At 40.4% G+C, this 57,671-nt stretch carries 50 protein-coding genes and 1 riboswitch (2 of these 51 running past the window's edge); of the genes, 25 read left to right on the top strand and 25 right to left on the bottom strand.

Features of this window, described 5'->3' with window-relative positions:
- Positions 1–521, top strand: the final stretch of a protein-coding gene (locus tag G4Y78_RS09900; protein ID WP_163832865.1) for a hypothetical protein. 697 nt of this gene lie to the left of the window's left edge; the window shows 521 of its 1,218 coding nt (coding positions 698–1,218); the start codon falls outside the window, past its left edge; the stop codon is at positions 519–521.
- A gap of 220 nt (positions 522–741) precedes the next feature.
- On the opposite strand, the gene G4Y78_RS09895 is transcribed toward G4Y78_RS09900, so the two are convergent.
- The 3 genes from G4Y78_RS09895 to G4Y78_RS09885 form a co-directional block, all read right to left on the bottom strand.
- Entirely contained in the window at positions 742–1,527 is a 786-nt protein-coding gene (locus G4Y78_RS09895) for a substrate-binding periplasmic protein (RefSeq protein WP_163832864.1), read from the bottom strand.
- Positions 1,528–1,689: 162 nt separating this feature from the next.
- Positions 1,690–2,466: a substrate-binding periplasmic protein gene (locus tag G4Y78_RS09890; protein ID WP_163832863.1), complete on the bottom strand. Its 777-nt coding sequence runs from the start codon at positions 2,464–2,466 to the stop codon at positions 1,690–1,692.
- Positions 2,467–2,511: 45 nt separating this feature from the next.
- On the bottom strand, positions 2,512–6,747 hold the full coding sequence (locus G4Y78_RS09885; RefSeq protein WP_163832862.1) for a chitobiase/beta-hexosaminidase C-terminal domain-containing protein: 4,236 nt from the start codon (positions 6,745–6,747) through the stop codon (positions 2,512–2,514).
- A gap of 187 nt (positions 6,748–6,934) precedes the next feature.
- Here G4Y78_RS09885 and G4Y78_RS09880 point away from each other — a divergent pair, with 187 nt between their 5' ends.
- A complete protein-coding gene (locus G4Y78_RS09880; RefSeq protein ID WP_163832861.1) occupies positions 6,935–7,942 on the top strand; it encodes a DUF2235 domain-containing protein in 1,008 nt (335 codons plus the stop codon).
- 62 nt (positions 7,943–8,004) lie between these two features.
- Here G4Y78_RS09880 and G4Y78_RS09875 read toward each other — a convergent pair whose 3' ends face one another.
- Positions 8,005–9,846, bottom strand: a complete 1,842-nt coding sequence (locus G4Y78_RS09875) for a M4 family metallopeptidase (RefSeq protein WP_163832860.1) — start codon at positions 9,844–9,846, stop codon at positions 8,005–8,007.
- A gap of 547 nt (positions 9,847–10,393) precedes the next feature.
- Positions 10,394–11,176: a substrate-binding periplasmic protein gene (locus G4Y78_RS09870; RefSeq protein WP_222937676.1), complete on the bottom strand. Its 783-nt coding sequence runs from the start codon at positions 11,174–11,176 to the stop codon at positions 10,394–10,396.
- Positions 11,177–11,462: 286 nt separating this feature from the next.
- On the opposite strand from G4Y78_RS09870, the gene G4Y78_RS09865 reads away from it, so the two are divergent.
- The gene (locus G4Y78_RS09865) at positions 11,463–12,353 is read left to right on the top strand and encodes an ABC transporter substrate-binding protein (RefSeq protein ID WP_163832858.1); all 891 of its coding nucleotides are present in this window, start codon (positions 11,463–11,465) and stop codon (positions 12,351–12,353) included.
- Here G4Y78_RS09865 and thiH read toward each other — a convergent pair.
- The 4 genes from thiH to thiC are packed head-to-tail and all read right to left on the bottom strand — an operon-like array spanning position 12,350 to position 16,376.
- Complete coding sequence (thiH, locus tag G4Y78_RS09860) at positions 12,350–13,465, bottom strand: 2-iminoacetate synthase ThiH (RefSeq protein WP_163832857.1); 1,116 nt, start codon at positions 13,463–13,465, stop codon at positions 12,350–12,352. The two genes, G4Y78_RS09865 and thiH, sit on opposite strands and share 4 nt — an antisense overlap.
- Positions 13,462–14,232, bottom strand: coding sequence for a thiazole synthase (locus G4Y78_RS09855; RefSeq protein ID WP_163832856.1), 771 nt, complete (start codon positions 14,230–14,232; stop codon positions 13,462–13,464). Before G4Y78_RS09855 ends, thiH begins: the two co-directional genes overlap by 4 nt.
- Before the next feature lie 3 nt (positions 14,233–14,235).
- The gene (gene thiS / locus G4Y78_RS09850; RefSeq protein ID WP_222937675.1) at positions 14,236–14,442 is read right to left on the bottom strand and encodes a sulfur carrier protein ThiS; all 207 of its coding nucleotides are present in this window, start codon (positions 14,440–14,442) and stop codon (positions 14,236–14,238) included.
- Positions 14,443–14,444: 2 nt separating this feature from the next.
- A complete protein-coding gene (gene thiC, locus G4Y78_RS09845) occupies positions 14,445–16,376 on the bottom strand; it encodes a phosphomethylpyrimidine synthase ThiC (RefSeq protein WP_163832855.1) in 1,932 nt (643 codons plus the stop codon).
- A gap of 135 nt (positions 16,377–16,511) precedes the next feature.
- Positions 16,512–16,634: riboswitch (TPP riboswitch) on the bottom strand.
- Positions 16,635–16,688: 54 nt separating this feature from the next.
- Between thiC and G4Y78_RS09840 the strand changes: the two genes are divergently transcribed.
- Both G4Y78_RS09840 and G4Y78_RS09835 read left to right on the top strand, forming a co-directional pair.
- On the top strand, positions 16,689–16,943 hold the full coding sequence (locus G4Y78_RS09840) for a hypothetical protein (protein ID WP_163832854.1): 255 nt from the start codon (positions 16,689–16,691) through the stop codon (positions 16,941–16,943).
- An 89-nt stretch (positions 16,944–17,032) separates the two neighbouring features.
- On the top strand, positions 17,033–17,806 hold the full coding sequence (locus G4Y78_RS09835; protein WP_163832853.1) for a substrate-binding periplasmic protein: 774 nt from the start codon (positions 17,033–17,035) through the stop codon (positions 17,804–17,806).
- 240 nt (positions 17,807–18,046) lie between these two features.
- Here the strand turns inward: G4Y78_RS09835 and G4Y78_RS09830 are convergent, their stop codons facing one another.
- From G4Y78_RS09830 to G4Y78_RS09820, 3 genes are read right to left on the bottom strand one after another with little or no spacing between them, the layout of a single operon-like run.
- Entirely contained in the window at positions 18,047–20,149 is a 2,103-nt protein-coding gene (locus G4Y78_RS09830) for a GldG family protein (protein WP_163832852.1), read from the bottom strand.
- Between the two features lie 11 nt (positions 20,150–20,160).
- Positions 20,161–20,892, bottom strand: coding sequence for an ABC transporter permease subunit (locus G4Y78_RS09825; protein ID WP_163832851.1), 732 nt, complete (start codon positions 20,890–20,892; stop codon positions 20,161–20,163).
- Positions 20,892–21,833, bottom strand: a complete 942-nt coding sequence (locus G4Y78_RS09820; RefSeq protein ID WP_163832850.1) for an ABC transporter ATP-binding protein — start codon at positions 21,831–21,833, stop codon at positions 20,892–20,894. Before G4Y78_RS09820 ends, G4Y78_RS09825 begins: the two co-directional genes overlap by 1 nt.
- A gap of 315 nt (positions 21,834–22,148) precedes the next feature.
- Here G4Y78_RS09820 and G4Y78_RS09815 point away from each other — a divergent pair, with 315 nt between their 5' ends.
- The gene (locus tag G4Y78_RS09815) at positions 22,149–22,643 is read left to right on the top strand and encodes a CBS domain-containing protein (protein ID WP_163832849.1); all 495 of its coding nucleotides are present in this window, start codon (positions 22,149–22,151) and stop codon (positions 22,641–22,643) included.
- Here G4Y78_RS09815 and G4Y78_RS09810 read toward each other — a convergent pair.
- Positions 22,640–23,623 carry a pentapeptide repeat-containing protein gene (locus G4Y78_RS09810; RefSeq protein WP_163832848.1) on the bottom strand — a complete coding sequence of 328 codons (984 nt, stop codon included), beginning with the start codon at positions 23,621–23,623 and terminating at the stop codon, positions 22,640–22,642. The genes G4Y78_RS09815 and G4Y78_RS09810 overlap by 4 nt on opposite strands.
- Positions 23,624–23,882: 259 nt before the next feature.
- On the opposite strand from G4Y78_RS09810, the gene G4Y78_RS09805 reads away from it, so the two are divergent.
- From G4Y78_RS09805 to G4Y78_RS09795, 3 genes are all read left to right on the top strand, one after another.
- Positions 23,883–24,377, top strand: coding sequence for an aminoacyl-tRNA deacylase (locus G4Y78_RS09805; RefSeq protein WP_163832847.1), 495 nt, complete (start codon positions 23,883–23,885; stop codon positions 24,375–24,377).
- Between the two features lie 24 nt (positions 24,378–24,401).
- Entirely contained in the window at positions 24,402–25,046 is a 645-nt protein-coding gene (locus G4Y78_RS09800; RefSeq protein ID WP_163832846.1) for a class II aldolase/adducin family protein, read from the top strand.
- A gap of 82 nt (positions 25,047–25,128) precedes the next feature.
- Complete coding sequence (locus G4Y78_RS09795) at positions 25,129–26,673, top strand: hypothetical protein (protein WP_163832845.1); 1,545 nt, start codon at positions 25,129–25,131, stop codon at positions 26,671–26,673.
- A 49-nt stretch (positions 26,674–26,722) separates the two neighbouring features.
- Here G4Y78_RS09795 and G4Y78_RS09790 read toward each other — a convergent pair whose 3' ends face one another.
- Positions 26,723–27,328, bottom strand: coding sequence for a hypothetical protein (locus tag G4Y78_RS09790; protein WP_163832844.1), 606 nt, complete (start codon positions 27,326–27,328; stop codon positions 26,723–26,725).
- Between the two features lie 483 nt (positions 27,329–27,811).
- Here G4Y78_RS09790 and G4Y78_RS09785 point away from each other — a divergent pair, with 483 nt between their 5' ends.
- Genes G4Y78_RS09785 through G4Y78_RS09775 form a run of 3 tightly spaced genes read left to right on the top strand, consistent with a single transcriptional unit; the run spans position 27,812 to position 33,458 of the window.
- Entirely contained in the window at positions 27,812–28,918 is a 1,107-nt protein-coding gene (locus G4Y78_RS09785) for an efflux RND transporter periplasmic adaptor subunit (RefSeq protein ID WP_163832843.1), read from the top strand.
- Between the two features lie 8 nt (positions 28,919–28,926).
- Positions 28,927–32,055 (top strand): efflux RND transporter permease subunit, encoded by a 3,129-nt coding sequence (locus G4Y78_RS09780; RefSeq protein WP_163832842.1) that lies wholly within the window; start codon positions 28,927–28,929, stop codon positions 32,053–32,055.
- A gap of 59 nt (positions 32,056–32,114) precedes the next feature.
- Entirely contained in the window at positions 32,115–33,458 is a 1,344-nt protein-coding gene (locus tag G4Y78_RS09775; protein ID WP_163832841.1) for a phosphatase PAP2/dual specificity phosphatase family protein, read from the top strand.
- A gap of 101 nt (positions 33,459–33,559) precedes the next feature.
- Here the strand turns inward: G4Y78_RS09775 and G4Y78_RS09770 are convergent, their stop codons facing one another.
- A complete protein-coding gene (locus G4Y78_RS09770) occupies positions 33,560–34,915 on the bottom strand; it encodes a Na+/H+ antiporter NhaC family protein (protein WP_163832840.1) in 1,356 nt (451 codons plus the stop codon).
- A 919-nt stretch (positions 34,916–35,834) separates the two neighbouring features.
- Here G4Y78_RS09770 and G4Y78_RS09765 point away from each other — a divergent pair.
- From G4Y78_RS09765 to G4Y78_RS09735, 7 genes are all read left to right on the top strand, one after another.
- Complete coding sequence (locus tag G4Y78_RS09765; RefSeq protein WP_163832839.1) at positions 35,835–36,569, top strand: ATP-dependent zinc protease family protein; 735 nt, start codon at positions 35,835–35,837, stop codon at positions 36,567–36,569.
- Positions 36,569–38,095: an inactive transglutaminase family protein gene (locus G4Y78_RS09760; RefSeq protein ID WP_163832838.1), complete on the top strand. Its 1,527-nt coding sequence runs from the start codon at positions 36,569–36,571 to the stop codon at positions 38,093–38,095. Before G4Y78_RS09765 ends, G4Y78_RS09760 begins: the two co-directional genes overlap by 1 nt.
- Before the next feature lie 5 nt (positions 38,096–38,100).
- On the top strand, positions 38,101–39,048 hold the full coding sequence (locus G4Y78_RS09755; RefSeq protein ID WP_163832837.1) for an alpha-L-glutamate ligase-like protein: 948 nt from the start codon (positions 38,101–38,103) through the stop codon (positions 39,046–39,048).
- 24 nt (positions 39,049–39,072) lie between these two features.
- Entirely contained in the window at positions 39,073–40,305 is a 1,233-nt protein-coding gene (locus G4Y78_RS09750; protein ID WP_163832836.1) for a hypothetical protein, read from the top strand.
- Positions 40,306–40,419: 114 nt separating this feature from the next.
- Positions 40,420–41,082 carry a DUF2959 family protein gene (locus G4Y78_RS09745; protein WP_163832835.1) on the top strand — a complete coding sequence of 221 codons (663 nt, stop codon included), beginning with the start codon at positions 40,420–40,422 and terminating at the stop codon, positions 41,080–41,082.
- A 50-nt stretch (positions 41,083–41,132) separates the two neighbouring features.
- Entirely contained in the window at positions 41,133–41,621 is a 489-nt protein-coding gene (locus G4Y78_RS09740; protein WP_163832834.1) for an LEA type 2 family protein, read from the top strand.
- 494 nt (positions 41,622–42,115) lie between these two features.
- A complete protein-coding gene (locus tag G4Y78_RS09735; protein ID WP_163832833.1) occupies positions 42,116–43,996 on the top strand; it encodes a hypothetical protein in 1,881 nt (626 codons plus the stop codon).
- A gap of 46 nt (positions 43,997–44,042) precedes the next feature.
- Here G4Y78_RS09735 and G4Y78_RS09730 read toward each other — a convergent pair whose 3' ends face one another.
- Complete coding sequence (locus G4Y78_RS09730) at positions 44,043–44,660, bottom strand: SanA/YdcF family protein (protein ID WP_163832832.1); 618 nt, start codon at positions 44,658–44,660, stop codon at positions 44,043–44,045.
- Positions 44,661–44,780: 120 nt separating this feature from the next.
- Here G4Y78_RS09730 and trmJ point away from each other — a divergent pair, with 120 nt between their 5' ends.
- The 3 genes from trmJ (at position 44,781) to G4Y78_RS09715 (ending at position 46,973) form a co-directional block, all read left to right on the top strand.
- Positions 44,781–45,518, top strand: a complete 738-nt coding sequence (gene trmJ / locus G4Y78_RS09725) for a tRNA (cytosine(32)/uridine(32)-2'-O)-methyltransferase TrmJ (protein ID WP_163832831.1) — start codon at positions 44,781–44,783, stop codon at positions 45,516–45,518.
- A gap of 54 nt (positions 45,519–45,572) precedes the next feature.
- Complete coding sequence (locus G4Y78_RS09720; RefSeq protein WP_163832830.1) at positions 45,573–46,376, top strand: alpha/beta fold hydrolase; 804 nt, start codon at positions 45,573–45,575, stop codon at positions 46,374–46,376.
- 156 nt (positions 46,377–46,532) lie between these two features.
- The gene (locus G4Y78_RS09715; protein WP_163832829.1) at positions 46,533–46,973 is read left to right on the top strand and encodes a DUF2489 domain-containing protein; all 441 of its coding nucleotides are present in this window, start codon (positions 46,533–46,535) and stop codon (positions 46,971–46,973) included.
- A 79-nt stretch (positions 46,974–47,052) separates the two neighbouring features.
- Here G4Y78_RS09715 and G4Y78_RS09710 read toward each other — a convergent pair whose 3' ends face one another.
- The 4 genes from G4Y78_RS09710 to G4Y78_RS09695 form a co-directional block, all read right to left on the bottom strand.
- Entirely contained in the window at positions 47,053–47,802 is a 750-nt protein-coding gene (locus G4Y78_RS09710; protein ID WP_163832828.1) for a DUF3379 family protein, read from the bottom strand.
- On the bottom strand, positions 47,799–48,320 hold the full coding sequence (locus G4Y78_RS09705) for a sigma-70 family RNA polymerase sigma factor (protein WP_268935068.1): 522 nt from the start codon (positions 48,318–48,320) through the stop codon (positions 47,799–47,801). Before G4Y78_RS09705 ends, G4Y78_RS09710 begins: the two co-directional genes overlap by 4 nt.
- A gap of 74 nt (positions 48,321–48,394) precedes the next feature.
- Positions 48,395–48,853: an outer membrane lipoprotein gene (locus tag G4Y78_RS09700; RefSeq protein ID WP_163832826.1), complete on the bottom strand. Its 459-nt coding sequence runs from the start codon at positions 48,851–48,853 to the stop codon at positions 48,395–48,397.
- A 326-nt stretch (positions 48,854–49,179) separates the two neighbouring features.
- Complete coding sequence (locus G4Y78_RS09695; protein ID WP_163832825.1) at positions 49,180–49,641, bottom strand: hypothetical protein; 462 nt, start codon at positions 49,639–49,641, stop codon at positions 49,180–49,182.
- Positions 49,642–49,931: 290 nt separating this feature from the next.
- Here G4Y78_RS09695 and G4Y78_RS09690 point away from each other — a divergent pair, with 290 nt between their 5' ends.
- On the top strand, positions 49,932–50,237 hold the full coding sequence (locus tag G4Y78_RS09690; protein WP_163832824.1) for a hypothetical protein: 306 nt from the start codon (positions 49,932–49,934) through the stop codon (positions 50,235–50,237).
- Between the two features lie 124 nt (positions 50,238–50,361).
- Here the strand turns inward: G4Y78_RS09690 and G4Y78_RS09685 are convergent, their stop codons facing one another.
- A complete protein-coding gene (locus tag G4Y78_RS09685) occupies positions 50,362–51,522 on the bottom strand; it encodes a 1-acyl-sn-glycerol-3-phosphate acyltransferase (RefSeq protein WP_163832823.1) in 1,161 nt (386 codons plus the stop codon).
- Positions 51,523–51,778: 256 nt separating this feature from the next.
- On the opposite strand from G4Y78_RS09685, the gene G4Y78_RS09680 reads away from it, so the two are divergent.
- The gene (locus G4Y78_RS09680) at positions 51,779–52,327 is read left to right on the top strand and encodes a tetratricopeptide repeat protein (RefSeq protein WP_163832822.1); all 549 of its coding nucleotides are present in this window, start codon (positions 51,779–51,781) and stop codon (positions 52,325–52,327) included.
- 37 nt (positions 52,328–52,364) lie between these two features.
- Here G4Y78_RS09680 and dinG read toward each other — a convergent pair whose 3' ends face one another.
- The 3 genes from dinG to G4Y78_RS09665 all read right to left on the bottom strand — a co-directional run bounded on the left by dinG (position 52,365) and on the right by G4Y78_RS09665 (position 56,063).
- Positions 52,365–54,563: an ATP-dependent DNA helicase DinG gene (dinG, locus tag G4Y78_RS09675; protein WP_230425723.1), complete on the bottom strand. Its 2,199-nt coding sequence runs from the start codon at positions 54,561–54,563 to the stop codon at positions 52,365–52,367.
- Between the two features lie 79 nt (positions 54,564–54,642).
- On the bottom strand, positions 54,643–55,302 hold the full coding sequence (locus G4Y78_RS09670; protein ID WP_163832821.1) for a DUF4360 domain-containing protein: 660 nt from the start codon (positions 55,300–55,302) through the stop codon (positions 54,643–54,645).
- A gap of 77 nt (positions 55,303–55,379) precedes the next feature.
- Positions 55,380–56,063, bottom strand: coding sequence for a DUF4360 domain-containing protein (locus G4Y78_RS09665; RefSeq protein WP_163832820.1), 684 nt, complete (start codon positions 56,061–56,063; stop codon positions 55,380–55,382).
- Between the two features lie 489 nt (positions 56,064–56,552).
- Between G4Y78_RS09665 and G4Y78_RS09660 the strand changes: the two genes are divergently transcribed.
- The gene (locus tag G4Y78_RS09660; protein WP_163832819.1) at positions 56,553–57,056 is read left to right on the top strand and encodes a YchJ family protein; all 504 of its coding nucleotides are present in this window, start codon (positions 56,553–56,555) and stop codon (positions 57,054–57,056) included.
- A 14-nt stretch (positions 57,057–57,070) separates the two neighbouring features.
- Here G4Y78_RS09660 and G4Y78_RS09655 read toward each other — a convergent pair whose 3' ends face one another.
- Positions 57,071–57,671 carry the 3' portion of a glyceraldehyde 3-phosphate dehydrogenase NAD-binding domain-containing protein gene (locus tag G4Y78_RS09655; protein ID WP_163832818.1) on the bottom strand. Its footprint extends 413 nt past the window's final position, so only the last 601 of its 1,014 coding nucleotides appear in the window; its start codon lies off the right edge, out of view; its stop codon occupies positions 57,071–57,073.

Here is a 57,671-nt window from a genome sequence, read left to right as displayed (position 1 = left end):
ACAGTGAGTTAATAGACTGGAAGGCTAACTCAGATTTTATACCAAATCCGATTATGATAGCTGTAGCTACTGGCGTATTCGTCTCTATATCAGACTTAGCTCTGAAAATAAATACAATGCTTACCGGTGTTGAAAGCAGTGTTCGTGCAACTGCAACTTTAGATACTGATAAGAAAGTCACAGTTAAGTTCTTTTATAAAAAACCTTCTGATGTGCTTGAATCGGCTAGATTAGCTACAGATATTAATAGCGAAAAACTTGATAGTGTTCTATTAAGCGTTTTAAGCGACTCATTGGCGGGGTTAAATTCAGGCTTTGAAATTCTGAGTGCTAAGGTTAGTGATGCCAACCACTTATATAGCATAAAGCATGCAGAGTCACTATTCTTTTGGAGTCAGGGAGGAGCTCATATCTTTAGAAAAAATCCAAAATTGTGTGAAGATGACTCATTAGTGAATTTGGTCTATACTGTGAAAGGCCGTGATTATATTACCCAAGAGTGTAACTTTGGCCCTCAGTAAGCTTTAAACCAAGGAATCTCTGAGGTTTTAATTTCGAGTTTAATTATACTCAATTAAGCAGAGATTCCACTTTTACCATTTGTAAGTCATTCCACACACATCTAACAGGTAACACGTAACTATTAAAGCAGCATCCGGAAGACTCAATGCATATGTGCCAACCTAAAAAGACACTAATAGATGTCTTTTTTAATTAGAGTTAAGTAGCTTATATTGGAATTTATTCCATAAGAAATAACTGTTTATAATCTTCGGTTTCTATAAATTTCTTCAATGACTGGTTAATTAGTTCAACATCCTTTATTGGCACTGTTTTCATACTAAACATATAGTGTACAGGTGTTTTTTCTACTATATAAGGGTGGATTTCTACCTGCTCTACTAAACCCTTTTTTCTTACTTCAGATAGCATAAATAGCTTATCACTCAGCAAAGCATCTATTCTGTTTAAAAGTAACATAGCATACCGGTCAGAGTAGTCAGCAACATTAGTAACCTGAGCTTTAAACTGGTCATTCTTAATTAGTTCATGAAACTCTTTACCTTGCCAAGTACCAATCAGAGTACCCAGCCTCATATTTAACCCAATAACATCAGCCAATGATTTTAATGGCCATTTTTTAGCTTCACCTTTTCTTATTATCAAGCGTCGCTCTTCATATCGGTAAAAATTTGAAAATAAGGCAAACTGTTCTCTTTCTACTGTTTTTGAAGCAAATCCAGTCATATCTAATTTGCCATCTTTTATCAGCGCAATTATTCTTGCCCATGGCATATGTACAAATTCAACTTTGCAATTTGCTAACTTAAAGACTGATTGAGTCAACTTATAATCTAAGCCAGTCACTTCTCCTGTATCATTTTTATACATATAAGGAGAAAAAGAAGCATATCCCATTCGATATAAACTCTTCTCACATTGCCCAAAGGCAGTACTAGTAACAAGTGTTGACATTATTAATATCTGTAAATAAGGAATAATTTTAATACTAAAATTATTTAACAATGACTATCAATCCTTTTTAGCACTAAATAATGACTAATAACCTACCATACAAATCACGAAATTCACCCGTTACTTTTTATAAAACTTATTTCTTATTATTTTTAAGATGATTATCCATATGATTAAAATAAAATATCAGCATTGATATATGATCAAAATGGATTACTCAATCCCATATTTAGAAAATATGGCTTGCACCTCCCCATTTTCTTTCATCTTTTTTAAGATTTGGTCATACTGGCTGATTATTCTTTTCACATTAGGGTAATCAGATGTTTTAACAAAAGTATTATAATAAGGTTTATCCTTAACCGATTTAGGTAAGTAGCTTATTTCATCTCGATAATTACCAACTTTTGCTTCATATAAAGTAACCATTGTAGGTAGTGGTACAACATCAATTCTGCCCAATAATAGTTTTTTCATATGTAAATCATTAATAGGTACTTTATCAACATAAAAAATCCCTGACTCAGCAGCTTGTAGAAACTCTGGTGTATAAGAAAAACCTTCAGTCATACCAACCTTTAGCCCTTTTAAATCCTCAAAAGTATTATATTTAATCTTCCCTTTATTTTTTCGTAAAATAAAAAAATGATATTGTGTTGTAATATGCGACTCACTAGGGTAGATTAAATATTTAGTACGCCATTTTTTATATGAATAAGTAAACACCATATCCAAAGTATTACTGGTTTTCCAGAGCTGCTCCAACCTTGAAGATGAACTAATAATTGCCACTTTATAGTCAACTTTTAATTGATTAAAAATAGCATCGATAATATCTACATCAATACCTTCTGGATGACCATTTTTATTTATATAACGAATAGGTTTCTCGGGAATGCCCCCAATGATTAATTCCCTTGCTATCAGCTGGAAACTCACTGTAATTAGAAGAGTCATGGCAATAAAATAACGTCCTAGTATAAATAGCAAAACTCTTTCCTTTTAAACATATCCGGCCTCATTATATACCCTCATTTAAGGTAACAAATCAACCACAAAATTATCAAACCGACTACCATTACTACCCCAACTATAAGGTGCAATAGTGCCATGACTTAAGCTATGATCCACCACATTAAATATAGTTTCACCATCAACCACTACTTGCAAAGTATTACCATTAGCAACAATTTTTAGTTGATAGCTTTTTCCCTGTTGGTAAGCAATATGATCTTCTGCCAGCAAAGTATAACTGTCGCCTACCCGCTTAACCAAACGTCGGTACTGTCGTTGTTTATCCCATGAAAATCGATAGTAATGTTGATGATCTTGATAGCGAAATGCCACTCCTACCGCATCATCGTCATCACTGCGAATCAAGCAGTTAAATTGATAGTTTTGCCATTGTAAACCAGGTTGATAGACTAAATAACTGCCTTTCTTGGTAATATCTGTCGCGTCTGTAGGCAATGCAAATACATTTGAATTTTCAACCAACATTCCCCCTGAAATATACCAGTGTGCCGGTGCGGAAATATTACCATCAGTCACCACCTGCCAAAATGCCTCATTCCATTGAGCAAAAGATTCATCCATTACCTGTTTAGGTAACTGACTATTAACAACTGTACCATAGAATATTTGTTGGGTATTTAAGTTATTATTTGTTATCTTATTCACAATTTTAACTGGTGTAGCTTTTGCAACCGCAGCCACTTGATAGCTAGTTACTGCAGTTGTGGTGGTAGTTAACTGACCAGGCCCAATTAATTGCCAATTATATTGAGTGGTTGGTGCCGGTTCATTATCAACCGTCACGGCTAAATTCACCTGACTATTTTCATTAATGACCGCTGGTAGTCCTTGTTCTGCTATTACTTGTGGTGGTTTGATACCAGCACTTAAATCTGTTACCAATAACTCACTGAATTCACTACCAATGTTAGCCCAACTATATAACGCAATAGTACCTTGTAAGTAACTATTATCTGTCACATCAAAAATAAGCTGATTATTAATAAACACTGACAATTGATTACCTTTTGCCATTATTTTCAGTGAATATACAGCCCAAGACTGATAACCTACATTATCTTCAGCCAGCACAATAAAATCATTGCCTACTCGTTTCACCAGTTGCCGACGATTACCTGAACTATTCCAACCAAAGCGGTAGTAATGCCGATTATCAACTACACGAAACATCATACCTATCTGATCATCATCAATTGATCTCAACTTCATCTCTATTTGGTAATCACTCCACTCATTCCCAGGTAAATACTGAATATAGGTACCTAATTTAGCAGGATCAGCTACTTCAAACGGCATTGAATAGACATTACTGAACTGCACCAATTTATTTTGTTGAATTTCCCATTGTGAAGGTGCTTGAATAGTGCCTTCAGTGACTATTTCCCAGTTGGCAAAATCAAAGGAAGTAAATGATTCATCTAATAAAGCAGCTGGTATTTCCTGACTCTCAGTATCTGTCACAGTTATAATCACTTGTTGGCTAACATAATGAATACCATCAGAAACAGTTACTTGTAACGTATGTTGTTCGGTATTACTCACATCATTGGGTGTATATATAGTTTGCAACCCACTAATGTTAGACAACTGACCACCACCCGTTATTATTTGCCACTCAACGATAAGGGATTCAATGGGGGTATCGGGATCAAATATTTCAACAGCCAATTGAGTTTGTTGCTGATCATTAATTTGATTCGCACTGACTTGTAACTGATTAATAATGGGTGATTGAGGCTGCCCTTCCAGCCCATTCACTTGTAAATTATCAAAAATACTGCCTTCATTACCCCAACTATAAAGCGATAATGTACCTTGCAAAAGTGGGTTGTTATTATCAGCGACTGCAAATATCGGTTGTTGATCAACCAAAACCGTTAATTGATTTCCATCTGCCTGAACAGTTAAATGGTAGCTTTGTCCTGTGATATAAGGTACTTGATCTTCAGCTAACACAGTAAAGCTACCATTATAATATTTAACCAGGCGGCGATACCCCCGAGACTGATCCCAGGAAAATCGATAATAATTTCCTGCACTATCATGACGAAACATAATGCCAACAGCATCATCATCCAGTGATTGAATATCCACATCAATAACAACATTTTGCCAGCCAGTACCTAGCAGATATTGCAAATAAGTACCTAACTTATTAGGAAATGAACCATCATCATTAGGTTGCGACCAGATATTACTCAACTGTTTTAGCTGCCCTTGTTCAATCAACCAGTTACTGGGAGCCTGCTCGCTACCCTGGTCAACAATTTGCCAGTCGGTTAAATTGGAATTAGCAAAATTATTAAAATAAAGCGGTGGTGGTGCATTAGCATCAGTTACAATAATTTCAACTAATTGACTTACGGTGTTGATACCATCAAATATTTCAAGACGTAACTGATGTTGCTCAGTCACTGTTACATCATTCGGCGTATATTGAATTTGAGTAGTAGATATTGGCGTAATTTGGCCATTACCCAACACTTGTTGCCATTGATAACTCAACGGTTGCGGTCCATCACTGTCTGTAGCCAATACTGTTATTATCGTATTTTGCTCATCACTAATGGGGTCAGCACTAATAGTCACCTGATTAATAATCGGAGCTTGGTTGGTTTCCCCAGATGGAGGATTAGCCCCCCCACCTCCATAAATAACGGTGGTGACACGACTGTTACGTACCCCAGGTGCGACAGTCATCGCTTTAATTGTCATGGCTTGTGCAACAGAAAAAGGCCCCGTATAAATGTTGGACTGTATCGTAGGCTCTACCCCATTTGTTGTATAATAAATAACACCCTGCTGCTGTCGCGTTGACATGGTAACGGTAATAGGGCTTGAATAATCACCACTATCTGGTGCTATCGTAGGTTTAAGCGCTCTAGGGCCAAGCTGTGGATGCTCCCACCCTATCGGCTTGTATAACCATACATCGCCCACTACAGATCCTTGTAAGCCCATAAAAACATCCAACTGAGCAATATATTTCCATTTTCCTAAAATACCTACGCCAGGACCTAAAGTTGGCCCAGCAGTTTGTGAAGCGGGTAATTTAACTATGTACCAACCATCAGAAGAAGCTGTCGTCGGTGGCAACAAGGCCCATACGTCAGAATAACCTTCCCATAATAAATACTGATGACGATTGGAATCATAATCCATACCATAGTCAGGATTTACTGAAAACTGTCCGCTTAAATCGGTAAAATTAACAGGTTGGTTACGGTTATCATTGCCTGCCTTAGCTATGTCCCAAAAAGTAAAAGTACTTACACCTGAGCGAATATAAATATTTAATATCGGATCATATAAACCTGCTCCTTGCCCACCGATACCACTCCAATAAATACCCATTAATGCCCACTGATCCAAACTGGGATTATTGACATCATTAATTGTATATTTATAAAGGTAAGAAGCTGTACCACCACCAGGACGAGCTGTTATATAAACTACATCCTTACCATTTTCTTGGGTATAGGCTGAAGTTGAATTGACAAAACTAAAAGGTAAAGGCGGGTTTCCTGGAATATTTTGATAAATATCTCTGTTTTGCCACATTTGCCCCCCTATTACAGAAGGGAAAGATTGTTCTCTTTGCACGTGGGAACCTGTGGTACCTCCTACTTTATCACCATCGGCCTTATTGGGATCAAATAAATAAGGGCCAGTGCGAATTGCACTGAATGGGCTTATTTGCCTTAAATAAGCATCACCATTATTAAAAGCAGCACCACCAAAGGTAATAAAACGATCGATGATAGGTAAAAATAGCTGATTATCATAGGTATGAGCCGAAATAGGGGCAGCATCTACCCCATCAATAGCGATCCAGTTGCCCAAGCTATCCTGCGTAATTTCACTGGGCAATGAAGCACGCTCCCATTGCCGGGTTGTCCCTCGCCAACGATATACATCATTACCACCATAATTAGCATGGCCACCCCCATAAATAATTAAATCACCTCGATTACTATCCCAAGCAAAAGAGCTCCAGGCACCTATGATACTTCTTGGTGTTGGATTAGATACGCCATAGAGTGGCCGAAGTTCTGCAGGCGTCCAAACATCACTAAACTGATTTAGATTGACTTTAACCCAACTGCCTTCTTGTAACGGCTCGATAATGGCCAATAAGCTTGTTAAATCCGGTGCTGCTACGACTTTCAATTGAGCGCTAGCCAATAATAGACTAGCAATCAACAACCATTTTTTAGTGTAGTTATAAAGTAACATAATAGAGTTTTATTATTAATTAGAATTAGTAAGTGATTTTTATTGTCCATAAAACAGCAAATAAACTGTCATATAAAGTTAGCAGAAATATCTTGCTTCTGTTGCAATTCCATAGCATTACCTCCTTGATAAAATGCTATTTGCACAGGTACTCTAGAGAAACACGAAAAAAGTCAAAGGATGACCTATGAGCAAAAACATTGTGCTTTGTTTTGATGGTACCTGGAATCGACCTGATGATCCAGATGAAGAGTCAAGCCAGGAGACGAATGTACGACTCTTTTACGAACTGTTGGTTAATCAACCATCTTCAACAAGCCAACAAATAGCCTTTTACGATGAAGGGGTTGGCTGTCACTGGTACGATCGTATTCGTGGGGGTATTTCAGGGTTTGGGTTAACTAAAAACATTCTTGAAGGTTATTATCATCTATGTAGCAATTATCAACCTGAAGATAAAGTAGCACTTATCGGTTTTAGTCGCGGTGCTTTTACTGCCAGATCATTAGCAGGATTAATTTACAGTTGTGGTTTAATTCCTAGACAACAATTATCTGAAAATACCATCGAAGAGTCCTGGGAAGTCTATAAACAAGCCACTAAACCAGAGCGTCAAGTGTATAAAGCAAAGCATCATCAGTGCCCTGTTGAAATGATCGGGGTATGGGATACCGTCGGTTCACTTGGTATTCCCATTGGTTTGTTGAAAAAAATTTCAGATAAATTGGTACAATTTCACGACACTCGACTAAACCGGGAAGTCAAGGCAGCTTATCATGCCCTTGCTATAGATGAGCAACGTTCGACTTTTGATCCCACACTTTGGGATGATACTCAACCTTACCCAAACCAAACGGTCGAGCAAGTCTGGTTTGCTGGTGTGCATGCTGATGTTGGTGGTGGTTATCAAAATAAGCATCATTCAAATATCAGCCTGGCCTGGATGATAAATAAAGCAAAATGTCATCATTTACAGTTTAAAGAGCCACATTTGCCTTTAGCTTATGATGTTAGCCAGCCGCATCATGAATCTTATCATCTTCTCTTTGGCAGGAAAAAGCGCCGTGTTGCTAGTACGACAGATAGAGTACACCTAACTGTGCAGGAAAAGCTGAATACCAGAGCAGAATATACCCCATTAGCATTAGTTGATCGGAAACCTGGGGGACTAACCCCTTACCATATGGTGGAATAACAAAAAGGCATCTGAATTCATTTCATTCAGATGCCTAGTGGGTAGGTGTGATATTTTATTGGTTATTTATAAGTTGCTTTTAAAGTAACTCCTTTATAGCTAGAGTAACCTCTTATCATAATATGATATTTACCTGATGCTGGCATACTAAAGTTACAAACCTCATCATTACCCCACTGATATGGACGACAGTCATAGTTGGTTCTGGTTGGTTTGCCATTGCGTAGCACATACATGTCAGCATCACCGGAACCACCTGACATTTGAACTTTCAAGGATGATTGACCTGATGGTACATTGATAAAGAAGAATTTCTCACTGCCATAATTTCCTGCCAATCCTGTTACAGGCACACCGTTCTTTAACTCGCCGTCAGTTGGATCTGGACCTGGGTCATCATCACAAGCATTGACACCCACTGTTTTAAATGCAGCAACTACATCTTTTTCACTATACCCCAAGTCTTTACTGGCTTTCTTAACCCCACAACCACCTTCATCAAAGGTTGAGTTTTTAGTCCAGTAGGTTTGGTTAGCTAATACAAATGCACGGAAAGCTTTTTCTGTATTCCAACCATCTTTGTTAGAAAGAATATAGAATGCACGGTTAAATACACCGGAACTATAATGTACATTTAGTCCATCATAATAATCATCAGCATGACCTATAGAACGACCATCTTTCGTTGGGTCTTCAAAATATCTTAACGCTTTACCAACAGCACCTTTAAAAATACTACCTCCAACTAGCCAGTCGTTGCGCATGCCTGCTGGCCGGTCTTTATTCATATAATACTCTGAAGCTTCACCAGCAATATCAGAGAAAGCTTCATTCATACCACCTGACTGGTTACGATAAGCCAACCCAGAATTTTGTTCCGTAAAACCATGACTGACTTCATGCGCAACCACGTCTAAGCTAACCAAAGGATAAAAACGGCTGGCACCATCACCAAAAGTCATTTGGCTACCGTCCCAAAAAGCATTTTCATAATTATTACTATAATGCACCCGTAGTTTTAATTTAAATGTTAGGGGGGCTGAGTTAAACCAGTCTTTGAACATATCAAATACGACATTACCAAAGTAATGCGCATCATTTAACGGAGAATAAGCCCCATTGATTTCTTTATGGGTATTTTCATAACAACTAAATTTGTGAATGCTACCACCAGATGTAGAATGATTAAGATCAATAGTGGCTACATTAGGGCTATCCATACTACAGTCGTTACCATTGACAGTGACATCTAACTTGCCATAATCCCTACCATAGTAGTATTTTCCTGTTTTTTCATTACCACCAGGACCAGTGCCAACTTTATCATGCGCTAAGCCATCCCACTGGTCAATAACACTACCGTCAGCTGCATCCATTATCACAAAAGGCCGACTAATTTTATCCCCCTCTACCACGAAGGATATTTCATAAATAAGCCGGGCCGTACCCGCTTCATCTTGCATAACATAAAGTTTGGCTTGCTCATCACGGGTAACCTGACTGTCGTTAACATTCAGTGTAACCTTCGCATTAAATATCGCTTCATTCTCATCAAAAGCTGCAATGGCTGAAGGCACATCATTAGTGACATTATCCAGTAATGTTCCACTAATATTGCTATATACCCCCATTACAGAACGGTCAGCTGCTATTACAACATTCCACACTGGAATATTTTGATAGTATTGTTGAAACCTTTGCTTGATTTTCCCATTCGGTAAAACAATTGTTTTTACCGGTTCAAAATGGTAGTCAGTGTCCATTGCCAACATGGCATTAATATTATTACCGCTGTCTAAAAATGCACTTACTCCATCAATTTCTACCCGGTCAGCAGCATAAGAAGAAATAGAGAGTAAGCTAGATACTGCCACTGCAAGCGGCTTAAGATGGTATTTTTTCATTGTCTATCCCTGTTTAGATACTATGATTCCATTTCCCAAACCAGCAGAATACTGAGGGAGTTCTTAAGGCGGCCTCAAAATCGTCAATAATTTAAAGATGTACAAGACCGACTCGCAATGCAAAAAAAAATAAGTACAAACCGAACCAAAGTACAAAAAATACGCCGTATTAACGACAAAGCAAAGCAGTTAGGCTTTGCGTTATGCTGAATTCTTCATACTTTAGTATAATACTGAATAATCAGGCTGAAAATGTTCTTACGATACTAGTAAACAGAAATATAAATACCAAGAAAACAACAAATGAATTATAAAAAAATAAAAAAGCAATAATAACTTAGCACAGTCTTAACCAATTGCATTATTTTGAGGCACTATACCAGTTAAAATCTTTAGCTGTAAGGGTACAATTAATAGTTATAAAAGCGAATAATGGCAAGTATCCATTCTTCTTTTTTCTCAACCCAATCGTAAACACTGCAGCTATTTTGGTAACAAATACTTAACACGTTGTTCTTTAAGTCAATTTAAAGGTCTATAAGGGATATTACTCAACAACTAAATAAGAGCTAATAATTTTTTTATAAATCCCTTCATTTTTAATTTTTTCAAGGCTTCGCCTGAACTGATTAACTGTTTCATCGTCAGTGTCTTTATTGAATGCCATATAATACCCTTCCATAGATAAATCTGCTAAATGGTATACCTTTTTTATGGTATATTTTGGTACCAACTTTCTTTTTTTAACTAAATAATAAGCTGCTAACTCGTTCATTGGCCATAAATCAATTCGACCTCTGAGGAGTTTTGTTAAGTTTTGAGCATGATCAAAGGTTGTAAAAATTTCCTTCCCTTTGACAAACCCTCTATCAACTAAAAACTGCTCTCTTACATCATTTACTACTGTACCCAAAGTATATTGTTTGACATCCTCTAGAGAGTTTAAAGAAATATCATTTCTATTATGCAGCGAGAATATATAAAACTTAGCAGGTGCAATTACCCCTACCCACTTAAATAATTTCTTACGCTTAGCATTTCTACCAATTGAAAAAATTAATGTATTTTTTTCCTTAAGTGCCTTTTGATAAGTTCTTAGCCAAGGGTATAGCCTTATCGGCAAATGCGTTAACTTTAAATCATTCAAGACAGCTCTCACAACCTCAGTACTTATCCCTTCTACTTGACCATCGACAGAAATGCTGTAAGGAGGAAAGTATTCAGTAACAATTTGAATATGCTCACTAGCAATACAAAGTGATGAAATGATAAAAAAACAACTAGCGACTATAAATAGCTTAATCTGTTTCAAAGATAAATACTTCATCATCTAAAGTTAGCACGCAAAAACTGTTCCAAAAATTAACTCTCTTCCAGGAGTTTGCAATAATAACTTTTGAGTTAATTCATAATGGCTATAACTCACTATAGATGAGGAATAGGCTTGAATAGCAACACATTATCAAAGCTCCTCTTACAGAAAAAACACTTATCTATACTTAACTATACATCGTAAAGGCAAATGGTATACCCAGATGATAGCTAAGTTGACAACTTTAACTCTGCTTCTTTTTTGCTTATCATGCGTTGCAGCTAACAAACGAGTTAATATTTTGATGGTTTTGTGGCGCGGTGATACACCTGCTGAAATTGGCTTCAAGCAACAGTTAACCAGCTATGGTTATGACACTTGGTATACTGTTTTTGATGCAAAGCAAAACAGAGAAAATTTAGTGTGGTTTATTCAGTCTGAAATCAACCCCAACCTTAAACTCTACGACTATATCTATACTTTTGGCACCACTGTTTCTGTACTAGTAAAGCAAAAACAAATAACGAATATACCTCAATTATTTATGGTTGTTTCTGATCCAGTTAAAGCTGGATTAGTTGAATCGTTAACTCAACCTGTTGGCGGAAATATTATTGGAACTACCAGTACTATCTCTTTATATAAGCAACTTTATAATGCAAAAAAACTACTTGATTTCACCAAAATTGGGTTTTTATTTAACCCAAGAGAGTTAAACTCTAAGCATATAGCAGATAAACTATTTAATTTACAAGCAGAATTAGGGTTTGAAGTAAAGCGTTTTAGGATTAAGCCAGACAAAAAGGCCACTATTGAGGACTTTAATGTCATCATGGAAAAAATTGCTAAAGCAGATATTGGCACTGTTTATTTATCCAGCGACAGCTTTTTACTATCAAAGCGAAAGTTATTAACCAAAGCTCTCCTCAACCATAAACTTAAATCTATTGCCTCTGAAGAAGCATTTGTATCAGATGGTGCATTACTAGGCACTGTTGCTAGTTATGAGAAACTTGGTCAAAGAGTTGCTGACGTTATCCACAAACATAAACAAGGAGACAAAATTGCTAATATGCAAGTAATAACACCTCAATATGTTAAATTTATTATTAATGCAAACACTCTCAGGCAACTAAATATCAAAACCAACCTTAACAAGCTCGAAAATGTAGTTTTCATTGGTGGCTCAAATTAACAGTTTAAACTTCTATCCCAATCCTTCCACACCACTTCAAAACCCTTTTGTTTAATAATTGCTGCCATTACTGCTGGGCTTCTTTCGTCAGATATTTCAAACTGTTCCAATGCCTGTTTGCTATCTTCCGCATAGCCTCCTGGCTGGGTGCTGGAGCCTGCACTTAAACTGGTGATACCTAATGGCAATATATTATTGCGAAAATAGGCTGATTCTCGGGTTGAAAGTGATAATTCTACATCTGGATTAAATAGCCGATAAGCACAAATTAATTGTACCAACTGTCGGTCTGTCATGATTGAGGTCGGTTGAAATTCTCCTGCACAAGGACGCAACCTTGGAAAGGAAATAGAATATTTGGTTTTCCAATAAGTACGTTGTAAATAATCCAAATGAACGGCTACATGATAACAGTCCGTACGCCAGTCATCTAAACCAATCAGTGCACCAAGACCTATTTTATGAACACCTGCTGCACCTAATCGATCAGTCGTTTCAATCCGGTAACGAAAATCCTGCTTTTTCCCTTTTAAATGGTGCTGGGCATAAGTAATAGGATTATAGGTTTCTTGATAGACTAAAACGGCATCCACCCCCAAATTAATTAACTCTTCATATTCATGTTGATCCAATGGCTGCACTTCCATCGAAATATGGGAAAATGCTTGTTTTAACTGTGGTAGCACTTTGCGAAAATATGCCATTCCCACTCGATGTTCCGATTCACCCGTTACAATCAAAACATGGTCAAACCCCATTTTTTTAATGGCAATAATCTCAGCCTCTAATTGCTCCTTATTCAATGTGGTACGGCGGATTTTGTTATGGATAGAAAAACCACAATAGCTGCATATATTGGAACACAAGTTTGATAAATACAGTGGAATATACATCTGCATTGTATTACCAAATCGCTGCCGGGTAAGCTGAATACTCCGTTGGGCCATTTGTTCCAAATAGGGTTCAGCCGCGGGTGAAATTAACGCTTGAAAATCATCAAGCGCTAATCGCTGGCGGGACAATGCCCGCTCAACATCTGCCGTGGTTTTACTGACAATGGCGATTCGGCTTTCATCCCAGTTAATCGTTTGCAGCTGGTCGTAAAAACTCATACCGCCTCTTCTAAAAATGCAGTTAATGGGCTGGAAGCAATGGCGTGTTGCTGTGGTGTAGCGAGTCCAGTTTCAAATGCCATCCGCCCTGCTTCTACTGCTAAAGCAAAAGCACGACTCATGGCGACAGGATCAACAGCAACGGCCATTGCCGTATTAACCAACACGGCATCCGCTCCCATTTCCATGGCAGCAGCTGCATGACTAGGTGCACCTAAACCCGCATCAACAATTACTGGCACAGTGGACTGCTCAATTATTATTTCCAAAAATTCCTGGGTTTTTAGTCCTTTATTAGAACCAATGGGTGAACCTAATGGCATCACTGCAGCCGTACCCACCTCTTCCAGTCGTTTACATAACACAGGGTCTGCATGAATATAAGGCAGAACAACAAATCTTTCTTTCACAAGTATTTCCGCTGCTGTTAACGTTTCAATTGGATCCGGTAATAAATAACGTGGGTCAGGGTGAATTTCCAATTTCACCCAATTAGTTTCCAGCGCCTCTCGTGCTAATTTCGCAGCAAATACCGCTTCTTTCGCCGTACGAGCACCCGATGTATTCGGCAGTAAATTCATCCCATTGGCAATTAATGGCTGCAAAATATTATCATCTTGGTTGTCTAAATCTACTCGTTTTAAAGCCATGGTCACTAATTCAGAACCTGAAGCCTGCAACGCAGCCACCATGGTGGATTTATCATTAAATTTTCCCGTCCCGGTAAATAACCGGGATTTAAATACTTTATCTGCGATTGTTAACATGGTTTATCCACCCGCAATGGCTTTAAATAACACCACCTGATCATTTGCCTGAAGGAAATATTGCGGCCATTGGCTACGGCAAATAATGTGGTTATTAATTGCTACAGCCACACCTTTCGCCGGTTGATTAAGCCGTATTAGTAATTCTACAACCGTACAAGGAGCCTCCACTTGATGAAGCTGATCATTAACGGTAATACTCAATCCCATGATCAATCATTCCCAACAGGTAGCTGATATATTTCTGCGCCACTGGCTTTAAATTCAGCCGACTTCTGTCGCATACCTAACTCTGCATCCAGCTCAATTTCTTCATCAAGTAATTGGATTTTTATACCTTTGCGCTCTTGCTCTGCTGCATAATCACGCACATCTTGGGATATTTTCATTGAACAGAATTTCGGACCACACATGGAACAAAAGTGCGCCACTTTACCCGATTCCTGTGGCAAAGTTTCATCATGAAATGCACGAGCGGTATCAGGATCCAACGCTAAATTAAATTGATCTTCCCAGCGAAATTCAAAGCGAGCTTTAGACATCGCATTATCGCGAATTTGTGCACCTGGATGACCTTTGGCTAAATCTGCTGCATGCGCTGCAATTTTATAAGTCACCATTCCCGTTTTAACATCTTCTTTGTTGGGCAGCCCTAAATGTTCTTTTGGGGTGACATAACACAGCATGGCACAACCATACCAGCCAATTAACGCTGCTCCTATGCCCGACGTAATATGATCATAGCCAGGCGCAATATCCGTTACTAATGGCCCTAATGTATAAAAAGGGGCTTCATGACAATGCTCCAATTGTAGGTCCATATTTTCTTTAACCATGTGCATAGGAATATGCCCAGGACCTTCAATAATGACTTGCACATCATGCTGCCAGGCAATTTTGGTGAGCTCGCCTAACGTTTTTAATTCCGCAAATTGTGCTTCGTCATTAGCATCTGCCACCGAACCTGGACGTAACCCGTCGCCTAATGACAGGGATACATCATAAGCTTTACAAATTTCACAAATTTCTTCGAAATGAGTGTAGGCAAAGTTTTCTTGATGGTGTGACAAACACCATTTGGCCATAATCGAACCACCTCGAGATACAATACCTGTTACCCGTTTGGCTGTCATTGGCACATAACGCAATAATACCCCAGCGTGAATGGTGAAATAATCCACTCCTTGTTCGGCCTGCTCAATTAAGGTATCGCGAAAAACTTCCCAACTCAGTTCTTCAGCTATACCTTTGACTTTTTCTAAAGCCTGATAAATAGGCACAGTACCAATAGGTACTGGAGAATTACGTAAAATCCATTCCCGTGTTTCATGAATATTGCGACCAGTAGATAAATCCATTACCGTATCGGCTCCCCAACGGGTAGCCCAAACCAGTTTTTCTACTTCTTCTTCAATGGATGAAGTCACAGCAGAATTGCCAATATTAGCGTTAACTTTCACCAGAAAATTGCGACCAATAATCATTGGCTCTGCTTCCGGATGATTAATATTGGCAGGAATAATTGCCCGTCCTTCAGCGACTTCTTTACGGACAAACTCCGGCGTAATGTTGTCTGGTAGGTTTGCTCCAAAGTGTTGACCAAGGTGCTGTTGCTTCAACAGATCACTACGCACCCGCTCACGTCCCATATTTTCCCGAATGGCAATATATTCCATCTCAGGGGTAACCATTCCCCGGCGAGCATAGTGCATCTGCGTTACATTAGCACCTAGCTTAGCCCGCAATGGCTTGGGTAAATGCTCAAAGCGCAAATGATCCAAACCATCATCCGCTAAACGTTGTTGCGCATAACGAGAAGTCACACTATCCAACTCATCGGTATCATTGCGTGCAGCTATCCAGTTTTTCCGTAACGCTGGCAACCCCTTATGTACATCTATTGTCACTGCGGGGTCTGTATAAGGACCAGAGGTGTCGTATACAGGTACTGGTTCATTTGGCTCATATTTAGGGTGGGTCTTAGAGCCTCCCACTAATGTATCAGCCAAATGAATTTGCCGCATTGCCACCTGAATATCACCACGGCTACCAGTGATGTAGATTTTTTCTGAATTGGGGAACGGCTGACTACTCAGGTTTTCAATAAAATCCTGAGCTTTTTGTTGATTTTCTCTTCTAGACATAAGCACTCACACCCAACTTGCCAATTAGTGGTCCAATAACGTTTGTGATTGCTTGTCGTGAGTAAACCGATGGAGAGTAACAAATAGACTAACTCGAATGCACCACTAAACACAGAAAATTTTGTAGTACGACACGTCAAGGTTACTCTTGCTTCCCTTCGCTGGTACTAACCAGATCAGGTTCCACGGATCCCGCAACTGCAGTCTCAGCCAACAAGATGAAATCACTCACCCCTGCTGGCACTCCGACAAGATGGCCCAAGTATAGGTAATTTGTTGGTCAATGTTCAAGAGTGAATAAAATTTAAGCCTATGCGCCATGCCCATCTTAGCTATGCTATTAATTACAGCCAAAGCGAATGGGGTAATGCCTGTAGTATGTTTATTCGCGTAACAATCAGAAATAAAGTGTATGAAATTCATGAAGGTGCATTTGCCTCTGATCCTGAGCTTACCCCTAAAATGTTTTTCAACCAGGAACAAATTCGAGACTTTTATAAAAGCTGTTTAGACGCTAACAGCCTCATCGAAACCCAATATGGAAAAGCTGATTTTAAAGTGTACTAGGTTGGACCGAAGAAGCAGTGTGTTATTCCAACAAACTACAAACCAGAAATTTCACCCTGAAGACCCTGTGGAACTATAATACTACACTAATGCAAAATATTGTTTTCTGTTTAGTTGCTATTTTATTAACACTACCAAAGTCATTAGGAGATGAAAAAAGCCAAACCACCTCTTCCAATAAACTCATCAGGTTATCATCAGGTGAGTGGCCTCCATATGTATCAAATGAAATTGAAGGTGAAGGTGTTTTTACAAAAATTACAGTTAAATCATTTAATCTGATGGGATATACTGTGATAATAAAATACTATCCTTGGAAACGGAGTTATTTTTTAGCCGCAAGTGGTAAACTTGATGGCTCACTGGCTTGGGCACCAACGCCAGATAGGACCAAGGATTTTTTCTTTAGCGACCCAGTAAGCTTTTCTACCAAGGTATTCTTTCACCTTAATTCATTCAGATTTAACTGGAATAAACTACAAGACATCAAAAACTTACGTACTATTGCCACAAAGCAATATACTTATGGCGAAGAATTTGATCAAGCTGCAAAACTAAACAAAATTAATATTATCTACTCTAATAGTGATGAGCAAAAGCTAAACATGTTACTAGCCGGTAGAGCAGACTTAGTTCCTTTAGAGAAACTGGTAGGATTATACTTACTAAAATATAAAATAGGTGAGCCCAGAGCTTCCAGAGTTATTTTTCACGAAAAACCTTTACAAAACACCCCTATCTGTGTAGTGATTTCCAAAAAAATTGATCCAAATAGAGCAAAAACTTTACTCAATGATTTTAATGCAGGGTTAGCTAAACTAAGAGAAAGCGGTGAATATGATATAATAATGAAAGAGCTATAATAAAATTTGTTAATGGCTCAACTAAAACCTGAAACTAACTTCAACCTGACCTTACAAATATTTAACAAACTCTAATATTCAAACTTTAAGCATCCATTATATCCAAATCTCAACATAACTTAATAAATGACAAACCGTTTTTACCACAAATAACTCTCTGCATTATAGATAATGAATGGTTCCTGAGATTATAAAAAAGCCCGACAATGCCGGGCTTTTTTATAACTTTAAACCTTTTAATCAAGCCGTAACGTACTGTCGTTTATTTGCAGCAAGCCGGGAAATGATGAGTAATACAGTCAAGAGTAAAGGTAATAAGAAAATATTTAATATTTTAATATTCTCCCCTAATGCTTCTATATCTTGCCCTAGTTTATGTTGAACATCGCGTAATTCTTTACGAATAGCCAACTTATCCTTCTGGAACTGTTCAATTTCCTGTTGCTGTTCTTGGCTTAAAGATAATTGATCTTCTCCTTGTTTTTGTTGCTGCAGCTCTGCTAATTTTGACTCCGTTTCGTTGAGCCGTTGTAGTAGTTCCTGCTCTTTTACCCGGAACTTGTCTTCAGCTTCTTTTTCAATTTCATCCACTACACTGAAAGGACGTGAAAATTGGCCACGGCTACGAATACTGATTAAGTCAGCATTACCCACCATATTGTCAACTGCATTGACAAAAAATGCTCCGTTATTGGCAAAAGGTTGCGCAATTCGTTGTCCAAAAAATGTCCTCACACTCACCCATAACATGTCTGCAAGCATATCAGTGTCTGCTACTACGACAACATTAATGTCCTGTTTTGATTCAGTAATAGGTTCAAGCAATGGTTTTTTTGGTTCTTCTTCAAGCCCTTCTTTTGCTGCTTCTACGTTAACTGTATTCTCTTCGCTCTCATCGTCAACAGCTGCCGTACTTTCTGGTTCATCTGTTGCTGGACCCACTTGTTCAGAACCTACTGGCGGTGGTGTTTGCTCAACTAAACCTTCTTCACCTGTTATTTCCTCTTCATTGCTGTCAGTTGCTGCTTCATTTTCCTTATCCATTGCAGTCCCTGGTGCAACCTTTTCTTCCTCAGACTTTTTCTCAGGACGACCATCTGGAAAAGCAGTTTTAACTGGCCCTTGAATACGAGCAGCCAGGGTATAGCGTTCACCTGTCGGCTTAAAATTATCGTAAAGCTTTTTAGGATCTGTAGTCATCGCAAATTTACTGGCATCCATTAACATGGCTTCAGTGCTTGATTGAATAAGAGGCACAAAACTCGTTGAGGATCCTTCCACCGCTTTTATTGTACCAGCTGTAGCCATATTAATTTGCTCTAATTCAGCCATAACCACTTCTTCTGAATTAAATGCGGGCTGTTTCAAGCCTAAAATACCTAAATGACGAACAGGACGTTTACCTGCACCCTGGCTAATGGACAAAGCAAAACCACTATCAGCAACTACTTTTTTAGAGTCCATTTTAACGCCCCAGGCTGAAAATAATTTTTCCAGGTTAGAGCTTTTTGGCCCCATCGCCATCATCATACCACCACCTGTATCCTGACCAGCTAATGGGTCAACAAATATTAAAGTATTGCCTCCACGCAATACATATTGGTCAATGGCAAATTGCATGTCATCACTTAAGCTTTTAGGATGAATAATAACAAGCAAATCAAAATCATCACTGATTTCAACTGTATCATCTTCTAGTCGCTCAACCTCAAACAATTGATCAAGCTGACTCACCGCCATCCAAGGATCCGTAGGTTGTCGAGTGGCCATATTGTAGCCACCGTCAACTTGCAAACCAGCAACTAAGGCTACTTTTGGCTTTTTAGTTTGACTAGCTGCAAAAATGATTTTACTAATGTCATATTCTAAAAAGTTTTCTCTATCTGGCTGAAAAAAGTCAATGGTTTGTTCACCATTTGATTTACCTTTAGCCACCAAACCAAAATAGAGTTCAGTTCCCCCCAAATTGACAGGTACTGCTTGCAGCCCAGCTCCAGATGCTTTGTCCTCTTCTTCTGAAAAAGGTTCTGGGTCAACCACTTCTAGTGTGAGCTTACCATTGGCTAACTCTGCATATTCTTCCAATAATTCATGTACTCGTTTGGCATAAGTTCGCCAAAAAGGTAAATCCTCACTGGCCTTATTGGTAAAATAAAACGTAAGTGTAACTGGCTCTTGCAAATTAGCCAGCATATTACGGGTTCCATCAGACAAGGTATATAAATTATCTTCGGTTAAATCCACCCGTAAACTTTTAAATAGATTGTTCAACAGCATTACACTGATTAATACAACAGCAGCCAACCCAATGAGGCCAGCACCAGAGAATAATCGCTTAGTCATTTGCCACCTCTTTAGTTAGCTTTCTTCATATCAATTACAACTGCTGTTGCCATTAACCAAGCAGCAATCATAATAAAAAAGAACATCAGATCACGGATATCTAATACTCCTTTTTTAATTGAGTTAAAATGGGTTAGAAAGCTAAATGAAGCTATAGTATCCACGATGGTTTGAGGTAGTTTATGGGCAAAATCCAGCACCATCGGTGAGCCTGCTACAACAAATAAAAAACACACCACTACGGTTAAAATAAAGGCAATAACCTGATTATTGGTGACTGCCGACATACAAGACCCAATAGCTAAAAAAGAACCGGCCATTAACCAACTCCCCAAATAACTACCAACAATAATGCCATTATCAGGATCGCCTAAATAATTAACCGTTATCCAAACAGGGAAAGTGAGTAATAATGCAATACCAGTAAACATCCAGGCAGCCAAGAACTTACCAATGACAGCATCACGCAAATTAATAGGCAACGTGAGTAATAGCTCTAACGTACCTGATTTGCGCTCTTCGGCCCATAGCCGCATAGCGATGGCAGGAATTAAAAATAAATACAACCACGGATGAAAATCAAAAAAAGGCAACAAGTCAGCCTGACGACGCTCAAAAAAATTGCCCAAATAAAAGGTAAAAACACTGGTTAACATTAAAAAGATGACAATAAATACATAAGCCAGTGGTGTCGCAAAGTAACTACTAAGTTCACGTCTTAAAATAATATTAATTTTACCCATCAGGCAACCTCCTCTGCCTGTTTATTGGCTGTCACATTTCTAAATACATCATCTAAACGGCCACGCTCAACAAACAGCTGCTCCACCACCCAGCCTTTTTCTTTAATAAGGTTATTAACCGCAGGGAAAACATCTTCTCCGGATTTAGGAATCAAGGTATAGCAACGATCACTGTCAGAACTTATTTCTACATCTTCGACCAGAGATAACTGCTTTAATGTATTCAAAACATCTTCACCCTGCTGTAATTGTAAAGTCACTGCATGATGATAACGAGAACGAGCTTCTAACTCTGCAGGTTTTTCATCAGCAACCAATTGTCCCTGAGCAATAATAATAGCGCGGTTGCAAACTGCACTGACTTCTTCAAGAATATGGGTAGAAATAATAACAATTTTATCTTTGGATAAATTCTTAATCAGATTGCGTACCTGGTGCTTTTGGTTAGGGTCCAGCCCATCTGTCGGCTCATCCAGAATCAATACCTTGGGATCATGTAAAATGGCTTGAGCAATACCTACCCGACGCTTGAAGCCTTTTGATAACTCCTCTATACGTCGATTAACTACTGATTTTAAAGCCAGTTGATCTACGACAGATTGTACACGCGCAGCTTTTACACCACCTTTATACCCCCTAATCTCTGCAATAAAATTTAAATATTGCAGTGGAGTCATGTCCGCATATGCAGGTGCACCTTCGGGTAAATAGCCAATCAACTCTTTGGCTTTTAAAGGCTCTTTTACAACATCATGCCCACAAACCGATACACTTCCAGCAGAAGGCGTTAAAAAACCACATATCATTTTCATGGTGGTGGATTTACCCGCACCATTAGGGCCAAGAAAGCCAAGCACTTCACCGGCGGCCACATTGAACGAGATACCATCAACAGCTTTAAAACTGCCAAAGGCTTTACTCAGATTGTCTATTTTTATCATGATCCTGCAACTTTTATCCTGCAATTGGTTTAAAAAAACTGTCGTATAGCTATCAATCAGCATAGACAGTTTAACCCACAAGATGTTTGTGCCAGGTGTTAATTAGCTAATAACCCTTGAGCACCTGACCCCAACCTATCCCGGATATATAAAAACGCTTAAATAATACCTATGTCATTATTATTGACAACTAAAAATTACCCAGTAATGAACACAAATACTGACATACTGTCAAATCGTTGCTTATTATTAACATGGGCGTACAATAACACAGCATATGTTATCTAATAGACATGGATTCAAGGAAAGAAGTCAATGAAACAATACGGCCCCGTGAGTCCGCTCCATTTCACCTGTCTCGACCATTTAGTCGCAGGGGACATAATGACTTCTCCGGTCTTTAAAGTACACGCGACCTGGACACTACCAATAACCGCTTACTTCTTATCAAAACACCACCTTTCTGGTGCACCTGTGGTTGACCATACTAATAAAATTATAGGGGTTATTACCTTTTCTGATTTAATCGCTTATTTAAATTTACCAGACCGGGCTACAAATAGAGCACTTTTTACTAATGATACTGCCACGTGCTTAGTGAGAGAAGTTATGTCAACCAATATAGTTACTGCTCCCTTACAGTCTTCTATTCGCACTATTATGACCAAAATGACCCAGTATAATATTCATCGAGTATTTATCACTGAAGCAGAGCAACTTATAGGGGTGATTAGTACTTTAGATATCATTAAGCGTTTTACGCTAGCTTCCATGGCCCATCAGCAAGAGCTTGCTAACAATATGGGTTAACGTGTCATTTTCTTCACGAACACGACCACAAACAAAGCCATGGTAAAACTACCACTAAAGGCTTCAATAGCAGCTATTGGTCTCGCCATCCCTAGTGGCGTAATATCACCATAGCCCAGAGTTGTGAAAGTCACTACACTGAAGTACAAACAACCACCGAACTGTCGTAAATTGTCCCAAAGGCTTAAGCTGGTATTTAAGCCTGTAATACCGCCATCTTCTTCAATGCCGAACAAGAAATATAAACAGGCGCACAGCGCAATCAGCGTTAAGGAAAAGGTCACTACTCTAAGTGGCTTTTCACCATAACCACAAAACAGGTCAACTGTTTTAGATAGTACCCGGTGAGGGGAAAAGGCTGGTAACTGCCTTCTGCGCATGGTCATTTCTCGGTAAAAAAACTTTCCTGCACTTTCAAAAAGGCCTTGATTTTCACAAGCTTTCCTAATATTACGGTACACCTCCTCTGCTTCTTGATACAGCATGTGCGTTTTATCCTTATCACCTTCCTTTTCTGCCTGGATAGCCTTTTTCTCCTGTAAAATTTGATCTCCCCAATTTATGTTCTCTAACTTAGCATTAGAAAAGTCAGCTCCTAGCAAATTACAGTCTTCCAAATTAGCACAATGCAAGTTGGCACCAATCAATTTTGCTTTCATTAAAGATGCCCCTTGTAGATTAATCCTAAACATATGGGCATGGGTAAGATTCGCGCGATAAAAGTCAGCATGAGACAGGTCATAGCCTGTTTTTGAACCACGATTCACCAAGTCGATATCAATCAAATTAGCTGAGCGAAGCTGAAACCCCGACATGCTATGACCAGATTTGGCAAAACGTTCCAGGCGCTCTTTAACTTCTGGCTCATCCTTGGGCTTACTGCTATCAAACCAGTAATTCAGCTCTTTCTCGATATCAAGCGCATTAGGTGATTCATTTACAGCTTCATTGACAGAGGGGTTAGGTATGGCTTGGGCCATTTGAGTTGCCTTTATATACTGCAAATTACCACTAGGCTCTTACCTGTTAACCGGTAAGGCTATGATCAAAAGTATAGACTGTTTCATCAGTAATAAGTGCAGTATTACCTAGTGCAGTCCTTAGGATACAGTTTCCAGCAATATCAAGAATAGTTAGTAAAACCTTTCCTTATAAACCATAAGAAAAAGGGCTAGCTATAATGAATGGAAGAGATGATGAATGAAATAAGGAACAGGACGTTTCAGGGAGTTTTCAACTATGGCCATGTCAGAGACCTTGAGACAATACTTTGCCAATCACCATATTCGCTATGATATGAAGTGGCATCCGTCATCAGCAACCTCTTATCAAACTGCCTTACTAGCTCATATCTCACCCATGCAAATTGCCAAGCCCGTTATTCTAAAAAATCAGTTCCAGCATTTTTTGATGGCAGTCGTACCCGCCGAGTCAAAACTACAAATACAAACCATTAACAAAATGTTGGAGCATGCTTTTCATTTGGCTAAAGAGAGTGAATTACAAGCCAGCTTTCGTGACTGTGAGCTAGGCGCTATTCCTCCGGTTGGTCAGGCTTATCACATGGATACAATCGTTGATGACAAACTGCTGGCATTGGAGGACGTTTATTTGGAAGGCGGTGATCATGAAGTGCTGATTCACCTGCAAAAACAAGACTTTGCTCAGTTAATGGAAGGACTCATGCATGATCAACTCACCCAGAGTACGCCATATAGCCTATTTTACCATTAAGTTTTTTTAGATTTACCAATCACCATGTCTGAACAGCCAACTGAAGGTGTTATCAAATATCAGCTTAGTCATCAGAAAAAAGCATTATCAAATCCACCAATTCAATTACTCAACAGCTGGCGTTTACTACTTAAAAACCTAGATATGGTGGGACAGCACCCCAACCGTTATCAAGGTTACGGTTTTGGCAACCTAAGCCAGCGTTTAACACCTTTGCCTGCTACTCACAACAACTGTTTTTTAATTACTGGAACCCAAACCGGAGGGTTGGCCCAACTCAGTGCTGCAGACTATGCAATGATAATCGAGGCAAACCCTACACAGAATCAATTGACGGCAGAAGGCTTATGCGCTCCATCTTCAGAAGCCTTAAGTCACGCCATCATCTATCAAACATTACCTCAGATAAACTTTATCTTTCATATCCATTGCCCTATTATTTGGCAATACAGCCAACAGCTTACTATCCCCTGCCTTCCGACCAACTTGGCTTATGGCACTCCAGCCATGGCGCAAGCAATTGCCAGCTTAGTGCAAGAAAAACAAGTACAATCACACGGCATTATCAGCATGTTAGGTCACGAAGATGGCTTAATAAGTTTTGGTAAAACAGCAGATGAAGCAGGTTGGCCACTAATTCACTATTGGGTATTGGCACATACAGTTTGATGAAAATAGTCAACGCCAGTTAATCTTTCAGGTATAGTACCATTGCAATAATTAGCAAAAAATAAGGTGTTATAGGCTTACAATGTTGTCTCGTTGGTTTCTTCTGGTTTTTCTGCTCACTCTCACAGGCTGTACGGCTATTAAATCACAGCCAGCTAAACCATTGACTGACCAGCAGCTCGACAGTTTGTCTTGTGAAACAGGCCTATCTCAATTACATCAACAAGTTATTCAAGCCAATGTAGCGGATGCACAGTTACACCCTATTCCTGGCACTCCTTATTTAGGCATCAATCGTTTTCTATTAAGCTTGGTTCCACAACTGACCACGCCGATTCAACAACAAGCGTGGCTTAATCAGTTGTTTGCTATCAACCAAACCAAATGGCAAGTTGAAATCACGAATTTAACGGGGCAAACCAACCACCCCTGGCATCAATACGTTAACCGTTGTTTAATTGAACAAATAAGCAAGAAGCACAATACCCCCTATTTTTTCACTCAATTAAAGCAAATGGCACCACCTAGTGAATATCAACAGTGGGCCCAAGCTATAGGGGGTTACCCTGTTACTCAGTATTTTTTAGTACCAGGAATTAAACAGTGGCATCAAGATGTACATCAACAGTTTAATAGGCCCCTCCCTGGTGCCATGCAGCTTTATAGCCCTGCTACCAGCAAAACCTCAACCAAATCAGCACAACATAAAACTCAGCCAATAGTAAAAGTAGCTAATACCTTCAATCAACAACAGCTAAAACAATGGCTAACTCAGGCAACAAAACAACACCCTCTACACTTACCACAACTGTCTACTCAACAATTAGTGAGAGCAGCAGAATATTTTGCCCCTCACTGGGCTATTCAACAGCAAGGCCTGTTTGATTTACCCGGAACACCCGTTTGGCAAAATAACCAGTGGCGCATCACCACAAAGCAAATGACTGTTTACTGGCGCCCATCCTATACCACATTACAAGGAAAGCATTTACTACAACTTAATTATTTTATTTGGTTTACAGAACGGCCCGCTAATCATTGGTTTGACATTCTAGCAGGCAGCATTGATGGGGTAATCTGGCGGGTTACACTCGATACAGATGGCATTCCTCTGCTATACGACACTATCCACTCATGTGGTTGCTATCATACCTTTATGCCTGTGTCAGACCGTTTAATAGCCAAGTCCACCAAAGGGCAATTAGAGCCGCCACTGATCATTCCACCCCCCACTCAAGTCAGTGACAATATCAAGGCTCAAGTGTCAGCTACTACTTCACAGCCTGCTATCGTTGCAATTAATAGTGTCGATCACTGGGTACTTGGGATTGGGCATTTTCCTATTTCACCTGGGCACACCTACCAACTTAAGCCATACGACAACTTACGTAGTTTACCTATTGGCCCTCAACAAAGAAAAAGCTTATTTGATAATACAGGCCTTATCAAAGGCACAGAACGGCCAGAGCGCTGGTTATTTTGGCCTTCAGGGGTACCCTCTGCTGGCACGATGCGCCAATGGGGGCGCCATGCAACGGCATTTATTGGTGAACGTTATTTTGATGATCCTGCTTTGATAGAAAAGCTGTTTTACTATCGTTCCGAGCAGATAAAACAACCAAAGTAATAGTAAGGCTGAATCTGCACAAGTAATGCGTACATAAAGTTGGGCAACCTTACCTGACGTATGCACCGCTAATCATAATATCTGAAAACCGATCTCTAATCGTGCTACAGATATCATTGCGTTCAAATTCACTAAATTCCGTGAGTGATTTTGGGTCAAACCGATGCAAATGTAGATACGGTGTTTGAGATCTAAACTCTTTCAAATCACCATTAACCAGCACGGGCAAAAATGGTGTTCCATAGCGTTTTTTGTATAACCTATCGAGAAACCCCACAGCGGTACTTAATTCTAAATGGTGATTTTTACGCTGCTTTCCAACGGGGATACTCACAATAAGCCCTTCCCTATTAATAGCCTCACCAGGAAACAAGGAAATACCCGTCTGTTTAACTGAAGTCTCACACACTCGGTTAAAAGTGTCATGAAATGCATAAGGGTTAGGTAATACAATCAGACCATTACGATCCATGCTAGACAATACGACTTCAAAATTGCTATATAATTTCGCAACGGAAGGGCTATAGACACAAAAGCCAGTAGAAACATACTGAAAAAAACCAACTGCTTTTTTCTTATTTTGTAGTGCTGATAAATCCCAATATAAATCAGGATCTTCTGGCCTGTCTGCAAGCTGTATAGGGGCTTTTTTCATTTGACTGTTCAAGTCCTTCCACTCAACTAGGCGATAATTTCACCTATTAACCCTTTTTATCAAACAGTCGCATATCATACATATAACCAACCTATTATCAATAAAAATTTCGAAATATTTAGTAAACAAAAGCAGTTGATGCACGTTGGTACAACACTTTTAAATAGCATTTTTAATAGTGTTTTTTTAGCTTAGAAGTAGTCTTTATAATAAAAAACTGTAACGACATTTGTATAGACGATTAAATATTTAAAAAACCAAAATGACAAGAAAAGAAGATTAAAAGTAGCAATAAAGTCAAGCTATATGGAAAGCAAAGGAATAATTGTTTTCCATTCACTAACGATAGTTATTGTCTACTCCATCCTGCTTAATCCTCACCGCCTTTACTTAAGTTTATTAGCAAGTCTATATCATCTATTCTCTATTGGATTAAATCAGATTAATTTATAAGGCTATTCGACAAACCAAGGATGTTACTCCATGTATTACAAAGCAGTAAGCAACATAGTTACCTTAAGCTTGCTCTTTTTGTTGTCAACCCACGCAAACTCTGCGCCTATTCCAGTCTTTACCAAGCCAGTGCACTTAGAGCCTTTTGTCGAAAAAATTGAAGCATTAGGTACTTTAAGAGCTAATGAAGCGGTCACTCTGTCCTCTACCGTCACTGAAACCATCACCGCTATTCATTTTAATGATAATCAGCGAGTTAAAGCAGGTAATGTATTAGTTGAAATGACTAATGCTGAAGAACATGCCCAACTGGAAGAAGCTCGCTCCACCTTGGAAGAAGCTAAACGACAATATGAGAGAGTCCAATCGCTGGTAAGATCTAACCTTGCCTCCAAATCACTGTTGGATCAACGGCGTGTGACTTATGAAACCGCCCAAGCTAAATTTCACGCCACCCAGTCTCGTCTGGCTGATCGCTTAATTATTGCACCTTTTAATGGAGTGGTAGGGTTACGCAATATTAGCGTTGGTTCACTGGTAACACCCGGTGATCCAATTACCACTCTTGATGATGATAGCGTAATGAAATTAGATATTACTGTGCCTGCTGTTTTTTTAGGTACATTAAAGCCAGGTCTTGAAGTCAAGGCCAAATCAAGAGAAGTAAATAACAATTTTTTTCAAGGCAAAATTATCAGCATCGATTCCCGTATCAATCCTATTACCCGATCAATTATTGTGCGTGCAGTATTACCCAATAAGCAACAACGGTTAAAGCCTGGTATGTTAATGATGGTTGAGCTACGTAAACCTGCTCAAAAAAGTTTAATGTTACCCGAAGAAGCGTTAGTACAAGAAGGTTTTAATAAATACGCCTTTGTCGTCAACACAACAAAAAAACCACCAACCGTAGAAAAACGCAAATTAATCACTGGCTCCAGACGCCCAGGCGCTATTGTCGTACAACGCGGGCTGCGGCCAGGCGAGATCGTTGTCACCCATGGAGTGATGCGATTGAATAACGGCAGCTCGGTAAAAATCTTGGCTCAACAAGCCAAAGATAATCAACCGATTACTGATCTTTTGCAACAGCAGTCCACCAACCAACAATCCGTTTCATCAGATAAACAAGAGTAACCCTAACTATGCTCCTATCTGATATTTGTATTAAACGACCTGTTTTCGCTTCCGTTATTTCTTTACTGCTCATTGCATTTGGCATCATTGCATTTGAACGATTGCCGTTACGTGAATATCCTGACATCGACTCGCCGATTGTATCAGTAGATACTCGTTATCCTGGAGCTGCTGCAAATGTCGTAGAAACCCGAATTACCCAATTAATTGAAGACCGTATTTCTGGTTTAGAAGGTATTAAATACATCGAGTCAAATAGTTCTGATGGACGCTCACAAGTCAATATAGAATTTAATTTAACTCGTGATATTGATGCTGCTGCTAATGATGTCCGTGACAGGGTGTCACGGATTTTAGATGACATCCCTCAAGAAGCAGAAATACCTGATGTACAGAAGGTTGATTCTAATGAAGACGTCATTATGTGGCTCAATTTAACTAGCGATCGTCTGTCTGTACCAGAGTTAACTGATTATGCAGAGCGCTATCTGGTTGATCGTTTTTCTATTCTCAAAGGCGTGGCCCGAGTGCGTGTTGGTGGGGGGCAGAGTTTTGCCATGCGAGTTTGGATTGATCGCGCAAAACTCGCAGCCCACAATCTCACTGTGAGTGATGTAGAAAGAGCACTGCGCTCAGAAAATGTAGAATTACCAGCTGGCAATATCGAGTCGATTAATCAAGAGTTTACCGTAAGAGTAAAACGGCTATTTCTAAATCCAGAAGATTTTAAACAGTTAGTATTATCTCGCGGTACTGACGGATACTTGGTTCGCTTAGGCGACGTTGCTACTGTAGAAAAAGGTACTACTGAATATCGTACCCTATTCCGAGGCAATGGGGAAAGTATGGTGGGCATCGGCATCACCAAACAATCCACAGCCAATACCATCGAAGTAGCTCGTGCTGCAACATTACAAGCAGATCGACTCAATAAAACCCTACCGGATGGCATGTATATTCATCAAAGCTATGACTCTTCAATATTTATTGAAGAAGCGATTAACGAAGTCTATAAAACGCTATCAATTGCAATGTCACTGGTTATTTTTACCATCTATTTATTTTTAGGTAGTGTACGTGCCATGCTAGTACCTGCTGTCACCGTCCCTATTTCGTTAATTGCTACATTTATTGTGCTAATGATTATGGGCTTTACGGTTAATTTATTAACCCTACTCGCTTTAGTATTGGCTATTGGCTTAGTGGTAGACGATGCGATTGTAGTACTAGAAAATATTCATCGCCGCATGGAGGAGTATGGCGAGCCAGCCTTAGTTGCTGCTTTTAAAGGCACACGTCAAGTGGGGTTTGCTGTTATTGCCACTACTCTGGTTTTAGTCGCTGTCTTCGCCCCTATTACCGTATTAGAAGGCGATATAGGCCGTTTATTCTCAGAGTTTGCAGTCACCATGAGTGCTGCTGTGGTTTTTTCTAGCTTAGTCGCTCTCACTTTATCCCCTGTTTTGGCATCAATGGTTTTAAAACCTACAAATGGCTCCTTTTTTCTGGTTAAAAAAGTCGATAGTTTTTTTAATTGGTTTAAAAAACACTATCACCATTGGGTCTTAGCCTGCATCAAAAAGCCGTATATAGTCATTTTATTGTTTATTGCAATGGTTGGAGTATCAGCATTTTTAGCCAATAAAATTCCTACAGAGTATGTACCAAAAGAAGATCGTGGCGCTTTTTTTATTTTGGTCAATGGCCCAGAAGGTGCCACCTATGCCTATATGAAAGAATACATGGATGAGTTAGAACGACGCTTGATGCCTTTAGAAGAAAAAGGTGAAGCCGAAAGAATATTAGTGCGCACACCAAGGGGTAGTTTTAATTCAGGAATAGTAATTATGGTGCTCAGCGAATGGAGCAAACGCCGCTCAGCCTGGAAAATTATGGGAGAAATTCGTAAAAATACGGCTGACCTCGCCGGGGTGAGGATTTATCCTATTATGCGACAAGGCATCAGAAGCCGTACAGCAAAACCCATTCAATTTGTAATTGGTGGTGGCACTTATGAGGAACTCGCCAAATGGCGTAACATTCTCTTTGCTGAAATTAATAAAGATAATCCAGGATTTGTTGGTATTGACAGTGATTACAAAGAAACCAGCCCACAAATTCACGTCATGATTAATTACAACCGTGCAGCAGAACTGGGTGTTTCTATTCAGAATATTGGCCGCACATTGGAAAGTATGCTCGCATCACGGCGCGTTACTACTTATATAGAAGATGGTGAAGAGTATGATGTGTTGGTTGAAGGAAAGCGCGATCAACAAAATAGTCCTAATGATTTAACTAATATCTATGTTAGGTCTGAACGATCTGGCCAGCTAATTCCTCTATCAAATCTGGTTAAACTGGAAGAATACGCAGGCTCGAAAACCTTAAATCGCTATAATCGTACCCGTGCCATTACTATTGATGCCAATTTAGAAGACCACTTATTACTGGGAGAAGCCCTTTCTTACCTAGAAAATCTAGTTAGAAAGCATCTACCCGATAATGCGGTTTTTGATTACAAAGGCCAATCATTGGATTACAAAAAGTCAGGTGGCGCCAGTTATTTTACCTTTGGGTTAGGCATTTTAGTAATGTTTTTAGTACTGGCGGCTCAATTCGAAAGTTATATTAACCCTTTTATCATCACGCTCACTGTACCATTGGCTATTGCTGGTGGATTAATTGGCCTAATGCTAACAGGCAATACACTCAACCTTTACAGCCAAGTTGGCTTAGTCATGTTAATTGGCCTGGCCGCTAAAAATGGCATTCTTATTGTGGAGTTTGCCAACCAAATGCGCGACCAAGGTGCAACAATAAAAGAGGCAATTACCGAAGCAGCGCAAGTTAGGTTACGCCCGATTATTATGACTAGCATTACTACCACAGCAGGCTCAATCCCATTAATTATTTCGTTTGGAGCAGGTGCTGAAACTCGTCAGGTATTAGGAATTACCTTATTTTTTGGGGTAACAGTTGCCACAGTATTTACCCTATTCGTCATCCCTGTTGCCTATAATTTACTCGCAAGATTTACCGGCGCCCCAGGAGATACAGCCCGCAAACTAGAAAAAGCATTGACAGTAAATAGCTTAAACTCCAGCATTTCAGAGAAACAAACCAAAAATGAGTAGTTAAACTGCTTAACAGTGATGGTATCTTTACTCTCTTTTTTGTTGAAATGGACAGCTAGATGAATGAAGTTAACTTCCAAGCCAACAAGGCGTGGGGAAGTGCCTGTTTATGGTTAGCTTTTTTAGGACCTTTTTTCTATTTAACTTATGGGTTTGCAAACTGGCTGGCAAACCAACAGACGAATGTGGACTCGGTAGTTTTTGCTTGGGAATACAACATTCCATTTATGGCGTGGACTATCATTCCATATTGGTCAATCAACTTATTTTATGCTGCCTCATTATTTGTATGTGCAAACCCTCTGGCACTTAATATACATGTTAAACGCCTAGTCACCGCTCAAATCATTGCTGTCAGCTGTTTTATTTTGCTTCCATTACACTTTACTTTTGACCGCCCAACAACCAGCGGCTTACCTGGGTTAATGTTTGATGCCCTGGCCAGTTTTGATAAACCTTTCAACCAAGCACCTTCATTACATATTGCTCTTGCTATTATTTTATGGGTTCTATATATAAAGCATCTACCTAACAAATATTGGCACTATACTTTACATTTGTGGTTTAGCTTAGTCGTTGTTTCTGTACTCACTACTTTCCAACATCATTTTATTGATATTCCGACAGGCGCCTTATTGGGTTGGTTTTGCGTATGGTTATGGCCTGACAATAACCATTGCATCCTCAAATCATCTGACGGGGCCTATAAAAAACAACGCTATCGACTAGGTACTTATTATTTGCTTGGTGCCTTACTCCCCACTCTTGTTGCAATACTTGTTGGTGGTGCTAGTTTATGGCTATTATGGGTCAGCACAGCATTAACTTTAGTCGCCAGCTGTTATTTTTTCATAGGTGTAGATGGCTTCCAAAAACAAGCAAATGGCCAATTAAGTCTTGCTGCTCGCTGGCTGCTCTTTCCTTATCTAATAGGTGCTTTTATTAATTCACGGCTATGGACACGAAAACAGCCTGCACCTGTACAAGTTTATGAGCAACTTTGGCTTGGGCGCTTTCCATCAAATGCTTCTCTCATCAGTCATAACTTTCAAGCAGTGGTAGATTTATCTGCAGAAATGACTTTATCCTCTCGCTCAAATACAGCTATAAAATGGTACTCTATTCCTTGCTTAGACTTAATTCCCCCTACTGCTGAGAGTTTATACCAAGCAATTACTGCTATAGATAAAGCATTGAAATCAGGAAAAACACTGGTCTGTTGTGCATTAGGCTACTCTCGCAGTGTAGCAGCTCTAGCCGCTTGGTTGGAGGGTACAGGCCAGGCAACTAATACTGACTCAGCTATTTCCATGATAAAGCTACAACGTCCAGAAATAGTGATAAATGAAGTAACAGCAAAAGTGATACACCATGCAGCAACTCTATATAAGGACAATGTGTGAACGATAATAGGATAGTTATAAACTACTAAAATTTGACTAGATACCCGCAGCCTGACGGGTATCTTTCTTTGAAGCTAATCACCAGGAGAATTGATAAATTACTATAAAGCAGACTGTTCTTTTAGTACTTCAGACTGAGTAACAGCTTTTTTACTTGAAAACAAACCTAACCCTATCACCAAAATAGCCACTCCCCCTAAAGCCCAGCAGTAATAAACATTACCTACCAACGCCAAAGGAGATAGCCCGGCTATTGACCCTGCTAATAAAATCTGTGCTCCATAAGGCAATAAGCCTTGTACCACACAAGCAAAAATATCTAATAAGCTCGCACTCCGCTTATTGGATATTCCATAATGCAGGCTAACATCTTTTGCAACGCCACCGGCAATAATAATTGCAATGGTATTATTAGCCGTAAACACACCACTGATAGCAGCTAACAAACCAATGGAGGCCTCTCCAGCTTTTTGGCTTTTTTTAGAAGTGTTTTGCCCCAGTCGAGTAATCTTATCAATAATCCACTGCATGCCGCCTTGTTGTTTCATAATCATTGCCAAGCCACCAATTAACATGGAAAGCACCATGATTTCCAGCATGCCTTCATAACCAGCATAAATATTTTTACTGAATGTTTCTAAACCATAATCAGGTTTAATCAACATGCCCATAATGCCAGAAACAGCTATACCAGCCATTAATACAGCCAGCACATTTAAGCCCATTACTGCTAGCACTAACACAATAAGATAGGGCAAAGCCAGCCAACCATTGACTAGCTTTGCTTCTATTGCCTGACCAGGCTCCCCCATCACAAACAATAAAATGATGGTAAGCACAGCAGCAGGTGCTGCAATTTTAATGTTTTCTCTAAACTTATCTTTTAAGTCACAGCCTTGGGTACGAGTGGCAGCAATTGTGGTATCAGAAATAACTGATAAATTATCACCAAACATCGCACCACCTATCACAGCTCCAATACAAACCGCTTCAGGCAACCCTGCTGAGATAGCCACTTGTAGTGCCAGAGGAGCCACTGCAGCAATAGTTCCCATTGAAGTCCCCATCGCAGTGGCAATAAAAGCAGAAATAATAAAAATACCCGGCAATAGTAGACTTGCAGGAATCAAGCTTAAACCAATATTCACCGTTGCATCCACTCCACCGATGGACTTGGTTACACTAGCAAATGCACCCGCCAACAAAAACACCAAGCACATTAAGATGATATTTTGATCACCCACACCTTTCACAAAGGTTTCAATCTTGCCACTGGTTTTTCCCTTTGCCAGGATAAACGCCAGAATAATTGCAGGTAAAATCGCCACCGGGGCTTTAATTTGATAAAAGGCAAAATCCACTGCCTGTTGATGATAATAAACCCCACTGCCAATAAATATGCCTAAAAATAGCAATATAGGTAGTAATGCTATAAAACTACCAGTCTGTTTTTCCATCTTAATAACTCACCTAAATAGCTAGCAAATTTCGCCTCAGTCGCTTATTTACCCAACTTTTTGAGTATCTCTCTTATGAGGAGGTAAAAACTGTCAACCAGTCAGAACACAACTGTCTTATATGGCGAATAAAAAAGAAGCAGAAGGATATACTAAGCTTGATGACGGTGGAACAATTAGCAGATGACATTTTCTTATGCATCTATAATTAAAGATTATACCGGATAAATTTTACGGTAAATACGAATAGCTGGCTCACCATTTTTGATATAGATGTAGATTTTCTTCAGCTCATTTGAACAAACATAACTTAGACCAATACTACTCACTTGCTGAGAAGCCTCTTTCCTGAAGGTACAACTCTATAACAACTTGCAAATCTCCCTTCTGTCAATAAGTACACAACATCAAACTAAAAAGTTTCTTTTCACTGCCTAGATATTGTTCACAAGTGCATATTAGAACCTTTCACTAAGCAGCTAGAAGGTCACAAACTTAGGGTTTTGAGGTTCTCTCTCTTCAAAAACCCTGCATAATACTTCCGTCTTCATTTATCATCTAATATGGTTGAATGGCTCTTCTTTATGATGAGCTTTTCCTAACAGGGTTATCAGGTTTCTTGCTAAGTAGCTAGCAGCAAAGAAAATAGTTGTTCTTAGCATTTAGCTGAGGCTTAGCAACGTAAACAGCTATAGGTAATTGTTGCCGGCAGAAGAAACACCCAGGCAAACCATACAAGAGTTAACAATAATGAGATTCAGTTCTCTGAACTGATTAAATGATTATAGGGTCTGAGTAATACTTTATTAGTCTACTGTTGAAATAAGTATGCTTAAGCCTCAAGATCAGCGGTTGTGCAGACAAACAACCATAAGTAACACTATATAAAGGCCACTCATCTCTACAGCTAGGGAGTGATATGAAATATTTGCAGTGTCTGGTATTGATTTCAGTTATTTGGAGCATCAATTCAGTCAGCTTTGGCAAGGAAGGTTCTGAACAGGCCATTCAGCCCGTAGTAACCACTATTGAAAACTGTACTGCCCCTACACCTGAGCAAACAGCTAAACAAGCCAAGCCTACTGATAAACAAGCAAAGACTAAAGTACAAACTATTGTCTATTGTCCACAGACCAAACAGTCAGATAAGCAAGCGACAAAAGCAGAAGAGGCAGAAGAGAAAGAAGCCAGTGATCAAAAGCCAGCTATCGGTGAGTTAGAAAAAGTTACCCTCACCCCTCCAGGTGTTACTTATACTGCCCGGATTGATACAGGAATATTGACCTCCACATTATTTGTCTTTGATATCACCCCGTTTGAACGGGATGGCAAGAAGTGGGTTAAATTCAAAATGAAAGACCCAGAGTCTGAAGAAGTAACCGAGCTTAGTCGCCAAGTAGTCAAAAAGGTCAAAGCTAAACTGACAACTATTGATGGACAAAAACGCTACATTATTAAAATGAATGTGCGCTTGGGCCCAATAGAGCAACGCATTTCATTCGGCTTGACTGATCGTAACGACTACGAATACCCCGTGCTAATAGGTCGTAACTTCCTAAAAGACATAGCCGTTGTTGATGTGAGCAAGCAATTTACCCAAAAAGTTCCTACCCCAGAAAAAACGCCTAATTTGGCAGTAGATGAGCAGCAATAATGTCGTCCAGAGCACAAGTTTACTTACTATCATTCATTTTCATTTTTATTGGCATTGGCCTCACCATTTATAAGAACTCTGAACTGGAGTTCCCTTTATTGCCTGGTGAGCGCAAAGCAATATGGACAGTCGAAGCCAAAATTGAATTTAAAGCAACCGATAAGCCTGTTACTGTTTCCTTTGCCCTACCCCACAACCCGCCAGAAATGGGCATTTTAGATGAGGACTTTACGGCATCAGGCTATGGCTTTGGCTGGGACAGCAATCAACAAGAGCGTCGAGCTCAGTGGGCCAGGCGCAAAGCCAACGGCAAGCAAGTTTTATTTTACAAAGTACAGGTTTTCAAACAGTCTGATGCACCTGCTCACGAGCAAAACGCTATTCCGCCAGTTGAAACCAAAACTCCAGATTTGTCTCCTAGCCTAAAAACTACTATCAGCCAGCTCGTTACTTATGTATACAACCGCTCTGCTGATAATACGACTTTTGCTACTGAGCTGATTCGCCTAATCAATGATAAAGAGCCAATTGAAGATATTCAGCTCTTGTTAGGTAACCAAGGCTTGAGCAAAACCCGCCTTGCACTTAATGCATTAGCGCTTGCCAAAATACCAGCAAGGGTTGCCAGAGGTTTACAATTAGAAGATGGTCGTCGTAACCAAAAACTCACCACTTTGATTGAAATTTTTGATACTGACCACTGGGTTTTCTTTAACCCCAAAACAGGCCAAAAAGGCTTACCTGGTAACTTTTTACTTTGGCAACGAGGTGGCAGCTCACTGCTTGATGTAGAAGGAGGGGAAAGCTCTAAAGCATCATTTTCAATTATTAAGAATTCTCAACCTGCCAAGTCTTTTGCTATTTTACATGGCGCAGAAAACCAAGCAGCACTGGTTGACTTCTCCATCTATAGTTTGCCTATTGAGCAGCAAAATGTCTTTAAATCCATTTTATTGGTACCAATTGGCGCTATCGTCGTGGTACTGATGCGTATTTTAGTGGGAGTCAAAACTTCAGGCACATTCATGCCAATTTTGATTGCCATCGCCTTCATTGAAACCACACTAATTACTGGCCTGATTATTTTTCTAGTGATTGTCAGTATTGGCTTATTTATCCGGTCCTATTTAAGTCGTCTCAATCTCCTCCTAGTGGCACGAATATCAGCCGTGGTCATTGTTGTCATCAGCATTATGGCTGGGATGAGCATCCTAAGTCATAAGCTGGGAATTAGTGAAGCCTTGTCTGTTACCTTCTTCCCAATGATCATTCTAGCCTGGACCATCGAAAGAATGTCCATTTTATGGGAGGAAGAAGGCCCCAAAGAAGTCTTTACCCAAGGAGGTGGCAGCTTACTAGTAGCAACACTGGCCTACTTACTTATGACTAACCAGTATGTTGAGCACTTAACGTTTAATTTCCCTGAGTTATTACTAGCGTTATTAGGCTGCATTATCTTGTTAGGCCAATATACCGGCTACCGACTAACTGAATTACGCAGGTTTCAACCGTTAGCCGAGGACTAATTACCATGTTTTTTGCTACACCCTGTAAGCTTAAGCAAAAAGGCATACTCGGCATGAACAAGCGTAATGTGTCGTATATTGCTAAATACAACCAGCGTAGCTTATATCCACTGGTTGATAACAAGCTAAAAACCAAGCTAGTTGCCGAAAAAGCTAAAGTATCGACCCCAAAACTGTTGCATGTTATTGAATATCAGCATCAAATCAAAAAGCTGGCAGACTTAGTCAACCAATATGATGGCTTTGTCATCAAACCAGCTCAAGGCAGTGGTGGAAAAGGGATTTTGGTTATCACTGAGCGAACCTCTGAAGGCTTTTTTAAGCCAAGCGGCGAAGCGCTTAGTTTATCTGATATAATGCGGCATGCATCGAACATTCTAAGTGGTTTGCACAGTTTAGGTGGCAAGCCCGATGTAGCAATGATTGAAGCTCTCGTTCAGTTTGACCCAGTGTTTGATCGATACAGCTATGAAGGAGTACCCGATATTCGGGTAATTGTCTTTAAGGGCTTTCCAGTCATGGCTATGCTCCGCTTATCAACCCATGCTTCTGATGGCAAAGCCAACTTACACCAAGGTGCTGTTGGTGTTGGGCTAAATCTAGCTAATGGTAAAGCCTTATGTGCTGTACAAAGTAACCGCCCGGTTGATGAGCACCCAGATACAGGAAGTCACTTCGAAACGTTACAAGTTCCACACTGGGAGAAAATCCTAACGTTAGCCTCCTCTTGCTATGATATGACGCGGCTTGGCTATCTTGGCGCTGATATTGTTCTGGATCAGAAGCTAGGGCCTCTGTTACTAGAGCTTAATGCCCGACCAGGGCTTGCCATTCAGGTCGCCAATAACACAGGCTTAGAGCCTAGGTTAACGCACATCGAAACCATGAAAAAACATGGCTTTTCGGTTGACCAACGGGTTCAGTATTCACAGCAACAATTTGGTATTGTTTAAACCTTGCCTGAAAAATTAACTACTATGAAACCTTTCTTATCAGCAACTCATAACATCATCCTGAGTATTGCACTTTGCTGTTGGGGGTTAACTGCCTCAGCAGCTGACAAACCTTTTTATTACATTGATTACGAAGTCAAACTAGAACCAACAGCCAAGACAGCTCAAGTAGCCATTAAACTCCGTAAAAACGCTCAGTATGTGCGCTCGATTCAGGTGAAAACAAATCCAGAACGCTATACAAACTTTAAAGGGTCAGGCCAACTGGTGAAGCAGGATGACTACATCCTTTGGCAGCCTAATGGCAAATCAGGTACTTTATCGTTTACAGCAAAAATGAACCACCACCGCAAGTCAGGCCGCTTTGACTCAATCATCACAGATGACTGGGCACTGTTCAGAGGGTTTGATGTCATTCCACAGCTTCGAGTCGATATGCAAGATGGCACCCAGTCCAAAGCAAAATTACACTTTCAGTTACCAAAAGGCTGGTCAATAGCTACCCCTTATATTCGTTATACCAGTGGCGCTTACAAGGTTGACCATCCCGAAACTTCTTTTGATCGACCTAAGGGATGGATCGTGGCAGGTGATATTGGAGTCAAGCGAGAAACAATTAAAGGAGTTAAAGTGGCTGTCGCAGCCCCCAAAAATCAGTCCGCTCGCCGCTTGGATATTCTAGCCATGCTGAACTGGAATTTACCTGTTTTTCTAGATATTTTTCCTCACTTTCCTAAGCGCATCAATATTGTTAGTGCCAATGACCCTATGTGGCGAGGTGCTCTTTCAGGTCCCAGCTCTCTATTTCTTCATGCAGATAGACCTTTAATTACTGAAGACGGTACTAGCCCTCCAATTCATGAGCTAATACATGTAGCAATGTCAGCCCGCGCAGAACCTGGTGCCGACTGGCTAGTTGAAGGGCTTGCAGAATATTACTCACTAGAAATTATGCGCCGGTCTGGCACGATTACCCAGGAGCGATTTGATAAATCTATTAGCCAGCAGATTAACAGAGGAAAAAAAATATCCAAGTTAAAAGTAGATCGCTCTTATGGCCCTATCACAGCGAAAGCCGTTGGTATTCTCTATAAAGTTGATCAAGAAATTCAGCAAAGAACCAATAACAAAGCCAGTTTAGACAATATCATTAGGGGGCTTGCTAAACCAGATGTCCCTATCACCTTAAAAGCAACTCAAAAAATGGCAGAAAAACTAGTTGGAGGTCCGCTGAAGTCTTTACAAAATATTCATTAAAAAGCCCTACCTACTTCCATTATTGAAAGAATGCCAACTACTGTCGTGGTTGGCTTTACTGAATTAGTTCAGCCATAATGCAAGATCGTACATCCCGTTTGCAATGAGGCTACAATGAAACATTTGTTCCCAATCCGTCCACGCTTTCTTCTGCTACTAACACTTGGCCTTATATCTGGCTGCCAAACAGCCTACTACGCATCAATGGAAAAACTGGGCTACCACAAGCGAGATATTTTAATTAATCGTGTCGAGGATACCCAAAAAGCTCAGCAAGAAACTCAACAGCAGTTTAAGGATGCTTTAGAACAGTTTAAAGCTGTGGTTCAGTTTGATGGCGGTAACCTACAAGAGACCTATGACCAACTCAATACTGAATATGAAGAGAGTAAAGCCACAGCAGAAAACTTACGTAGTCATATTGAAAAAGTAGAAGATGTGGCAGAAGCACTATTTGAAGAGTGGGAAGAAGAATTATCGCTCTTCTCCAATAACACACTGAAAAGAGATAGCGCTCGCAAACTTCAGGATACTAAGCAACAGTATGAAAAGTTGATTGCATCTATGTGGCGAGCTGAAAAAACCATTGCTCCCGTGCTCACCACATTGCATGACCAAGTGTTGTATTTAAAGCATAATCTGAATGCCCGCGCAATTGCAGCATTACGCGGTGAACTAAAAACAGTTCAGAAAGATGTAGATCGTTTACTAAAATCAATGCAGCAAGCAATTAGAGAATCTCAAGCATTTATCCAGCAAATGCGGCGTAGCCAGTAAGCGTCACCCTTTCCTTAACTTTTGCTTCTTCACCAAGACAGAGGTTTTTCATGTTGAGTCGATTCGTTTTTGATCGTTTCTTTCAGTGCTTCCGCTTTGCTGTTATCACTGCTCTGTTATTATGGTTAGTAGGTTGTGCCAGTTTCACCCCAAACTATGAAAAGCCCAAAATCCATATTACTTCTATACAAGTGCTAGAACCTGAAGGATTCACTCAAAACTTTGCTGTTGGATTACGCTTGATTAACCCCAACAGCACCTCCTTACAACTCAGAGGTATGTTCTATAGTATTAGCCTGGAAGGTTATGAAGTAATTTCTGGTGTTACCAATAAAATCCCAGGTGTTGCAGGCTTTAGTAGCACCGACTTTACTGTAGAAACCTCAACTAACTTGATTAACAGCATTCGCTTTCTAAATGATGTGTTACAACAACCTAAAAAGCAGCTTAACTACGAATTAAAAGCTAAAATGCAGGGGACTCATCTGTTCAGCTCTACTACTGTTGTTGAAACTGGGCAGATTCAACTCAACCATTAAAAAGTGAGCACCACAAAAGCTCATAAACATGAGAAAAGCTTACCAATAATTTGGCTGCGGAAAGTCGAGCTAAAATAGGTAGCTTTACTAATATTTAAACTCAAATAATTTCATAGACTAGCGGCCAGCAAACCCACCCCTCCACAGAGGGTGTCGTAAAAAGTTATGAGCGAAGTAAAGACAAGGCAAAAATCAGCGAAAAAGCGGAGTTTATACTTAATAAATGAGCATTTTGAGTCGATTTTTAACGCAGTATTTGCAAGCGCAGTAGTTTTGCGACACCCTCCAGGTGTAGTGTTAAATTAGCTGGCTGTGCCCACACTCAATCAGCCAGCTAGTCTTCTAACAATACATAATTACCGTTTGCCTCCTGCCCTCAGCAAGCAATGCTCGTTCAGCCACCATTTAATGGATACTCATGGCTGTGAGCCAATTACAGCTAACAGGCATCTAAGTAATAATTAAAAGACAGTAAAAGTAGTTAATAAGTAAAAATGTGGCAGCGTAAAGACTCTCCCAAAAATGGTCACAGTAGCACTGTTCAGCTAACCAACCGTCCCCGTCACTGGCTAGAGCAGCTACATATTAAAGCCCAGGATGAGCCCTGGGGTATCACTATGGTCAGCTTTGCCTGGACTGCAGGCCCTGTGACTTATCTAGCAGCCTTAGCAGGTTATTATGCGGGCTATGGGGCTTGGATGCCTATTGATAAAGGTATCTACTTTGTAGGCTACTCAGTGGTAGCTGGTATATTGGGTATTTTATCTAAATACCTGTATCACCTGACCACTGGCAGTAAGCTTAAACAGCAACAAAAAACCATCAGGCAGGCAATCGCCTCACTACCTCCTTTGGTCTGGAAAGTAAGGGACTTGTCATTAGCCAGTCTTACAGAAGAAGCTAGAAAATACCAAGCAGCAAGCTATTTGCTACAACAGGCAAACTTAGGTGCAGAAGGTATTGAAGTTGCTGTTTATGAATTAACTGAAGACCATGAGTTGGCTTTACAGGCAAAGCGAATTGAAGTACTTCGTCAGGCTGGCCTACCTTCACGGATGATTGATCTCATTCACCAAATTGAGGCTCAGGCTAATGAAGCCAACGAAAAACTACGGGCAAATTATCCACAACTGGCTGACCAGCTCTCTGAGCGACTGAGAGGCATTGCACCAAGTCCTCAGCATGGCCGACAACGCTCGCCGCTATTTATTGAAAGAATATTATCCGCTATTGAGCAAGATAATTACGAGTTAATGACACTGGCCGATACCGAAGAGTTATTCACCTTAACATTAGAGCTATTGTGTGACCGAGAAATTAGCTATCTGAAAATTGAATATCAGGGCACCCAAGACATTGCAAAGGCCATTACACGACTGGAAGAAGAGCGAAATGATTACCGGATTAGTCGGGCCAAAGTCCTTAGTCGCCTGAAAGCCTTAACCAGCTATTTAAGTTTATGTGATGTTAATGAAGATATTCATGCCGATGAAGGGCTAACAGCTCAGGCGTTACTGTCTTCAGCCATTAATGGTATTGAACAATTAGCCAAAGAAGTAAATGACAATCGACAGCTGACAGATCGCCACATCAAATACACGCTGAACTTACAAGAGCGAACCCAACAATTCGAGTCTGCCTTAGAACTCTATGAACAAGCTCGTAAAGCCTATTTAAAACTGGGCCGAGACTTAGTCCATTTTCGTCGGGCATTACAACGCTGGCAACACATAACGCAGAAAAAACAACAAATGTTAACTAACGCAGGTGGCTTGAAACGCAATATTATATTTACTGAGCAATCGATAAAGTTAGATACCGATGAAAAAGCAGCATTGGCAAAAACCCTTAACTTGTTACTTAAGGAAACCAATCATGTGCTCAATCAAACACCCAAGCACAATGCTGGGGCTAGCCAGCTACCTTTATTAAAAGCGAAAGAGCTAGCAGTAGAATTGACCATCATGCTAGATAGATTTACCAAATTACATTCACCCAAAATTCAGCGTGCTATTTACAGTTCCCATGCCATGTTAATAGATGCCTTGGAGCCTGATGCCAGCGTACAAGAACGAGCCACTGAGGCAAAAGCACTGGCAGAAGATGTAGAAAGTAATTTATCAGCCGCTGCTGAGCGCCTGGCGCAAAACCTGATTCGCTTTTATCGAGTACCACTGACTAATGAAGTAATTGACTTTATGGTTCATCAATATGATGCAAACAGAGAACGACTAAACTTTATTGCAGAAAATGAAGTGCCTTATAGTGCTAACTTTAATAATTTAAATACACCTGCCATCCAAATTCCAGAAGCCAAAAATAATTGGAAAATTATCCTATATAATGCCAAACGCACTCTATCTCTTTATATGTAGTACGTTTGAGGGGCTGTAAACCGCCCCCTAGCCAGCATAATCCTACTCATTCTGATGGGTTATCAGCCAAAAATGCCAAGGTTTCCTTAGCACCTAAATATTTTGGGGAGCGATTGATTATTTTTACATCTAACCAAGCCGATAACCTAGCCAATACTTCCCGGCTGCGCACTTTTAAATGCCAGCGCCAGGCAGATACATCAGCAGCAACATAACCCACCGCATCAAGCTGATAATGATCTGCAATAAATAAAGCACGCTCAACATGAAAAGGTTGAGAAACTATCACCAGTTTATTCAGCCCAAATACCTGTTTAGCTCGCACCACTGAATCCAAGGTACGAAATCCAGCAAAATCCAGCCCAATTAACTCAGCAGGAACCCCTCTAGCAACCAAGTCCGCTTTAATCATTTCGGGCTCATTATAATCTTCTCGTGAGTTATCACCACTCACCAGAAAACCTTTAACTTTACCAGCTTTATATAAATCAACTGCCGCATCAATTCTAGCGTTATAAAATAAATTAGGCTGACCACGAAAATATTTAGCCGTGCCTAATAGTAGTGCAACAGATGGCCTCGTCAGTTGTTCTGGCTGCACAAACAAGCGATCTTTTGCTTGCCAACTCATATACCGGTCAATACTCAATAGCAAACAAACCATGAGCAACCCTAACCAGAAAGAAAAACTGCTTGAATATTTTCACTACTCTACCCCTCATTCGTTGGGCACCCTCAGCAAACTTGGTATAATAGGCCAAAATTTTAGGCATATGTAGTGAACATGTTAGAAAACATTCGCATTGTTTTAATTAATACCTTTCACCCCGGTAATATTGGCTCTACCGCACGCGCAATGAAAAATATGGGGTTGTCTCAGCTTTATCTGGTAGATCCCCAACAGTTTCCAGCAGCAGATGCCACGGCAATGGCTGCTGGTGCTAAAGATGTACTAGCTAATGCTGTTATTACTCAAACCCTGACAGATGCCATTGAGGACTGCTCATTAGTGATTGGTACCAGTGCCCGTGAGCGCACCCACAGCTGGCCAATGCTCAGCGCTCGTGAATGTGGTGAGAAAGTGATCTCAGAAGCAGGCCATCAGCAGGTTGCTCTGGTATTTGGCCGTGAAACTATGGGTTTACACAATGAAGAGTTACAACAGTGTAATTATCATGCCTATATCCCTGCTAACCCTGAGTATCCAGTACTAAACTTAGCAACGGCCGTTCAAACCATCAGTTATGAAATATACCAGGCATACCTGACAGCCCAGCAGTACCCTGGTGAAAATTCCACTGTAAATGAGCCAGCTCACCCTAGCAGCCAACAAATGGAGTATTTTTACCAACATTTAGAACAGGTATTAACCGATACGGGTTTTATTATTAAACAACACCCAGGCCAAACCATGCTCAAGCTGCGCCGCCTTTTTAACCGAGCTCGTCCCGAGCGACAGGAGCTCAGTATCCTTCGAGGCATTTTAAGCAATATCGACAAGCAACAACCAAGGGAAAGTTAATACTTTAATGATATCAGTCAAGTAAGCACAGCACTTCAAGGATGAAGCCACCCCATGCCATTTACTACGCACCAATTACAACTGTATTATGAAATACAGGGTTCAGGTGAGCCAGTACTGCTTATCCATGGCCTAGGTTCCAGTTGTCAGGATTGGTCCCACCAAGTACAGGCTCTACAACAGGTTTACCAAGTAATTACGGTGGATTTACGAGGCCATGGTCAGTCCGATAAACCAGCAGGCCCCTATAGCATCAAAATGCTAGCAGAAGATGTCAGTAGACTCATGCAGCAACTCAATATCACCCAATACCATCTGGTAGGTATTTCCATGGGAGGCATGATTGGCTTTCAACTAGTGACTGATTACCCTCACCAAGTGTTGTCATTAACTATCATTAACAGTGGCCCCTTCCTACTTGCTGACTCTTGGAAAATACGCTGTCTGATTCAACAGCGATTATTAATCACTCAACTGTTTGGAATGCACATCACTGGATGGTTTATTATGCGAAAGCTGTTTCCTAAACCTGAACAATATGCCCTGCGTCAACATGGTGTGGAAAAATGGGCAAAGAACGACAAAGCTGCTTATATAAGCGCTTTTAAAGCACTAATTAACTGGTCAGTAAACACCCCGCTAGCTGAAATAAAATGTCCTTGTTTAATATTAACCGGCGATCGAGATTATACCTCCGTGAGCTATAAAGCAGCTTATTGCAAGCAACTGCCTGATGCCAAGTTGGAAGTAATTAAAGACTCTGGGCATGCCTCTCCTCTTGATCAGCCAGAGCATGTCAATCAAGCCCTCCTAACGTTTCTAAGCCAGTGCAGGAATAAGTATAATCGACCAGCCTAGGACATTATTCATTGCATAATGGCTGTGAGTACTGGTTTTTAGCTTTATACTGTAAACTGCCCTTTCACACAAATTCATGCTACCCTAGCTCTGTTAATACGACATGATCAGCTAACCCCCATCACTCCACAATTTACGACATAAGTTTATTATCAGATGCTGTATACTAACACTCTCCTTATTTTTGGCATTTTGATTATCTTGGGGCTTAGTGCATGGGCTGTTATTTTATGGCGAGAAGTATTTGCTAATCAGGCAAAATTAAAACAGTTTGAAAAACAACAAAAAGACTTTCTCGCTTCTAGCGTAAAAATTCTGGCACTCGCCATTGTCAATGATCAACTCAATCTTACCGAAGGAGCAATTCGGCTGAAGATTCTCCTTGATAATATTGATGAAGGTTTGGTAAAACAGCCTGACTTTGTTGTATTTGATACTATCTATAACGCTACTAAACACATGGCCACGCATGATGCTCGTCAAGCCATGCAGCTTAGCTTAAAAATTCAACAGGACATAGAAAGGACTGACTTAGAAGACCAATATGGCGAAGCAATAAAAAGTGCTGCAAAAAAATTACTGTCAACGAGATTTTAAAATAGAGACGATATACAGCAGACTTCTGATTATCCTTAACCAGAAGCCAGGCTATTAAGCTTATAGATTTACTTTTAAATTATATTTGAAGCACATCAACTGACTGCATGACTTGCTGCTGGATAGGCTCCATATCCAGTGTTTTGGGTCCAATAAACGCTGCGCTACCCTGCTTCATATTGGTCAATGCCACCTGCCATTGCTTCGCTTCCTGAGCAAATTCAGTTTTAAATTGTTTGTTTGGCATTAACAAAATGGTAACAGGCCCTTTATCTGTTTTTACCACTAAATGGGCCACCATTTTATCCTCAATAATGCAATTAGCCGCATAAGTAACATTAACCAGCTCGCCCATTGGCTTAATCCCAACATTATTTAGAGTAAACCCTACTCGGCCAACTGAAATAGGCTCCTCTAACACCAAAGAGTGCGCCTCATGCTCCATATGTTGCACAAACATTTCAGTTAACTCACGCTGCTCAGAGCTCAAGTGTGTTTGCCAGAAAACCACCCCCAGCATCACCGAAGCTGCCACAGCAAAGCCACCAATAAACTGACTAAAGGTTTTACCTTTGCTTTTTAAGGGAACCACTGAAGAGTTAGCATCAGCTTGATCAGAAGTTTCATCAAAACTACACTGCAGCATAATTTTTGCTGCAAGATCATCCGGTACTGGAACTGCCAGGGCTTCCATTAGTAACGCTTCCTGCTCTTGCAGCTGAACATAGTAGCGGTGACACTCCTTACATTGCTGCTTATGTGCAACTAATGCTGGCGCAAGCTGCTGTGGCTCTTCCAATACCACTCGGCGAAATTCTAAGCAGTTCATACCCCTACACCTCGCGAATATCCTTGCTCATCACCACCTAGCATTGCTTGCAACTGCTGTCTGGCACGACGTAACCGAGTTGCCACGGTATTGGCTGGAATCTCCAAAGCACTCGCAATTTCATCCTGGGAATAGCCTAAAACCAATTGCATTACTATTGGTTCCCGATACTTTTCAGAAAGACGGCTCATGCAGCTTCTCAACGCTTCCATATTTGTTGAATACGCAAAATGCCCGCTGTTGTCAGGTAGCTCATCCGTTTCTATGTCACTGTATTCCAAAGACTTCCGTTGAAAACGACGGGCATTTTCTCGCCGTAAAATCGTGATCAACCACGATTTTGCTGCATCAACATTTTGTAAGCTATCTAAAGCCCGCCACGCTCTCATAAACGTCTCTTGTACTAAGTCTTCGGCAACGGATTCATCACTTGTCAGCCAGTAAGCATAACGATACAAAGGCTTATGGTAGGCCTCTACCAAAGCCTGAAACTGCTGGTCCTTATTCTTCATATACAAATAGACCTGTGTGGGAAGCAAAAACTTTCATCATTACTGGGAAGCTGCGCTACCACTGAATCAACCTATACGTTTTATTTAACAACGCGAGAAGTACCATTTTGGGTGAGAATTCTTACTCGGTCACCAGGCTGGAAGTGGACATTGGGTGAAACCTGCTGTACAACTGAAACGTAGGATCCATCATATAGTTCAACTGTTAACTGCACCCCTTGGGAGCGCGTATAAGCTTCTTCCGCTTTACCCCCGATTAAACCACCTGCTACAGCGCCAGCAATGGCAGCAATATCACTACCGCGGCCACCCCCAACAGTGGAGCCCGCGATGCCACCTGCCGCAGCACCCGCAATGGCTCCCACACCACTTTTGGTGCCTTCAATCTGAACCGGCCTCACATCAATAATCGTTCCCATTTTTACTGTCTGTAGCTGCCTTACTTCATTTCTTGAATAAGACTCTCCAGAAAGGTTGGAAACACAACCAGTCAGTACAGTTAACAGCCCTGACACAATGCAAGTCATTATATATTTCATCACAAAAACCCTTTTTAACTAACAGGTGGCTGGATAAGTAATAAAGACTTTCTCATCAAAACCAAAAAATGGTTCTTACTTAAAAAGATTAGACCCAATGAATTGGAAAATACTCTATTACCAAGCCAGTAAATGGTGCTGACAATTTTTCATTATCGCTTGAGAAAAAAGCAATGGCCAATTGAAAGATTATCTGTACATGTAACAACATTGCCTATTAAGGCAAACATTGACTGACTTAAAAAAATAGCTACTGTTCCAATATTTAATGGTGCATCCTGCCAATAAAGTTGCACCATTTAGGTAATTATTTCAGTTACAAGGCATTAATGATAGGTAGGCTTACTTGATGATTCTGAAGGCAACTGCGTTTCAACCATTTGTTTTTTTGGAAGGCTGGTAATACCAGTAAATTGCAGAGCAGCTTTTTCAAGCTGAATGACTGCCTGCTGCCTTAAATAGGGAGAAATATTGGTTGAGTTTATCAACCTTTGCAGGGACTGCCAGGCACACTGATAATAATATTCAGCCACTTCACTGTGCCCCATCATGTTATGGGTATCAGCCAAGTTGCAGCAGGCAATGAGAAATTGTTGCACCACTTGTTCTGCTGGATGTTCAGAAAACTGTTCAATAATAGCAGGTGTGGCTTGCGCCTTAATAAGGGCTATTTCAGCTAAATTAAACGCTTCTTGAAACCGCTCTTTTGCAAGCAAATACTGCTCTTGCTGAAATGCTTCCCCGCCTCGATGAATCAATTCCCGCCACATAACGGCATTACTAAACATAACCCGTTAGCCTCACTTGAATGAATGAAATCACATAATTAGCGTGTATATTAGAAGCACATCTCATCGCAAAGTTCAGCCGAAAAAAGCAACAGATTGCAAGTCACTTCACACAATAAGCGTGATCAAATAAGCATCAATAAAAACAAATCCCTATTGTGTTGCTTTTTTAAACCTTTACAATACTGGCTTTTTTTCACTCAACATCAATTTTTATATAGCGAAAGCAAATGGCTCCTGAAAACCATTTGTGAATGTATGCGGGTTTGTCAGTATTTAAAGGAGTAACCATGCTTTTCAGCCAAACTGCTTGGGAATATATTAGTCTTAATCCACAACAAAGCTTATTTATACTGGCTACTATCTACAGTGTTTTAGGTGGGTTATTAGGGGTAAGTGTACGGTTACGTACTCAATCACACAGACAGCAGCCTGTTGTTGCCATGGTAACCAGCCATGAAGAGCATCTCCCGATCCCTCGCCACCTCGACTACTCTACTATTAACCATACGTGGAACCGTTTATTCACAGCTGTAGCCCAATTCTGTGTGGCTATGGCTGTTATTTCAGCACTGCTGGGCTATTTGTTTTTTTAGTGAATAACAGCCAATCATTTCAGCAAACCATAAAGGTATTCGATTTAGCCCTGAGCTAGCTGTAACAAAGCTGCACTCAGGGCAATCTAATCCATCATCCATTCACGGAATTAGCTTCCATCAACTACTCTTTTTCTGAAAACTTCTTTTTATTGATTACTGGGTTAGCATACATTCTCAACAGCCATGGCTGCCAAGCAGCAGTACAACTAGTCAAGCGTTCTTCAAACCGCTGACGTCGAGCAGACAAGTCCAAGTTGGGAAACTCTTCCTTAACCTGTTCCCAATTCAGTGACTGCTGCCCTTCTCCCAGCTTGTCATAAGCAAAATAGTTGGCGGGATACAAGCGATAGTCCATCAATATTCGCTGATCAATAGCTTCTGCCACTTGTTGTGGGGTATCAAACTCGCCTGTTAATGGTTCACCAAAAGCGATATGGACATGGCCTTTAAAGCCACGAATTCCTTTAACTATACTTTGTACATCTTCATTATTTGCTTTTTGGTAATGACCATCACGCTCTTTCTGATAGAGTTCCCTTGCTTTTAGCCAGTCACAAGGATCATATTCATAAGAAATAGCAACAGGCACTATTTTCAATTGATTAATAAAATCACTGAAACTAATGTCTTTACCTCGCTGACTTAACTGCAGCATTTTAATAATGGCAGCCTCAGAAAAGTCATTGCCATCTTTGGCCCGCCCTTCCCGCTGAGCAATCCAAATAGACTCATTTTCTTTTAATGAGTCATTGATATAACTGGAAAGCAACTGATAAGCAGCTAACTTTTCCCGCTTTCCCTGAACCGAGCGACGGACAATAAAGCTTTTATTTAACCGCATTAAATCACTGACAAAAGGTCGGGTCAGCAGATTATCACCAATAGCCAGACGCGGCGTTTTCATGTTGTTATGGTAAAGCGCAAAATTGACAAAAGCTGGATCAAGCACAATATCCCGGTGGTTGCTGATAAATAAATAACTTTGTTGTTTATCCAACTTATCAACACCAGAAAAAGTAACATCAGTTGTTGTTAAACGTATAACACGGTCCACATATTTTTCTACAACAATTTGCAAGCTGGTGACATCATTCACCGACTTTAATTCCCTGCGTAATAGCCAGCGCACACAAGGTTTAATAATAGGACCCAGCTTAGTTGCCAGTTTGCCTAGCTTAAACTTCGCCAGTGATTCAAGAAAGCCATCATCGTAAAGCAAACGATCAACGACTTCTCTGACTTCATGATCGTGGTAAGGCCTAATCTCTTCGTATTTATCCATACACACTCTAAAGTATTTCGCTATGGTTAATTCTGGCGGCAAATCCTAGCACAATTTTCTCCAAATCGGTTCTGCAAATCTGGTTATTTCTATCACTCACCAAAGTAAGTGAATTTGAGTAACAGAGTAATCCGTAACTATGTCCCTTGCTAAAACTAGTCGAAGCTTGCAAATAGTGTCACCTGGCAATAGCATTTAAAAAAACAGCCCTTCTAGGGCTGATTCGTCTGCATTGATTGTTTACGAAGGACGCCCAGTGAAAGTTCAATTTTTAGCCTTTTTCTTTACGAGTTTATTAGTCTCCAGCTTAACAGCTGCCAATCCTCAAATCACAGCGCTTGAAACATCTGCCAAAGCAGGAGACCATCAGGCACAGCTCAACCTTGCCAAAGCATACTACTATGGTCGTGATGCCCAGCAGGATTACACATCTGCAATCAAGTGGCTTAAACAGGCATTAAACTCGGATAATCCTCAAGCAAAAACGTTAATGGGGCTGGCACTTACCCATGGGCATGGGGTGAAAAAAAATCTAAAGCAAGCGTTTCAACTGTTTGCTGAAGCATCTCGTGAAAAAGAAGGTGAAGCCCAATTTTATCTGGGCCAAGCATACTTAAAAGGTAAAGGGACTGATTCCAATGTTATTTCAGCTTATATTTGGCTAACCCTATCCAGTCATCAGTCTCACACCAAACAAACTGAAGCCAAACAAGCTCAGCAGGAAGTCGCCAAGTTGATGACTCCAGCCCAGTTAAACAATGCCAATATATTAGTTAAGCAGTTTAAAGATCGCTACGAGCAATAAGTCAGGCCAGTGAGGACTGTTGTGACTATAACAGCCCTCACTCAATGACTTGGGTAAAAGGTGGCAAGCTGTTTAACAACATTGCTCCATAACGTTGGGTTACTACCCGTCGGTCTAATAAAGTAACTCGTCCATGATCAGCTTCCGTTCTTAATAAACGACCACAGGCTTGTACTAGCTTAACCGCTGCATCTGGAATGGTAATTTCCATAAAAGCATTACGCCCTTGATTTTCAAACCACTCCGCTAATGCTGACTCAATAGGATCATCAGGGGTAGCAAATGGGATTTTGGCAATGATGACATGCTGGCAATACATCCCAGGCAAATCAATACCTTCTGCAAAGCTGGCCAAACCAAAAATCACACTACTCTGTTTATTATCAATAGCCTGCTTATGTCGTTTAATGATTTCATGTTTAGCTAAGTCCCCTTGCACCAAAACCAGCTTTCGCTCTTTTTCAGTCAACCCATAATAAACAGCAAGCATTTGTTTGCGAGAAGCGAATAAAACCAAACTCGCTACATATTGATTAAGCAAACCCGGCAGTAGCTGGATAATCTCGTCTGTATGCCCTTGCTGATCTTTTGGACCACTTGTCATAGCAGGCACCACCAATTGGCCTGCTACTGCATAATTAAAGGGGCTTGGCACCACTAGTGTGGTACTGTTTTTCGGTATACCCGAGCGCATTCGAAATCGATCAAATTTACCCAACGCGGTTAGCGTGGCTGAAGTGACTACCACAGCATAAGCACGATTCCACAACGACTGTCGCAAAGTTTCTGCTGCTAAAATTGGGCTAGAAGCAATCTCAACCTCTAGCCGCCCTCCAATATCAACACCTTTTAACCAACGAGCCCAGGGCGGGCTGTTTTCAGAATCGGTGGTAGCATAACTTTGCCATAGCGCTAAATTGGCCGTAGCTCGGGTTAAATGCACACCCACTACAGGATACCACTGCTCAGCCTCTGGCTTATCTACCCCTGTCAATTTGCCATCAATCGCTTCTTTAAGTAGTTCAGCAATTTGATCCAACACATCCGTTAATTGACTGAACTGCTGTTTAAGCTGCTCAGCCTTATTTTTGATCAATTCAGGCACAATGCCCATGGGAAACCGATAATTAATCGTCAACTCCTGACCGTTTTGCTGAGATGTACTTGCTTTAGGCCCACGGTTTTGAGATGAACTAAGAGAATTATTACTTGCTGCTTGTTGAGTTAATAACTGAACCAGCACATGATAGCTTTCATCCAATATTTGTTGTAATTCAGGAGCCAACAGCCCCACCTTTTCCATCAGCCGGCCAGTTTCCCCGGGTAATGCATGTTGCTGTAACCATTTAGCGAGCTGTTTGGCCAAACTATCCAGCCATTGGCTAGTTGCTTTCATGCGCGCTACATGTGAAAAGTGGTTAACGGCTTTGTCCGGCAGGTGATGTCCTTCATCAAAAATATAAATGGCATCATTAGGAGCGGGTAGTACGGCGCCCCCTCCTAAGGCTAAATCAGCTAAGACCAAGTCATGATTAGTGACTACAACATCAACTTTACCCAATGCCTCACGGGCTTTAAAAAAAGCACATTGATTAAAAAACTCACAGCGCCGATTAGTGCATTGATGATGATCAGTAGTAACCGCTCGCCAAATTTCATCGTCAACGGGTTGATGCCAATTATCTCGATCACCATCCCACTTGCCTGTTGCAAGTCGGTTGAGCATCTCCTGGAAAATAGGCTGTTTGCTAGTATCCAGCTCAAGCTTATAGCCTTCTTCAGCGAGCAATTCCATAGTACCCTGCATATCATCCGCACTCTGGACTTGATGATCCAGCTTGGTCAAACACACATAACGGCCCCGTCCTTTTGCCAGGCAAAAGTTAAATGACAAACCACTTTGTTGACGGATTTCTGGTAAGTCTTTAAGAACAATTTGCTCTTGTAATGCAACGGTTGCTGTGGAAATGATAAGCGTTTTTTCACCCTGTTGGGCAACAGGAATAGCAGCAATGGTATAAGCCACGGTTTTGCCCGTGCCAGTACCCGCTTCTACAGCGCATATTGAGGGCTCTGAATCACGATTGCCTTCTTCATCAACTTGAACGGCAGCCAATGACTTAGCAATCTCAGCAATCATCAACTTTTGCCCATAACGGGGCTTTAGCGATTTCTGCTCTAAAAACTGGCTATAAGCACGTTGAATAGTTTGCTTAAGTTCTTTGTTTAACATCATCACCCTCATTTTCTAGAGAGTGATGATACGTGATTTTATAAAGGCTAAAAATAGAACGCGTAAATAATCTTTGCTGACATTAATTACTACAACGCCTCCATTTTAATCCATAACGATGGGTTAGCTTACCTTCAACACTATCCAACCCCACCACACCCTCTGCATTAGCATTCGAGGTATGGGTTTTCTTTAAGTTGAGTTGCGTGGTTAATACCACGGGTGCCGTAGCACCACAACTAGACCAAACAAATGACTCTACATCTAAACTATCAGAGACTGTAAAATCCCGGTTAATCGGACCACGTACCGAGCGGTTGAGGGTTGCTTCAGATAACTCACCTTGGAAATGATAACGACTGACAAAAGTACCATTAATTCCATTATCCAAGTCAGCAAAACCACGATAGTTAGCATCAACAATGGTATAGGAATAACCACTTGGTACAGACAGTTCTACTCTTAACTCACAGTTTTTCCGTTTGTCATGACGAGCAAACCCACCACCAATACCCGCAATATAGTTATCGAATGAAATACCAAAATTTAAGCCACTTTTTGCTACAGACGTTGCAATAGAATTCTGTTTACAGCCTGAACCACCATAAATAATACTATTAATTTTAACTTGTCCTTCAGGCGGGGTGACATACTCAAATTCTGCAGAAGCATTAGCCAGTTGTCCGACCATAATAAACAGACTGCTGACAAGGCCTACTCTTAATGATTTTATTATTAGCATTATTAATCCTTACAAATTCCCTTTAAGCCTACCTGCTTTTCACGAATATTTTTCAAGACATGATAGGCCGAATTACTTTATTCAAATGTATTGGATAACTCGCCACATCGGCGCCAGACTAGTCCATATTCCTGGGTGAGCTTTCCTTCTACACTATCAACACCAATCGTACCTCCAGCATTCGGTGCAGCAACGGGCGTGCTATTTAAACGAATTTGGGTATTCAGCACGACAGGCGCCGTAGCACCACAATCAGACCATACATACGACTCAAGGTCTAGTGTATCTTCATAAGCAAAATCTTTATCTACTTGACCTCGAATTGTTTTTGCAAAACCAGCCTCTAATAATTCACCCTGAAAACGATAGCGAGATTTAAGGGTACCTACAATACCTTTATCAAGCTCTGCATAACCACGATAAATAATATCAGCAATTGCATAGGAATAACCTGACGGCACATGTAAGTTAATCCTTAATTCACAGTATTTCCTTTTATCTGCACGGGTATAATCCTCCCCAATACCAGCAATATACTGGTCAAAAGAAACACCAAAATTTAACCCCGATGGTGCTATTGAAGTTCCCACCGTACCATTAGGACAGCCAGTACCACCGTAAACAATATCCTCAATATAAACTGAATTTTCAGGTGGATCTTCAAGGGCTATTGTGGGGTTGGCAGAAACAGAAACCATTGGCAATAATGCAATTGCACAAATAGATGCTCCAAACAAACGAGCTAAATATTTTTTTTCCATTAAAATAAAATCCTTTTAAGAGTCCATATTGTTCTGAAGGGCACCTCTGATAATTGTTTGCTACCTCTAGCATCTGGCAAACCTGCAATCAAGGCGTTACTTTGAAGGCATGCTGGTGGCCTGTCAAAAAGCAACAACGCTGAGTGCGTACCAGGAAACTCTGAAAGACGCTGCCTGATGGGTTTTACACTGTACTGGCTTTGGAAAGGCAATTAGCCTTACACATCATCGCAAGCCGTCTTGTTCAAGACCCTGCCAGGTTGAACAGAGGCGATAAACAATTATTAGAGATGCCCTTAATTAATTTTAATTACGCTGACTTTAAAACCGTTTCATCGCTATAGTCAGATCACCCAAACACTTTATTACCAGGTCAAATATCCGGGCTAGAGCGGTTCGAATCTAGCACCTCATCTAATAAATCACAATAAAAAATTTACTGAAATTTATGTTATTATTGTCCAACATAATTAATAGGTAAACGATAAAATGAATAATCCTGTATCATGTCCTTGTGGTAGTAATCAAGACTTTACCAGTTGCTGCCAACCATTTATTGAAGGGAGCCAATCTGCTACAACCGCTGAACAACTGATGCGATCTCGTTACTCTGCATACTCAGTACATGCATTGGATTATTTAATTGCTACTACTCACCCCGACCAACAGGCCAATCTCGAAAAACAAGCAATAAAGTCCTGGGCTGACCAGTGTCATTGGGTAAGATTGGAAGTCAAAAAGGTCTCGGCAGGCCAAGCATCTGACGATGCAGGTGAAGTGTCTTTTAATGCTTATTATCAGCTGACAAGTAACCCTAAAACCCAAGTTTTATCTGAAAATTCTCGCTTCGTAAAAATTAATCAGCATTGGTACTACATCGACCCAACAGTCCCATTTAAAATTAAAGGTCAGACAAAAATAAACCGCAATGATCCTTGCCCTTGCGGTAGTGGCAAAAAATACAAAAAATGTTGTTTAAATCAACAGCCCTGAACGGAATAGCTGATTTAGGAATTAGTAGGATGACTTGATGCTGCACCTACTTTTCTAACTAGCTCCATTAAACGATGGGCATACATCCACTGCTCATCAGCCCATAAAGTTAAGCTAACCATTTCACTACCAACAACTTGTGTCGCTATCGCTTCCAGATTAACAGAATGAGGTTGTTGCCAAAGATCATTAACCCATAATAAATCACTATTAACGGACAGCAGCTGCCGATAGCGCCCCTTAGCTGCTTTTTCCAATAAGCTGTTCACCTCTGCTACTGTCGTTTTACATTCCACTAAAAAAGTACTATGTATTTGCGATAATTTAGCATTAGGCAAAAAGTGTGCGCTAGCAGCCAGCTGATGCTTAAAGCTAGGAAAAACCGATAACAGTTCATTAGCTAGCCAAGTGGGCTGGCTATAAACGGACGCTTCTTCATAATTCAGGCGTTGCTTAAAATGGGCAGGTGATAGATGGTGGCTAACTGTACTATTACCTGGCTGATAGTAGAAGGATGCATACTTTATCCCCAGTCCATTCAGTAATACATTAAACACAGGGGCAACCATATGACAACTGGCTGAAAGTGCAGCAATAATCGAGTGATCATGTGGT

The organism is Spartinivicinus ruber, from assembly GCF_011009015.1.
Lineage (GTDB): Bacteria > Pseudomonadota > Gammaproteobacteria > Pseudomonadales > Zooshikellaceae > Spartinivicinus > Spartinivicinus ruber.
This window is presented reverse-complemented; position numbering and strand designations above follow the sequence as displayed.

Bases quoted from the DNA above. Each gene is read 5' to 3' on its own strand.
- G4Y78_RS09885 (WP_163832862.1), bottom strand. From the start codon at position 6,747: ATGTTACTTTATAACTACACTAAAAAATGGTTGTTGATTGCTAGTCTA.
- G4Y78_RS09880 (WP_163832861.1), top strand. From the start codon at position 6,935: ATGAGCAAAAACATTGTGCTTTGTTTTGATGGTACCTGGAATCGACCT.
- G4Y78_RS09875 (WP_163832860.1), bottom strand. From the start codon at position 9,846: ATGAAAAAATACCATCTTAAGCCGCTTGCAGTGGCAGTATCTAGCTTA.
- G4Y78_RS09870 (WP_222937676.1), bottom strand. From the start codon at position 11,176: ATGATGAAGTATTTATCTTTGAAACAGATTAAGCTATTTATAGTCGCT.
- G4Y78_RS09865 (WP_163832858.1), top strand. From the start codon at position 11,463: ATGGTTTTGTGGCGCGGTGATACACCTGCTGAAATTGGCTTCAAGCAA.
- thiH (WP_163832857.1), bottom strand. From the start codon at position 13,465: ATGAGTTTTTACGACCAGCTGCAAACGATTAACTGGGATGAAAGCCGA.
- G4Y78_RS09855 (WP_163832856.1), bottom strand. From the start codon at position 14,232: ATGTTAACAATCGCAGATAAAGTATTTAAATCCCGGTTATTTACCGGG.
- thiS (WP_222937675.1), bottom strand. From the start codon at position 14,442: ATGGGATTGAGTATTACCGTTAATGATCAGCTTCATCAAGTGGAGGCT.
- thiC (WP_163832855.1), bottom strand. From the start codon at position 16,376: ATGTCTAGAAGAGAAAATCAACAAAAAGCTCAGGATTTTATTGAAAAC.
- G4Y78_RS09840 (WP_163832854.1), top strand. From the start codon at position 16,689: ATGCGCCATGCCCATCTTAGCTATGCTATTAATTACAGCCAAAGCGAA.
- G4Y78_RS09835 (WP_163832853.1), top strand. From the start codon at position 17,033: ATGCAAAATATTGTTTTCTGTTTAGTTGCTATTTTATTAACACTACCA.
- G4Y78_RS09830 (WP_163832852.1), bottom strand. From the start codon at position 20,149: ATGACTAAGCGATTATTCTCTGGTGCTGGCCTCATTGGGTTGGCTGCT.
- G4Y78_RS09825 (WP_163832851.1), bottom strand. From the start codon at position 20,892: ATGGGTAAAATTAATATTATTTTAAGACGTGAACTTAGTAGTTACTTT.
- G4Y78_RS09820 (WP_163832850.1), bottom strand. From the start codon at position 21,833: ATGATAAAAATAGACAATCTGAGTAAAGCCTTTGGCAGTTTTAAAGCT.
- G4Y78_RS09815 (WP_163832849.1), top strand. From the start codon at position 22,149: ATGAAACAATACGGCCCCGTGAGTCCGCTCCATTTCACCTGTCTCGAC.
- G4Y78_RS09810 (WP_163832848.1), bottom strand. From the start codon at position 23,623: ATGGCCCAAGCCATACCTAACCCCTCTGTCAATGAAGCTGTAAATGAA.
- G4Y78_RS09805 (WP_163832847.1), top strand. From the start codon at position 23,883: ATGGCCATGTCAGAGACCTTGAGACAATACTTTGCCAATCACCATATT.
- G4Y78_RS09800 (WP_163832846.1), top strand. From the start codon at position 24,402: ATGTCTGAACAGCCAACTGAAGGTGTTATCAAATATCAGCTTAGTCAT.
- G4Y78_RS09795 (WP_163832845.1), top strand. From the start codon at position 25,129: ATGTTGTCTCGTTGGTTTCTTCTGGTTTTTCTGCTCACTCTCACAGGC.
- G4Y78_RS09790 (WP_163832844.1), bottom strand. From the start codon at position 27,328: ATGAAAAAAGCCCCTATACAGCTTGCAGACAGGCCAGAAGATCCTGAT.
- G4Y78_RS09785 (WP_163832843.1), top strand. From the start codon at position 27,812: ATGTATTACAAAGCAGTAAGCAACATAGTTACCTTAAGCTTGCTCTTT.
- G4Y78_RS09780 (WP_163832842.1), top strand. From the start codon at position 28,927: ATGCTCCTATCTGATATTTGTATTAAACGACCTGTTTTCGCTTCCGTT.
- G4Y78_RS09775 (WP_163832841.1), top strand. From the start codon at position 32,115: ATGAATGAAGTTAACTTCCAAGCCAACAAGGCGTGGGGAAGTGCCTGT.
- G4Y78_RS09770 (WP_163832840.1), bottom strand. From the start codon at position 34,915: ATGGAAAAACAGACTGGTAGTTTTATAGCATTACTACCTATATTGCTA.
- G4Y78_RS09765 (WP_163832839.1), top strand. From the start codon at position 35,835: ATGAAATATTTGCAGTGTCTGGTATTGATTTCAGTTATTTGGAGCATC.
- G4Y78_RS09760 (WP_163832838.1), top strand. From the start codon at position 36,569: ATGTCGTCCAGAGCACAAGTTTACTTACTATCATTCATTTTCATTTTT.
- G4Y78_RS09755 (WP_163832837.1), top strand. From the start codon at position 38,101: ATGTTTTTTGCTACACCCTGTAAGCTTAAGCAAAAAGGCATACTCGGC.
- G4Y78_RS09750 (WP_163832836.1), top strand. From the start codon at position 39,073: ATGAAACCTTTCTTATCAGCAACTCATAACATCATCCTGAGTATTGCA.
- G4Y78_RS09745 (WP_163832835.1), top strand. From the start codon at position 40,420: ATGAAACATTTGTTCCCAATCCGTCCACGCTTTCTTCTGCTACTAACA.
- G4Y78_RS09740 (WP_163832834.1), top strand. From the start codon at position 41,133: ATGTTGAGTCGATTCGTTTTTGATCGTTTCTTTCAGTGCTTCCGCTTT.
- G4Y78_RS09735 (WP_163832833.1), top strand. From the start codon at position 42,116: ATGTGGCAGCGTAAAGACTCTCCCAAAAATGGTCACAGTAGCACTGTT.
- G4Y78_RS09730 (WP_163832832.1), bottom strand. From the start codon at position 44,660: ATGGTTTGTTTGCTATTGAGTATTGACCGGTATATGAGTTGGCAAGCA.
- trmJ (WP_163832831.1), top strand. From the start codon at position 44,781: ATGTTAGAAAACATTCGCATTGTTTTAATTAATACCTTTCACCCCGGT.
- G4Y78_RS09720 (WP_163832830.1), top strand. From the start codon at position 45,573: ATGCCATTTACTACGCACCAATTACAACTGTATTATGAAATACAGGGT.
- G4Y78_RS09715 (WP_163832829.1), top strand. From the start codon at position 46,533: ATGCTGTATACTAACACTCTCCTTATTTTTGGCATTTTGATTATCTTG.
- G4Y78_RS09710 (WP_163832828.1), bottom strand. From the start codon at position 47,802: ATGAACTGCTTAGAATTTCGCCGAGTGGTATTGGAAGAGCCACAGCAG.
- G4Y78_RS09700 (WP_163832826.1), bottom strand. From the start codon at position 48,853: ATGAAATATATAATGACTTGCATTGTGTCAGGGCTGTTAACTGTACTG.
- G4Y78_RS09695 (WP_163832825.1), bottom strand. From the start codon at position 49,641: ATGTTTAGTAATGCCGTTATGTGGCGGGAATTGATTCATCGAGGCGGG.
- G4Y78_RS09690 (WP_163832824.1), top strand. From the start codon at position 49,932: ATGCTTTTCAGCCAAACTGCTTGGGAATATATTAGTCTTAATCCACAA.
- G4Y78_RS09685 (WP_163832823.1), bottom strand. From the start codon at position 51,522: ATGGATAAATACGAAGAGATTAGGCCTTACCACGATCATGAAGTCAGA.
- dinG (WP_230425723.1), bottom strand. From the start codon at position 54,563: ATGATGTTAAACAAAGAACTTAAGCAAACTATTCAACGTGCTTATAGC.
- G4Y78_RS09670 (WP_163832821.1), bottom strand. From the start codon at position 55,302: ATGCTAATAATAAAATCATTAAGAGTAGGCCTTGTCAGCAGTCTGTTT.
- G4Y78_RS09665 (WP_163832820.1), bottom strand. From the start codon at position 56,063: ATGGAAAAAAAATATTTAGCTCGTTTGTTTGGAGCATCTATTTGTGCA.
- G4Y78_RS09660 (WP_163832819.1), top strand. From the start codon at position 56,553: ATGAATAATCCTGTATCATGTCCTTGTGGTAGTAATCAAGACTTTACC.